Source organism: Paenibacillus sp. 4624 (genome assembly GCF_050435065.1).
GTDB classification, from domain to species: Bacteria; Bacillota; Bacilli; order Paenibacillales; family Paenibacillaceae; genus Paenibacillus; species Paenibacillus amylolyticus_D.
Genome location: NZ_JBNDJR010000008.1, coordinates 56,233 through 111,702, shown reverse-complemented (window position 1 = coordinate 111,702; position 55,470 = coordinate 56,233). Strand labels below are relative to the sequence as shown.

The 55,470-nt window shown below is 45.0% G+C and carries 74 protein-coding genes and 2 pseudogenes (2 of these 76 cut by a window edge); 8 read left to right on the top strand and 68 right to left on the bottom strand.

Annotated elements, in window-relative coordinates; translation table 11 throughout:
• Positions 1-181 carry the beginning of a YfiT family bacillithiol transferase gene (locus tag ABIE27_RS18855; protein WP_429351234.1) on the bottom strand. 344 nt of this gene lie to the left of the window's left edge, so the window shows 181 of its 525 coding nt (coding positions 1-181); it begins with the start codon at positions 179-181; the stop codon falls past the left edge of the window.
• 69 nt (positions 182-250) lie between these two features.
• Entirely contained in the window at positions 251-793 is a 543-nt protein-coding gene (locus tag ABIE27_RS18850) for a GNAT family N-acetyltransferase (protein ID WP_123065145.1), read from the bottom strand.
• Positions 794-1,026: 233 nt separating this feature from the next.
• On the opposite strand from ABIE27_RS18850, the gene ABIE27_RS18845 reads away from it, so the two are divergent.
• Positions 1,027-1,800, top strand: a complete 774-nt coding sequence (locus ABIE27_RS18845) for a sporulation protein (RefSeq protein WP_123065146.1) — start codon at positions 1,027-1,029, stop codon at positions 1,798-1,800.
• A 73-nt stretch (positions 1,801-1,873) separates the two neighbouring features.
• Here ABIE27_RS18845 and ABIE27_RS18840 read toward each other — a convergent pair whose 3' ends face one another.
• Both ABIE27_RS18840 and ABIE27_RS18835 read right to left on the bottom strand, forming a co-directional pair.
• Entirely contained in the window at positions 1,874-2,155 is a 282-nt protein-coding gene (locus tag ABIE27_RS18840) for a hypothetical protein (protein ID WP_123065147.1), read from the bottom strand.
• 19 nt (positions 2,156-2,174) lie between these two features.
• Positions 2,175-2,744 (bottom strand): DMP19 family protein, encoded by a 570-nt coding sequence (locus ABIE27_RS18835; RefSeq protein WP_123065148.1) that lies wholly within the window; start codon positions 2,742-2,744, stop codon positions 2,175-2,177.
• A 179-nt stretch (positions 2,745-2,923) separates the two neighbouring features.
• On the opposite strand from ABIE27_RS18835, the gene ABIE27_RS18830 reads away from it, so the two are divergent.
• Positions 2,924-4,081, top strand: coding sequence for a glycosyltransferase family 4 protein (locus tag ABIE27_RS18830; RefSeq protein WP_123065149.1), 1,158 nt, complete (start codon positions 2,924-2,926; stop codon positions 4,079-4,081).
• Between the two features lie 6 nt (positions 4,082-4,087).
• On the opposite strand, the gene ABIE27_RS18825 is transcribed toward ABIE27_RS18830, so the two are convergent.
• The 38 genes and pseudogenes from ABIE27_RS18825 to ABIE27_RS18640 form a co-directional block, all read right to left on the bottom strand.
• A complete protein-coding gene (locus tag ABIE27_RS18825; protein ID WP_123065150.1) occupies positions 4,088-4,750 on the bottom strand; it encodes an HAD family hydrolase in 663 nt (220 codons plus the stop codon).
• Positions 4,751-4,795: 45 nt separating this feature from the next.
• On the bottom strand, positions 4,796-4,966 hold the full coding sequence (locus ABIE27_RS18820; RefSeq protein ID WP_429351233.1) for a YHYH domain-containing protein: 171 nt from the start codon (positions 4,964-4,966) through the stop codon (positions 4,796-4,798).
• Positions 4,967-5,081: 115 nt separating this feature from the next.
• Complete coding sequence (locus ABIE27_RS18815) at positions 5,082-5,867, bottom strand: Cof-type HAD-IIB family hydrolase (RefSeq protein ID WP_429351232.1); 786 nt, start codon at positions 5,865-5,867, stop codon at positions 5,082-5,084.
• 21 nt (positions 5,868-5,888) lie between these two features.
• A complete protein-coding gene (locus ABIE27_RS18810; RefSeq protein ID WP_123065153.1) occupies positions 5,889-6,251 on the bottom strand; it encodes a DUF3139 domain-containing protein in 363 nt (120 codons plus the stop codon).
• 23 nt (positions 6,252-6,274) lie between these two features.
• Positions 6,275-7,930, bottom strand: a complete 1,656-nt coding sequence (locus ABIE27_RS18805; protein WP_429351231.1) for a PH domain-containing protein — start codon at positions 7,928-7,930, stop codon at positions 6,275-6,277.
• Positions 7,927-8,466, bottom strand: a complete 540-nt coding sequence (locus ABIE27_RS18800; protein WP_123065154.1) for a PH domain-containing protein — start codon at positions 8,464-8,466, stop codon at positions 7,927-7,929. Before ABIE27_RS18800 ends, ABIE27_RS18805 begins: the two co-directional genes overlap by 4 nt.
• 142 nt (positions 8,467-8,608) lie before the next feature.
• On the bottom strand, positions 8,609-9,190 hold the full coding sequence (locus ABIE27_RS18795) for a GNAT family N-acetyltransferase (protein ID WP_123065155.1): 582 nt from the start codon (positions 9,188-9,190) through the stop codon (positions 8,609-8,611).
• A 40-nt stretch (positions 9,191-9,230) separates the two neighbouring features.
• Entirely contained in the window at positions 9,231-9,680 is a 450-nt protein-coding gene (locus ABIE27_RS18790; protein ID WP_123065156.1) for a hypothetical protein, read from the bottom strand.
• Positions 9,677-10,345: a zinc dependent phospholipase C family protein gene (locus tag ABIE27_RS18785; protein WP_161556958.1), complete on the bottom strand. Its 669-nt coding sequence runs from the start codon at positions 10,343-10,345 to the stop codon at positions 9,677-9,679. Before ABIE27_RS18785 ends, ABIE27_RS18790 begins: the two co-directional genes overlap by 4 nt.
• A gap of 51 nt (positions 10,346-10,396) precedes the next feature.
• The gene (locus ABIE27_RS18780) at positions 10,397-11,185 is read right to left on the bottom strand and encodes a hypothetical protein (protein WP_123065158.1); all 789 of its coding nucleotides are present in this window, start codon (positions 11,183-11,185) and stop codon (positions 10,397-10,399) included.
• A gap of 98 nt (positions 11,186-11,283) precedes the next feature.
• Positions 11,284-11,736 carry an NUDIX hydrolase gene (locus ABIE27_RS18775; protein WP_429351230.1) on the bottom strand — a complete coding sequence of 151 codons (453 nt, stop codon included), beginning with the start codon at positions 11,734-11,736 and terminating at the stop codon, positions 11,284-11,286.
• A gap of 45 nt (positions 11,737-11,781) precedes the next feature.
• Complete coding sequence (locus tag ABIE27_RS18770) at positions 11,782-12,378, bottom strand: HD domain-containing protein (RefSeq protein ID WP_123065160.1); 597 nt, start codon at positions 12,376-12,378, stop codon at positions 11,782-11,784.
• Positions 12,379-12,410: 32 nt separating this feature from the next.
• A pseudogene (locus ABIE27_RS18765) lies at positions 12,411-12,722 on the bottom strand (GNAT family N-acetyltransferase); the annotation flags it as partial.
• A gap of 21 nt (positions 12,723-12,743) precedes the next feature.
• On the bottom strand, positions 12,744-13,016 hold the full coding sequence (locus tag ABIE27_RS18760; protein WP_123065162.1) for a hypothetical protein: 273 nt from the start codon (positions 13,014-13,016) through the stop codon (positions 12,744-12,746).
• A 15-nt stretch (positions 13,017-13,031) separates the two neighbouring features.
• Complete coding sequence (locus ABIE27_RS18755) at positions 13,032-13,796, bottom strand: aminoglycoside adenylyltransferase domain-containing protein (protein ID WP_429351229.1); 765 nt, start codon at positions 13,794-13,796, stop codon at positions 13,032-13,034.
• A 26-nt stretch (positions 13,797-13,822) separates the two neighbouring features.
• Positions 13,823-14,674, bottom strand: a complete 852-nt coding sequence (locus ABIE27_RS18750; protein ID WP_429351329.1) for a PhzF family phenazine biosynthesis isomerase — start codon at positions 14,672-14,674, stop codon at positions 13,823-13,825.
• A 59-nt stretch (positions 14,675-14,733) separates the two neighbouring features.
• Complete coding sequence (locus ABIE27_RS18745; RefSeq protein ID WP_429351228.1) at positions 14,734-15,378, bottom strand: Type 1 glutamine amidotransferase-like domain-containing protein; 645 nt, start codon at positions 15,376-15,378, stop codon at positions 14,734-14,736.
• A 40-nt stretch (positions 15,379-15,418) separates the two neighbouring features.
• Positions 15,419-15,976, bottom strand: a complete 558-nt coding sequence (locus ABIE27_RS18740; protein ID WP_429351227.1) for a GNAT family N-acetyltransferase — start codon at positions 15,974-15,976, stop codon at positions 15,419-15,421.
• 81 nt (positions 15,977-16,057) lie between these two features.
• Positions 16,058-16,450, bottom strand: a complete 393-nt coding sequence (locus ABIE27_RS18735) for a hypothetical protein (protein ID WP_429351226.1) — start codon at positions 16,448-16,450, stop codon at positions 16,058-16,060.
• 181 nt (positions 16,451-16,631) lie between these two features.
• Positions 16,632-16,919 (bottom strand): GNAT family N-acetyltransferase, encoded by a 288-nt coding sequence (locus tag ABIE27_RS18730; protein WP_429351225.1) that lies wholly within the window; start codon positions 16,917-16,919, stop codon positions 16,632-16,634.
• A 33-nt stretch (positions 16,920-16,952) separates the two neighbouring features.
• Positions 16,953-17,432 carry an NUDIX hydrolase gene (locus tag ABIE27_RS18725; RefSeq protein ID WP_429351224.1) on the bottom strand — a complete coding sequence of 160 codons (480 nt, stop codon included), beginning with the start codon at positions 17,430-17,432 and terminating at the stop codon, positions 16,953-16,955.
• 69 nt (positions 17,433-17,501) lie between these two features.
• The gene (locus tag ABIE27_RS18720) at positions 17,502-17,756 is read right to left on the bottom strand and encodes a DUF7660 family protein (protein WP_429351223.1); all 255 of its coding nucleotides are present in this window, start codon (positions 17,754-17,756) and stop codon (positions 17,502-17,504) included.
• Positions 17,757-17,785: 29 nt separating this feature from the next.
• Positions 17,786-18,295 carry a hypothetical protein gene (locus ABIE27_RS18715; protein ID WP_429351222.1) on the bottom strand — a complete coding sequence of 170 codons (510 nt, stop codon included), beginning with the start codon at positions 18,293-18,295 and terminating at the stop codon, positions 17,786-17,788.
• A gap of 234 nt (positions 18,296-18,529) precedes the next feature.
• Positions 18,530-18,697, bottom strand: coding sequence for a hypothetical protein (locus ABIE27_RS18710; RefSeq protein WP_161556960.1), 168 nt, complete (start codon positions 18,695-18,697; stop codon positions 18,530-18,532).
• Between the two features lie 63 nt (positions 18,698-18,760).
• Entirely contained in the window at positions 18,761-19,111 is a 351-nt protein-coding gene (locus ABIE27_RS18705; protein ID WP_123065170.1) for an immunity protein Imm33 domain-containing protein, read from the bottom strand.
• 21 nt (positions 19,112-19,132) lie between these two features.
• On the bottom strand, positions 19,133-19,537 hold the full coding sequence (locus ABIE27_RS18700) for a hypothetical protein (protein ID WP_429351221.1): 405 nt from the start codon (positions 19,535-19,537) through the stop codon (positions 19,133-19,135).
• Positions 19,538-19,729: 192 nt separating this feature from the next.
• Positions 19,730-20,239, bottom strand: a complete 510-nt coding sequence (locus ABIE27_RS18695; RefSeq protein ID WP_123065171.1) for a hypothetical protein — start codon at positions 20,237-20,239, stop codon at positions 19,730-19,732.
• A gap of 75 nt (positions 20,240-20,314) precedes the next feature.
• Positions 20,315-20,779, bottom strand: coding sequence for a GNAT family N-acetyltransferase (locus ABIE27_RS18690; RefSeq protein ID WP_429351220.1), 465 nt, complete (start codon positions 20,777-20,779; stop codon positions 20,315-20,317).
• Between the two features lie 42 nt (positions 20,780-20,821).
• On the bottom strand, positions 20,822-21,451 hold the full coding sequence (locus ABIE27_RS18685) for a hypothetical protein (RefSeq protein WP_123065173.1): 630 nt from the start codon (positions 21,449-21,451) through the stop codon (positions 20,822-20,824).
• A 66-nt stretch (positions 21,452-21,517) separates the two neighbouring features.
• Complete coding sequence (locus ABIE27_RS18680) at positions 21,518-21,748, bottom strand: hypothetical protein (RefSeq protein WP_123065174.1); 231 nt, start codon at positions 21,746-21,748, stop codon at positions 21,518-21,520.
• Between the two features lie 69 nt (positions 21,749-21,817).
• Positions 21,818-22,306 carry a cysteine hydrolase family protein gene (locus tag ABIE27_RS18675; protein WP_123065175.1) on the bottom strand — a complete coding sequence of 163 codons (489 nt, stop codon included), beginning with the start codon at positions 22,304-22,306 and terminating at the stop codon, positions 21,818-21,820.
• Between the two features lie 63 nt (positions 22,307-22,369).
• Positions 22,370-23,083, bottom strand: coding sequence for an AAA family ATPase (locus ABIE27_RS18670; RefSeq protein WP_123065176.1), 714 nt, complete (start codon positions 23,081-23,083; stop codon positions 22,370-22,372).
• Positions 23,084-23,289: 206 nt separating this feature from the next.
• Positions 23,290-24,303 carry a bifunctional glycosyltransferase family 2/GtrA family protein gene (locus ABIE27_RS18665; RefSeq protein ID WP_123065177.1) on the bottom strand — a complete coding sequence of 338 codons (1,014 nt, stop codon included), beginning with the start codon at positions 24,301-24,303 and terminating at the stop codon, positions 23,290-23,292.
• Position 24,304: 1 nt separating this feature from the next.
• Positions 24,305-25,327, bottom strand: a complete 1,023-nt coding sequence (locus ABIE27_RS18660) for a phosphodiester glycosidase family protein (protein ID WP_429351219.1) — start codon at positions 25,325-25,327, stop codon at positions 24,305-24,307.
• Positions 25,328-25,494: 167 nt separating this feature from the next.
• Positions 25,495-26,445, bottom strand: a complete 951-nt coding sequence (locus ABIE27_RS18655) for a radical SAM protein (protein ID WP_429351218.1) — start codon at positions 26,443-26,445, stop codon at positions 25,495-25,497.
• A 163-nt stretch (positions 26,446-26,608) separates the two neighbouring features.
• The gene (locus ABIE27_RS18650; protein ID WP_429351217.1) at positions 26,609-27,265 is read right to left on the bottom strand and encodes a pyridoxine/pyridoxamine 5'-phosphate oxidase; all 657 of its coding nucleotides are present in this window, start codon (positions 27,263-27,265) and stop codon (positions 26,609-26,611) included.
• A 46-nt stretch (positions 27,266-27,311) separates the two neighbouring features.
• Positions 27,312-27,929: a histidine phosphatase family protein gene (locus ABIE27_RS18645; RefSeq protein WP_123065181.1), complete on the bottom strand. Its 618-nt coding sequence runs from the start codon at positions 27,927-27,929 to the stop codon at positions 27,312-27,314.
• A 31-nt stretch (positions 27,930-27,960) separates the two neighbouring features.
• A complete protein-coding gene (locus tag ABIE27_RS18640; protein ID WP_429351216.1) occupies positions 27,961-28,443 on the bottom strand; it encodes a DUF2569 domain-containing protein in 483 nt (160 codons plus the stop codon).
• 358 nt (positions 28,444-28,801) lie between these two features.
• Here ABIE27_RS18640 and ABIE27_RS18635 point away from each other — a divergent pair, with 358 nt between their 5' ends.
• Complete coding sequence (locus ABIE27_RS18635; protein ID WP_429351215.1) at positions 28,802-29,746, top strand: hypothetical protein; 945 nt, start codon at positions 28,802-28,804, stop codon at positions 29,744-29,746.
• A 48-nt stretch (positions 29,747-29,794) separates the two neighbouring features.
• Here ABIE27_RS18635 and ABIE27_RS18630 read toward each other — a convergent pair whose 3' ends face one another.
• Positions 29,795-30,088, bottom strand: coding sequence for an RNA polymerase alpha subunit C-terminal domain-containing protein (locus ABIE27_RS18630; protein WP_123065184.1), 294 nt, complete (start codon positions 30,086-30,088; stop codon positions 29,795-29,797).
• Between the two features lie 85 nt (positions 30,089-30,173).
• Between ABIE27_RS18630 and ABIE27_RS18625 the strand changes: the two genes are divergently transcribed.
• Positions 30,174-31,001 carry a DUF2785 domain-containing protein gene (locus ABIE27_RS18625; RefSeq protein WP_429351214.1) on the top strand — a complete coding sequence of 276 codons (828 nt, stop codon included), beginning with the start codon at positions 30,174-30,176 and terminating at the stop codon, positions 30,999-31,001.
• A gap of 14 nt (positions 31,002-31,015) precedes the next feature.
• On the opposite strand, the gene ABIE27_RS18620 is transcribed toward ABIE27_RS18625, so the two are convergent.
• From ABIE27_RS18620 to ABIE27_RS18590, 7 genes are all read right to left on the bottom strand, one after another.
• Positions 31,016-31,603 carry a DUF4304 domain-containing protein gene (locus tag ABIE27_RS18620; RefSeq protein WP_429351213.1) on the bottom strand — a complete coding sequence of 196 codons (588 nt, stop codon included), beginning with the start codon at positions 31,601-31,603 and terminating at the stop codon, positions 31,016-31,018.
• Between the two features lie 16 nt (positions 31,604-31,619).
• Positions 31,620-31,784: a DUF4275 family protein gene (locus tag ABIE27_RS18615; RefSeq protein WP_429351212.1), complete on the bottom strand. Its 165-nt coding sequence runs from the start codon at positions 31,782-31,784 to the stop codon at positions 31,620-31,622.
• A complete protein-coding gene (locus ABIE27_RS18610; protein ID WP_123065187.1) occupies positions 31,732-32,271 on the bottom strand; it encodes an NUDIX hydrolase in 540 nt (179 codons plus the stop codon). The genes ABIE27_RS18615 and ABIE27_RS18610 overlap by 53 nt, the downstream gene beginning before the upstream one ends.
• 209 nt (positions 32,272-32,480) lie before the next feature.
• Positions 32,481-33,158: an ABC transporter ATP-binding protein gene (locus ABIE27_RS18605; protein ID WP_429351211.1), complete on the bottom strand. Its 678-nt coding sequence runs from the start codon at positions 33,156-33,158 to the stop codon at positions 32,481-32,483.
• Positions 33,155-34,267 carry an ABC transporter permease gene (locus ABIE27_RS18600; protein ID WP_429351210.1) on the bottom strand — a complete coding sequence of 371 codons (1,113 nt, stop codon included), beginning with the start codon at positions 34,265-34,267 and terminating at the stop codon, positions 33,155-33,157. The genes ABIE27_RS18605 and ABIE27_RS18600 overlap by 4 nt, the downstream gene beginning before the upstream one ends.
• Before the next feature lie 66 nt (positions 34,268-34,333).
• A complete protein-coding gene (locus ABIE27_RS18595) occupies positions 34,334-35,722 on the bottom strand; it encodes a sensor histidine kinase (RefSeq protein ID WP_429351209.1) in 1,389 nt (462 codons plus the stop codon).
• Positions 35,719-36,396 (bottom strand): response regulator transcription factor, encoded by a 678-nt coding sequence (locus ABIE27_RS18590; protein ID WP_429351208.1) that lies wholly within the window; start codon positions 36,394-36,396, stop codon positions 35,719-35,721. The genes ABIE27_RS18595 and ABIE27_RS18590 overlap by 4 nt, the downstream gene beginning before the upstream one ends.
• Before the next feature lie 306 nt (positions 36,397-36,702).
• On the opposite strand from ABIE27_RS18590, the gene ABIE27_RS18585 reads away from it, so the two are divergent.
• Positions 36,703-37,686 (top strand): cation diffusion facilitator family transporter, encoded by a 984-nt coding sequence (locus ABIE27_RS18585; protein WP_429351207.1) that lies wholly within the window; start codon positions 36,703-36,705, stop codon positions 37,684-37,686.
• A 240-nt stretch (positions 37,687-37,926) separates the two neighbouring features.
• Here ABIE27_RS18585 and ABIE27_RS18580 read toward each other — a convergent pair whose 3' ends face one another.
• The 12 genes and pseudogenes from ABIE27_RS18580 to ABIE27_RS18525 form a co-directional block, all read right to left on the bottom strand.
• The gene (locus tag ABIE27_RS18580) at positions 37,927-38,307 is read right to left on the bottom strand and encodes a VOC family protein (protein ID WP_123065193.1); all 381 of its coding nucleotides are present in this window, start codon (positions 38,305-38,307) and stop codon (positions 37,927-37,929) included.
• Positions 38,308-38,689: 382 nt separating this feature from the next.
• Positions 38,690-39,541 carry a hypothetical protein gene (locus ABIE27_RS18575; RefSeq protein WP_429351206.1) on the bottom strand — a complete coding sequence of 284 codons (852 nt, stop codon included), beginning with the start codon at positions 39,539-39,541 and terminating at the stop codon, positions 38,690-38,692.
• A 577-nt stretch (positions 39,542-40,118) separates the two neighbouring features.
• Entirely contained in the window at positions 40,119-40,985 is an 867-nt protein-coding gene (locus ABIE27_RS18570; RefSeq protein ID WP_123065195.1) for a phosphotransferase, read from the bottom strand.
• Positions 40,986-41,004: 19 nt separating this feature from the next.
• Positions 41,005-41,082, bottom strand: a pseudogene (locus tag ABIE27_RS18565) (hypothetical protein); the annotation flags it as partial.
• Between the two features lie 24 nt (positions 41,083-41,106).
• Positions 41,107-41,427, bottom strand: a complete 321-nt coding sequence (locus tag ABIE27_RS18560) for a hypothetical protein (RefSeq protein ID WP_429351205.1) — start codon at positions 41,425-41,427, stop codon at positions 41,107-41,109.
• 26 nt (positions 41,428-41,453) lie between these two features.
• Complete coding sequence (locus ABIE27_RS18555) at positions 41,454-41,993, bottom strand: HAD-IIIA family hydrolase (RefSeq protein WP_123065197.1); 540 nt, start codon at positions 41,991-41,993, stop codon at positions 41,454-41,456.
• 74 nt (positions 41,994-42,067) lie between these two features.
• Positions 42,068-42,280: a hypothetical protein gene (locus ABIE27_RS18550; protein ID WP_123065198.1), complete on the bottom strand. Its 213-nt coding sequence runs from the start codon at positions 42,278-42,280 to the stop codon at positions 42,068-42,070.
• Between the two features lie 109 nt (positions 42,281-42,389).
• The gene (locus ABIE27_RS18545) at positions 42,390-42,920 is read right to left on the bottom strand and encodes a hypothetical protein (RefSeq protein WP_429351204.1); all 531 of its coding nucleotides are present in this window, start codon (positions 42,918-42,920) and stop codon (positions 42,390-42,392) included.
• A gap of 13 nt (positions 42,921-42,933) precedes the next feature.
• Complete coding sequence (locus tag ABIE27_RS18540) at positions 42,934-43,797, bottom strand: DUF4085 family protein (RefSeq protein ID WP_429351203.1); 864 nt, start codon at positions 43,795-43,797, stop codon at positions 42,934-42,936.
• 57 nt (positions 43,798-43,854) lie between these two features.
• Positions 43,855-44,187, bottom strand: coding sequence for a hypothetical protein (locus ABIE27_RS18535; RefSeq protein ID WP_161556962.1), 333 nt, complete (start codon positions 44,185-44,187; stop codon positions 43,855-43,857).
• A gap of 121 nt (positions 44,188-44,308) precedes the next feature.
• Positions 44,309-44,935: an NUDIX hydrolase gene (locus ABIE27_RS18530; protein WP_429351202.1), complete on the bottom strand. Its 627-nt coding sequence runs from the start codon at positions 44,933-44,935 to the stop codon at positions 44,309-44,311.
• Between the two features lie 20 nt (positions 44,936-44,955).
• Entirely contained in the window at positions 44,956-45,345 is a 390-nt protein-coding gene (locus ABIE27_RS18525; protein WP_123065202.1) for a winged helix-turn-helix transcriptional regulator, read from the bottom strand.
• A gap of 246 nt (positions 45,346-45,591) precedes the next feature.
• On the opposite strand from ABIE27_RS18525, the gene ABIE27_RS18520 reads away from it, so the two are divergent.
• Positions 45,592-46,188, top strand: a complete 597-nt coding sequence (locus ABIE27_RS18520; protein ID WP_429351201.1) for an NAD(P)H oxidoreductase — start codon at positions 45,592-45,594, stop codon at positions 46,186-46,188.
• Positions 46,189-46,441: 253 nt separating this feature from the next.
• Here the strand turns inward: ABIE27_RS18520 and ABIE27_RS18515 are convergent, their stop codons facing one another.
• Positions 46,442-47,083: a FusB/FusC family EF-G-binding protein gene (locus tag ABIE27_RS18515; protein WP_123065204.1), complete on the bottom strand. Its 642-nt coding sequence runs from the start codon at positions 47,081-47,083 to the stop codon at positions 46,442-46,444.
• 421 nt (positions 47,084-47,504) lie between these two features.
• Here ABIE27_RS18515 and ABIE27_RS18510 point away from each other — a divergent pair, with 421 nt between their 5' ends.
• On the top strand, positions 47,505-48,806 hold the full coding sequence (locus tag ABIE27_RS18510) for a DNA recombination protein RmuC (protein WP_429351200.1): 1,302 nt from the start codon (positions 47,505-47,507) through the stop codon (positions 48,804-48,806).
• Positions 48,807-48,881: 75 nt separating this feature from the next.
• On the opposite strand, the gene ABIE27_RS18505 is transcribed toward ABIE27_RS18510, so the two are convergent.
• From ABIE27_RS18505 to ABIE27_RS18485, 5 genes are all read right to left on the bottom strand, one after another.
• Complete coding sequence (locus tag ABIE27_RS18505; RefSeq protein ID WP_429351199.1) at positions 48,882-49,679, bottom strand: GNAT family N-acetyltransferase; 798 nt, start codon at positions 49,677-49,679, stop codon at positions 48,882-48,884.
• Positions 49,680-49,698: 19 nt separating this feature from the next.
• Complete coding sequence (locus ABIE27_RS18500) at positions 49,699-50,166, bottom strand: GNAT family N-acetyltransferase (protein ID WP_123065207.1); 468 nt, start codon at positions 50,164-50,166, stop codon at positions 49,699-49,701.
• Between the two features lie 68 nt (positions 50,167-50,234).
• Entirely contained in the window at positions 50,235-50,879 is a 645-nt protein-coding gene (locus ABIE27_RS18495) for a hypothetical protein (protein WP_429351198.1), read from the bottom strand.
• Between the two features lie 800 nt (positions 50,880-51,679).
• Entirely contained in the window at positions 51,680-52,552 is an 873-nt protein-coding gene (locus ABIE27_RS18490) for a carbohydrate ABC transporter permease (RefSeq protein ID WP_123065210.1), read from the bottom strand.
• A gap of 19 nt (positions 52,553-52,571) precedes the next feature.
• A complete protein-coding gene (locus ABIE27_RS18485; protein WP_186812220.1) occupies positions 52,572-53,429 on the bottom strand; it encodes an ABC transporter permease in 858 nt (285 codons plus the stop codon).
• A 497-nt stretch (positions 53,430-53,926) separates the two neighbouring features.
• Here ABIE27_RS18485 and ABIE27_RS18480 point away from each other — a divergent pair, with 497 nt between their 5' ends.
• Positions 53,927-55,470 carry the 5' portion of a sensor histidine kinase gene (locus tag ABIE27_RS18480; protein WP_429351197.1) on the top strand. It continues 268 nt past the right edge of the window, so 1,544 of the gene's 1,812 nt are visible here — the first part of the coding sequence; it begins with the start codon at positions 53,927-53,929; its stop codon lies beyond the right edge, outside the window.

Below are 55,470 nucleotides of genomic sequence, written 5' to 3'. Positions count from 1 at the left end.
CCTGTTTCAGCATCCAGCCGCCGTCCCGATATGGCAGACTTAGCTGTTCTTCGTCCAGTCCTTCTACCGCTTCTCTCGCACGTTCAGGCAACTCTGCAATATCTTGAATCCATTGCTGCCTTTGAGCCAGCGTTACCTCTCCTTCGTGTGTGAACTGCCCAATCGGATATCTATAGTCCATCTCATTTCCCCCATAATCCCTGTGGATTTGTTTACGGCATATGAACACGACACGACTCATCGGGCTATTTTATGGAGTATACTCCATCAGCCAACAATCTCTCATCTGTCCTTCATGCAGTTCATGCTGTGGCAGCTGTTTAACCTTTTTGAAACCACACTTTTCGTAACAAGATAACGCACGTTCGTTCCACGCTTGCGGGTCCATCACGATTTTCCGGGCATGTTTCTCCCCAATTAAATACGCTGTCATGGACTTCACCAATCGTGTGCCAATACCTATATTCCAGCAATCCGTTTCCCCGATGAATTGATCCGTCCCATAGATGATTTCACCATTGTCAGCATAACCATATTCCGCACGTTCCTCTGTCTCCAGTTCATAGAACTGAATGTATCCGATTGGCCGACCGTCATATTGCACAATACAACGTGCAGCTTCATCATCCTGATTGTAAAAATGTGCTCTCACAAGCTCCAGATCATGCGGCTGATCCCGACCTTCGTAGTACTGCAGAACCTCCGGGTCAGACAACCATTTGACCAGCAATTGCTCATCCTCTGTCTGTAGCAGGCGAACTGTCAATTTTCCCACTTGATATACGATATTCATTTCAGCCCCCTCCACGAACCTCTAGTCTTTATCAACATTTCTGCGAAGTATATTATCTTTAGTTAGAGATTGAGTTAACCGATCTACCGAATTCTTGATCCTAAAGTAACATTCGACGAAACCATGCAGATTCCCCCTGTTGTAAAAATTGAAACTCCTCTATTGCAAACGTCGTATTATGCTCGAAGTCATCTTTTCCCCATCATAATCCATTGAATCTGGAGGTTAGTTGCATGTCATTTTTCAAGAAGATGTTGGCCAGCGTTGGTGTAGGTGCAGCAAAAGTGAATACGGAATTACATACGACAGAAGTCATGCCCGGTGGAACGCTTTCAGGAATTGTATACATTGAAGGCGGGGATGTGCAGCAACAGGTCGATCGAATTTATCTTTTAATCAAAACGCACTACATTCGGGAAAGCAATGATCGCAAAGTGAAGGAAACGGCTGTAGTGGCCAAATATCTGCTCACCGAGGGGTTTACCCTGCAGCCCGGTGCAAAACTGGAGAAGAGCTTTCAATTCGAGCTACCGGAAAATCTACCGATTACACTACACCGTGCGGAAGTATGGGTCGAAACGGGGCTGGACATCTCTAGCGCAGTAGACCCATCAGATCGAGACCTTATACATGTTGTGCCTTCCAGGGAGATGGAAATCGTACTGGATGCCATAGATATGCTGGGATTCAGGCTTCGTGAAGTAACTAATGATTATGCTCCAAGGCTCGGTGGCAATCTGCCGTTTGTACAAGAGTTTGAGTTTGTGCCGACCACCAAGTTCCGCGGATATCTGGATGAACTTGAAGTTCTCTTCTATCCGATGGGGAATTCCTTGGAACTGTTGATACAGATCGACCGTCGTGCACGTGGACTTAGCGGAATGCTATCCGAAGCCATGGGCACGGATGAGACCTATGTGCGTCTGCAACTGCACGAGAGACATCTGGAGCGTGGTGCACGTTCCGTCGCACAAGGCTTGGAAGAGATTATTTCAGAGCACCTATAGACTGCGAACATGCAAAAACATCAAGAGAGCAGCCCCTGGCTATGTATCCATCTGATGCCAAGGGCTGCTCTCTTTATCTCTTGCTTTTACCCACAACATAAGAACGAACAACATAATATGCCATAGCAAAAAGGAATATCCCCCCAACACTTAGGGCTATCATCAAACCGCTTCCACTTGCCACATGTCCAAAGTCAACTTGCGATGCCGCACCAGACGTTTGCAATGGCGTACCTTGCGGAACATTCTGTAATGTTAAAACCATGCCTTGGACTACTTTCCAAACCACCAACAAAAGTATGAAAACAAAGCTAACGATAATGGTTTCAATCCCCACACGTTTGTTCAGACGCATTCATTTCTCCCCCTTATTCTTATAGAACGAGAAACTGCTCCAGTTGCTGCTTTAATTTATCTTTATGCTCGTCTACATACTGGTACAGCAAATCGAAAACTTCTTCATTATCCGCTTGAAAGCTCAATTGTTGAACTTCTTGCTCTACCCGCTGTAATAACTCATGGATCTGTGTCCCATGTGTCTGCAAACTTGTTGAGATGTCGTGTTCGGACAGACGTTCCACGTTTTCTCTGAGTTGTTCTGGCGTGATTCCTTGTTCCTTCAAGAGTTGTTCCACCTTTTGCAAAATCATCGCATCTGTCTCATTGCCACTTCGGATTAACGCTTCGATGACCTCTCTCAGATGCTTTCCGCTGGCATTCTCCAAATAACCGGTCAATCCATTCATGGTTAGTTCGGTATCCAGATCAATAATCAACATGATGTCCCGCAACACAACAGGCAGCTCTGAAACCCGCTCCCGAATCGTAGCAAATTCAGCACGGTACATGTCCATTGCAATGCTGCCCACGATTTCTTCACCTGACATCTCTTCGATGCCTGCTGGCGGCATTAACTCCGCCAGTTCTTCCTGTAACTTGTTCATCTCACTTGTCCTCCTGTATCTCTCTATATAGCGTAGTCATGCTCTGCGCCGCCACGTCTTTCCATCATACCAGAATATGCTGTATAGAAAAGAAATCGCGCCAAGTTAACATGCATTTGACTTATGGAAAATAATTCGCTGTTATGATCTTGGCATCACAAGTTTAGGGAGGGGTAAGGATGCGTCTAGCCTTGTTCACAGATACTTATCTTCCAGAAACCAATGGTGTCGCAGGTACACTCCATCGTCTAAGCAACCATCTGAATCGCAGAAGTATAGAACATCTGCTGTTTACATCCCAATCCATCATGGAAGGAAACGTTGAAGCTCCCGTAAGCTCAGTATTCAATATCCCCTTTTTTCTGTATCCCGAATGCCGAATTGCTTTTCCCAGCAGAGTAACTGCCTACAAACAGCTACAGGAATTTCAACCCGATCTGCTTCATGTCGCTACACCGTTTAACATGGGACTGCTTGGCCTGAGGCACGCACTCAAGTTCCACCTTCCACACGTCATCTCTTACCACACCCACTTTGATCGTTATCTCGATTATTACAAGCTTCGAAGTGTCATTCCACTATACTGGAAGTACATCAAGTGGTTTCATCGCACCTGTAATACTACATTCGTCCCGTCCCAAGACACGATGTACACCCTACAGGCTCAGGGGATTCAACGGCTTAAGCTCTGGTCCCGCGGCATTGATTGTAACCTCTATGCTCCATGCAAACGAACCATCAACATTCGCGAACAGTATCAGATCACCGCACCTTTCATCTTGCTCTACGTTGGACGCATCTCCCCGGAAAAAGATATAGCCACCCTGACAGCCACGATGCAGCAATTGCCCGCAGAAATACAAGCCCATGTTCACTGGATCATTGTCGGTAATGGCCCTGCCCTTCCCAAGATGCAGCAGCAAGCTCCTGCGAATGTTACGTTCACAGGGTATCTGCATGGTGATGAGCTTGCGTCGATGTATGCTTCAGCGGATCTGTTTGTCTTTCCTTCCTGTACGGAAACCTTCGGCAATGTTGTGCTGGAAGCGATGGCCTCGGGTCTTCCCGTGTTAGCTGCTAACGCCGGCGGAGTCAAAGACCTCATTGTGCATCAACGCAGCGGCATACTTGTTGAGCCGGGTAACGTGAATGCGTTTATAAGAGAGATAAGCTTACGAGTTCATTCTTCGGAACGGCTAAGCACAATGGGACGTGAAGGTAGAAAATTCGCTGAACAGCGTTCCTGGGAACAGATTTTCGACACTTTGATTGCAGATTACGAAGAGGCCATTGAGCAACGTCATAGACGGAAGATAGGTCGAATCTACACGGCATAAATTTTGCTAAAGTAAGGTTTTCAATTCTCGAAGCTGATGGATTGTATGTAGCGGTGTTGTCTCCACTTCCTCCGGCCAAGGCTGGTTTACCTTCATCCAGATTGTATTCATGCCTGCTTTGGCCGCCCCTTGTATATCATTCAGCGGATGATCCCCGATGTAGAGGCATTGCTCAGGTTCTATACCAAAATGATCAAGGGCTAATCGGAATATATGCGGATCGGGCTTTTTCACACCTGCTTCTTCCGATACAATGATGTGATCATAATCCTCACGAATGCCAAGTTGATCAATCTTTCCATATTGAATCTGTGTTTGACCATTGGTGATTAAACCGATTAAATAACGACCTTTCAAATGCTGTACCACTTCTCTTGCCTCATCCATTAGCACCGAATTTCGCACATACTCCCGGCCGTAGAATGCCATTAGTTCTTCGTGCGGAGGATGTTCGGCCCAAGGTAATTCTTCTAATAATTCGTCGAACAGCCGAGGTTTCTCCTTATAACCATCTTCGTCGAGCTCGATGATCCGCTGCTTTATATGTTCGGTCGATTCCATGTGTCCAAAATACGTGTTGATCAAACTTCGTGTGAAGCCCTCAAACGTTCTTGTCCGGTTTAGAATCGTGTTGTCCAAGTCAAAAATGACAGCTTTAATACGATCCATGAAGTTTGTTCCTCCGTTCTCCTTTAGATAATTGAGAAATGGAAACTACTTTTTCTTTTTATGATAATGGTAGCCTGTGCACAGACCTTTTTTAATCAATTTTGCAGAGCACTTGTGTCCACCGTTTTTGTCCAATCGACCCGGATGTGCATACGCTGAAGAGGATACACCGATAAGCATAACCAGCGATAACATGATAATAAAGCCTTTTTTCATATCAAATTTCACCTTTCTTTTCACACCCTATGCTTTAGGGCTTTCTCATTTCACTTCATCTCATTTTACATAAAAATCCACAATATGGATATCCCTTATTCCAACTAAAGTCCTTTTATATAAGCTTGTAGTGCCTTAACGCATGGGTTATTCCATTCTCACTCGCTTTCAGTGTGACATAATCGGCACTTTGCTTAACACGCTCTCCACCATTTCCCATAGCAACACTTACGCCCACATAAGTTAGTAGATCTATATCGTTCTCTCCATCGCCAAAAGCCATCGTTTCCTCTCTGGGTATATTTAGGTGAGTTAGAACGATCTGAGCTGCTACAGATTTACTGACTTCACCTGCTTCAAGCACATTGCAAACGTATGGATGGAATCGTACAAATCGCAAAGAGGAAAACCGTTCTTTATATTGGTTGGTTTCCTCCTCATTTGCGTATAAACACATACAGTATATCTCCTCATCCAGCGTCATGATCTGATCCGGATATTCCATCAATCCAAGTGTCTCTCGAAGAGCATCTGTCACACGATGATCCGTCCGGCAGGTTCCGTTCATGCCTAAAGACTCCGTGAAGTAGGAAAGCGTATGTCCCTGAGACGCAGCAAAATGACTGAATTCCCTAACCATGGTTGAAGAAAGAATGGATTTATGAATAATTTCACCACGGCAAGTAACCAAAGCTCCGTTAGCTGAAATAACCGTATCTATGCCAAGATGTTTGAACTCTTCCCACAGATGATGTGGTCTGCCGGTCACAAGGATGATATGAATTCCTTTTTGGATTAACCTGCGGATGGACTCTTCGGTATCCTTGGAAAGGCTACGATCTTTTTCACTGAGCAACGTACCGTCCACATCCAAAAATACAGCTTTTATTACTTTTTTCATTAACCCTCGTCCTCTTTTCCTCTACTGCTGGTCGTCCATTGGCGCGAAATGCTTCAGGTCGGATTTCGTTTTGCCGCTCTTCTTCGCCTCCTCCGAAATGCGGTGGCTGAACTGAATCACATCATTATGTGCAAAATATATATACTCCACATCCGGTTCATCCTTAAACTTCACTACAGCAAGGAAGGGTGGCAATTTCACACTCCAGACGCCTTCTACGGATTCAATCTCATTAGGAGAATAATGTTTCTGCTCCGTTAAATATGTCGTGACACGATGTGCATAGATCATTTTGTTAGCTTTTACATAGATAAACGGCGTGAGAATCAATAAAATCAGCGTAATGCCAATCGTCCATGATACAATCTTTTTCGTTTTATTCATTTTAACGCCCCCCTTGCCTTTGTCTACCGGATCTGCACCTCGTTGGAGCGCCTCATGTACCACATCTGGAACGCGTTTGCCACGTCACCCGGTATATCGTGAACATGATGATGCATGACAGGCTTGGCGCGATTTACGGTATGGATGGAAGCCAGCCCTAACTTGCGCTGCAAGGGATGACGTGTAATCTTGATTTCAATGACCTTTTCCCGTTTGGACAGAAACTGTGTCGAAGTCAGCGCACCTGAGCGAAATTGAATGAACTGATCGTTCAGTGCGTACCGCGTATGATAAAAATTAACCACCCTGCCTGTTAGAATCAAACCGAGCAGCAGTAGCGACATCATCCACCATGCCTGTTCAACGCCGAACACAACCGGTTTGAAGTATGCCAACACTCCCGTGACAAGTATCCATCCCCAGCTTGGAATAAGTAATCGCAACCACAACGCTTTGTGCGGCAACCTCTGCATCTCCTCCGTCACATGGTAGGAAGGCAAGATTTCTTCAATGATGCGATAGGCCTCCTTCACAGGTAAAAAGGGATATAATGTGTTAATCTCCTGGCTAGCTTCACCCAAACTACCTGCGGTTGTAAGTTCTACCTCAGCAAGACCCAGCATTCTTTTCATCAGGGACTGTGTAATCTTGACGGCCTGTACACGGTCTTTCTGGATCGAGAACGACGTCTTTTCCAGCATGCCCTTCGTAATATAAATTCGCTTGTCATCGGACGTGATCTGGAAATCTCCATATTTCACAAAGGTGCGAACAATTCCAAGCCCGACGGATATAAGGATCAATAGCAGAATGATCAGGCTCGTTACCCACCATGATTCAAGCCAGGATAATACAAGGCTTTCGGTTACGGTTTCGTCTGGGAAGAAATCCTTTACGGTTGAGTACAAGGAACCCAAGATCGGGATCAACACCAGAAAACTAAGTGAGGTAAACGATGCTTTAAACACATCTTTGCGCGCAGAACGATAGTGAACGACGCGTTCGAGTGAGGCTTTGTCAGCAGGTATAGAAAAGCCGCTTGTTTCTTCATGGTCACCTGTACGGATCACATTACCTGAAGCTTTAATTCCATTGTCACTGTCTATGGCATTTGCGCTTACGTCACTACCTGCTTGTTCTCCAGTTTCGATATACTGCTCTGTACGTTGGCTTTTCTCATCCTGTGCGTTCCGCTCATCATCCATAATTTCCTCAACCGTAGCTTGGACCTCGGATAAATGACGGGCTACCTGCTTTTCTAACCGTTCTGCTTCAGAAACCGAAACGACCTGTAGCTGAAACGTCGCATCATCACCCTTGATACCTGTTTCGAAGCGTATAGAGGTTACACCGAACAATCGATGAAAAAAGCTCGTATGTCGGCTCACATTTTGTACTTTCGTATACGGGATCGTTCTACGGGTTCGACTGAATGCCCCCGTGTAGATATGGAAAGCTTTCTCATCGTCTGAATAACGAGTGGTAAACCATTTCCAGATGATAGAGATCAGTGCGATTGAAATACCAATGTAAAAAATCATCCTTGCATAGAAAACCCATGTCGAATCTGACCCTGCACGGAATACGAATAAAAACAGAATGAAGGCAAATGTGCTTTTGATCAGATTACCCAGACTCCACAACAAACTAAGTCCATGGTGCCTTTTCAACTCCGTCATTCATCCACCTCGTTAATCCGGGCATAGTCCGCAATCTGGTTACGCAGCGCAAATGCCACATCTTCCGGCAAAGCCGGTATATGATGAGATGAACCCATCGTTCCGATGGACACCGAGTACAGTCCGTATTTTCTCATCAATGGCCCCTGATTGGTTGATACGGATTGCACCTTGGCCATCGGAATGACCTGGTGCACCTTGTTCAATGCCCCATGCTTCAGTTGCACAAACTCTGCGTTAACGCCATAAAACCAATATCGATACAACCAAACTGGCTGCAAAAAGATATCCCATACGGCATAACCTGCGGATATAACCGTGACTCCCCATAGAATCCAGCCGATCCACGGTCTCCAATCATACACGGAGTCCAGTATAAGCAGCGCTGCCAATACCACAAAGCCTATGACGTTGTAGAGGATCGCGCTAACTCTCCACAAACTTATGGCATGAGGGGAAAGTTTCTGTTGCGGCGGGCTCCATTCCTCTGTTCCTGTTGTTCCTGTTTTATCTGGTGCATCTGTTGTTTCTGTCATGTTGCAGTCCCTCTCCTCTCTTCTCTTTTTGTCTTCTGTCTGTATACTTTACGATGATGCGTATGTAGCGATGCGCTCTAAGTAAAAGAAGTAAAAAAAGATGACTCCTGTTCACGTGCAGGGGGTCATCTTTTGTTTTTGTTTATTTTCCAGTAAAATCCTTTACTTCACACAACCATACCATATTTTCACTGCCTTCGCCCCAGTAGTCCTTCGTCACAACATACGGCTCTCCAAACTTCTGCCGCCACTTCTGCTGTGCAATTCGATAACCACTGTCTAGACAAAATTGGGCGACACCCCGCTTCTGTAGTTCGGTGACCAGGGCTGTAATAAGTGCAGAAGCAATCCCTTGACCCTGCAATTCAGGTAAAACATACAGGGAGCCCAGCGTTCCAACGTGATCCAGACCATGGTTGGTGCATTCCTGAACGACTTTCCCGCAAGGCCCATATGAGATCGTCCCTACGACCTTACCTTCTTTTCGGGCAACAAGGAAAAAGGGACTCGTCGTCGTTGGTTCAAGATCAGATTCATGTTGCAAAACAGATTGTACAACAGCCTTTTTATGTTCAATCTCTTCCTGAATTTCATCCAGAAGGAATCCGATTCCTTCCTGACGGTACGCTTCTGGAATCGTTGTCTCAAAAATATGATATGCTCCATCCACATCTGCTGTCGTCAGTGTTCCGATTGTTATCAACTTGCCTGCATCTCCATTCATCTATATACCTGTATTCATGTTGTTTGTCTTTCCGCTCCTTCTAGTCAATACGCCGCTGAATGATTTGTCTGAGTCGATTCGCGTTCTCTAGAGGGATCGTATATCCAGTCATCGTATCCTCCTGGTTTACAAGCAAACCTTGCGTCTTTGGATCTGCACCCAGTGACAGATCGTACCGAGTGACGGAGCCATCTGCATACGTGATGTTCATATTGTACTCAGCAACATAATCAAGGGCCCCTTGCATACGCTCAGCATTGAATATGGCTTCGGTTACGATGCGTATCTCGTCAGCGCGGTCGAATTCTACATCGCGGCATGTTTTAGAGAAGTGAGCTTGATTACACGATAACGTGATTAACGTAGGAATTCCCTGACTCTGTTCTAGTCTCTCAGCCTCTATGGAGCCTATCTCACTCGAATTGTTGCCACCGCACGCTGCAATGAAGATGACGCTGAAGAATAGAAGCAACCTTCCGATATATCTCACCTCAAGGCCTCCCATTCAGCTAATAAGTCGATTAAGCGCGGGACTGTTTTTTGAACAAAAGCTTGTACAACCTCTTCGGTAATGTAATACGGAATAATGCCCGGCGCTTTTCCCTGCAGAAAAGAATACGTACGCTCACGCCAGCGTAGAATCTCATCTACCGTTAAACGATCTGTCATCTCATACCCTGACGAGTTATTTAATGCCGACCATACTTCTTCGCTCCAATTCATGGTGCGATACAGATTAAAATCAATCTGATCCGTCTCCTTGTAATATAAACGGGCCAGGTCTTCCTTGGTTCTCACGACTCCCTCACACTGGTCATGCTCACGAACCTGTTCCTCGAATGCGGGATAAACACTTCGAAACCAGTAATAATCCGTCATCACGTGCATGAAATAACCGAGAACAAAGGAAGTCCAGCCTTCACTCGTGCGCTCGTTGATGTAATCACCATAAAATTTCTGGAGACGTCCAGTATAATTGTCTTCTTGCTTAGGATAAAAATGAGTGTGCTGTTTGTCGTCCCTTGTCGTGCCCTCACGTATATGAATGGCATCCGGCGCAATATTTCCGAGATAAAATGCTCCCAGGTCCAGCGGTTCAGGCAACGTATCAGCCAATTGATGGGCTACACTTAGATGTACCATAGGCAGAGGCATAGACATATCTCCTTTTTCCATTGAAGGAATGGTTATATATTTAATCTCTCGTTAGCTCACCAAACCTGCCACTCTCTCGTCCTGCATCCGGTCAAACAACTTCTCCAGATCCGTATGATACGCAGTCTGCTCCTTTACCAGCAAACGGATATATTCCGACCCACACTCGTAAAAAACGAGACGGTTAAAAGGAGCTGCATCGCCAAAATGATTAGGTTCCAATTCATACTTGGCTCGAATCAAATTCTCAACATACCGCGCAAAACCTTCATTCCACTCCAGCCAGCTCCAGTATTCCGCTTGCTCTTCTGAAAGAGATTGAAACAATGCGGTGCGTGCCACCTGAATTTGCTGTAAATCCTCACTTTTCAACGCAGATAGAAGAGATTCAATCCGCCCCGCAACAGTCTCATCTTCGTACGGAAATTCATAATCGATCTCCCAGGTTACACGCTTTAGCTGGGTCATTCTATGTTTAATCTGCAGACGGTCAACGATGCGTTCCCCGTATTTTCCATAGACAGAGCAATGAACATATTCATGGAACAGAAAAACCTTCTGCTCTAAATCTTTGAAAACAGAAGCCGTCACAATCGCGCACATTCGATTGTTTATATGATGTACGGGCATTGCACCGAGACAGTCATCGGGGATGTACAGATCGTCCGGTACGGTTTTGACCCATTCGTATTGCCCGGTTTCAGATGAATAATCATAGATATATAACAACGATTCGTGTGCTACAACAACCGGATGGTGTTCTGCAAAAAAAGGATGCAGGCTGACCAGCTCGATCTGAAGCTCATTTAACTCGTTAATTTGCTGCAAAAATGTATCCATGTCTAACCCTCTCTCTTTGCAAAATGATACTCTTATCATACTAGATCAGTATCCGTAAATCACTGAGAGAAAAATGATAATATTGTGCGAAACGCCTACTAACCTTGGATATATCCCGCTTTGGACAGCACATATTTGGTGAAAGGATTGATATCGGGGATCGGCTGCGTCAAGTCGAAGTACCTGAGCTCTAACCCTTCATCATCCATAACCGTCGGACTGTCTGTAATACCTCCTGCTTCATAGATCGCCATGACATTGTAGACCTCATCTCCATGCGGATAACGGTAATACATATCCTGACCCGAAAATATGGTAATCAGCTTATACGCCTCCGTCCGTAGACCTGCTTCTTCATATAGTTCACGCGCAGCAGTCTCTTCTAACGATTCACCCGGTTCAAGCGAACCGCCAATGGTGCCCCAATCCAAACTGTCTGTCCTTCTCTGAAGTAGCAGGTGGCCTTGCTCATTAAATACCAATACACATGAACCTGCCATGATCAAAGGACGTGTGCCTACCAATTTTCGCAAATCCGTGATGTATCCCATGTTATCCTCCTAAGTCCAAACGTAGTTAAAATATCGGTAGCTTCATTAGGATTTGGATTGTTTCAATATCCCCTGATCTACCGAATGTTGTACGATTTGTTGTGCATACTTCCACAGCGTTGCCGACCCATTCGCAATTTCAGCATTACGATTTAATACCTGATCACTCGTAATGTTATATTTCTGCCATGTATCACCTTCATTCTGATGATTATGAATGATCGGCTGCAACCGATCCATGGAAGAAGCAAACCTGGCCTCCGGTGTCTCTTTGGTCTCAAACTCCATCCACAGACTTAACAGTTCTTCGGCTTGGTCTTCTGGCAACATACCAAATAATCGATGTGCGGCCTTAAGCTCTCGTTCATGTTTATCTGTGTTTCCTTGGGTGTCATAAGCAAAGGTATCACCCGCATCAATTTCAACAAGATCATGCACAAGTAACATCTTGATCACTTTAAGCATGTCGATTTCCTTGTTAGAATGACCATGCAATATGAATGCCATCATTGCTAGATGCCAAGAATGTTCTGCATCATTTTCGAGCCGTTCGCCATGGATAATTCTTGTTCTTCGTTCAATGGTTTTCAGCTTGTCTATTTCAATCAGAAACTGGATCTGTGACTCTAGTGTCTCATCCACGCTCTTACCCCCTTCAATTACTGACGCATACACTATGAAATGCTGTACCAATAGACCGGATAGTTAAAATCCAGAGATAAACCTGCACCATGTGCTAAACGGATCGAACCTATGTTATCCGGAGAGCAATCCCAATAGGAACGGAGGCCTCTATCGTTACATTCGTTCATATACGCTTGAGCCGCCAAGGCAGCATAATTTCGCTTACGATGACCTTCTAGTGTTTCAATGTCAATGGCATGTGTGTTCCCCTCGACAAAAGCAGAAAGACATATGCACACAATCTCTTCCTCGCGAGTAACAACATAGCCAACACCATGCTGCAGAAAAGCATCGACGTTTGTCCAGAAATACTTGACATCACTTTACCTTCTGCCTTGCTCGACTTTCATTTTCAAGATTTTCCACGTCCAGGCACCATACCAGATGCCAGCGGCGGGAAACAGAACAAGTGCAGTCAGTAAGTTTACATAAAACTCGCCATTCAGGGTTAAACTTTGTCCACTCCATGACGTCATCACCAAGGTATACAGAAAAGCCAAAGGCAGACCCCAGCCGAGAACGCCGCGCACGAGAATATGATGTCTTTTTCCTTGCTTTAATTGTTTCTCCCATTTGATTCGTTGTGACTCTTTCATATGTCATGTTCTCCTTTAAGCCTGCATAGCTTCATGAATTTGTTTGAGCATATATTCGGCATAATCTCTTAAACGTGCATGATCCACATTGACCGATTCACGTTCCCCGTTGTACTTAGCCAGACATTGCGAGACAAGTTCCTGATGTTCAGGTAATGCTTCTGCCACCGCACGCTCTCCAGCCTCTCGCTTGGAGTAAATCACTGATTCCTGGATATACAACAGCACGCGCGACAAACTTAAGACGTAATAGACCGGATTCTCCGCAATCTCCTCCAACGCTGAATTTGCATCGGAAGATATAGAATGAATGACATGCTCGCGGTTCGCCGGTTGGAACAATTTCTTGATCGGCTTGCCATACAGCACGATACCTCTTTCATAGATAACCGCCATATGTGCAACAACATCCGGGTCATCATCACCACCACAGAGATAATCAGGATTATTTCTGTACTTCTCCCGGTGATAAGCAGAATAATGAAACTCAAATGGCGTAGGGTATCGACCTTCTGTTATAGCTGACTCTAGTACAAAACTAATCTCAAACCCTTTCGAAAGATGCATTTCATCTTCTATTCGTATCAGTTGGTCGGCGATTCCGCGATAAGTCTCAGAAGAGCGTTTCTCTCTGCATACAACTAAAATATCGATATCACTCTGTAGCGGATGAAAACATCCCATCGCCATGGAGCCATGCAAATACACTCCTGTTAACGCGTCGGTTAACTCTTCCTTTAATATATCGATGACTCTGCTCAATACGGACTTTTCGTCCATAGCGACTCTCTCCTTCTGTCATCACTTCAACTGTCTATGTCCACTTTCATCTCCCGAACGTAAACAGCCGTCCCCTTGATTCGGACATCCATTCCCTCTTGCTCCCGGCGTACGTTCACCTGAACCTTGCCATCTCTATTAATCTCATGCCCCTGTTCTACGATAAAATCAACTTCGTGAATCTCCTGATTCACATACGTCAAATAATAGGCACCCATCACCCCTGATGCGGTGCCTGTGACAGGGTCTTCCGTTGTGCCTGAGTATGGCGAAGAGAAATGCCTTGCATGCATCAGAGCATCTGCATCGCGGGTTTCGAAGCAGAAGGGATGTAAGGATGACTTGGGATTTTCAGATAAAATGTCCGGGAACTGAGAAGAATACGGTTTCATTTTAACAAATACATCTAAACGACGAATCGGGATTAATAACGTCCACGCACCTGTACTTCCGTATACGATAGGCATGGTCATGTCCAGATCATCCGTTGTCAGATGAATTGCCTTAGCCAGTTTCTCAACATTCCCTTGAAAGGGAATAAACCGCGGCTGGTCCTGCTTCATCTCCATCAACCAGGTGTCACCTTGTTGCTCAAACTGAATTGGCAATACACCTACGTTCGTTTCAATCGTAATGGAATCTTTTCCTTTTAATACATCACGTGCCTTAAGCCCATACATCGCCGCCATGGTCGCATGACCACACAGATTAATCTCGTGGCCCGGAGTGAAATAACGCAACCGAACATCGGCCGCTCTAGACTTCAATACAAATACCGTCTCATTAAAACCAACGGCATGAGCAATCTGTTGCATTGCAATTTCGCTCAGATGATCTGCTTCAAAAACAACGCCCGCCGGGTTGCCTTTGCCTGGAATGCTTGAAAAAGCTTCAAGTGGTGCACTTGGATAGCACGCATCAACTCTTCATCCTCTCTTTACAAAGCAGGAGTTGCCCCGCCGTATAATTCAAGTGATTCATTTTCAACAACAACAGCCCCACCATCCGGACACGCATATACCTTGGTTTGATGGTTTTGAGCATATTCTCTGAATGGTTGCATCATTTCTTCCGAACGATCCCAATGGGGTGCAAACTCGAAATCTACAAGAGCAAGGGCTTCTAAATCTGTCAAACCGGTATGATTCTCGTCTGCATCCTCACCGTATCCAGCTATTTGAATCGTAGGTGTCATCAGGATACTGCCCGCGCTAACCCCAATCAAAATACCACCGTCACTGATATAGGAACGTAGCTGTTCAAGCATATTTCGTTGCTGTAGCAAACTTAAAAAATAAAACGTATTTCCGCCAGATAAATGAATCGCATCACATTCGAAAAGGGAGTCCGGCATGCTTTCCTCATACTCGGTATCGAGATCATAATACTGCACATCTTCAATCCCAAACTGACGATAAAAACGCCGAGTATGCTCGACATAAATTCGCTGTGGATCAGAACAGGAAGGGATGTAACCGATTGAAGGCTTTTGGTGCAGGAACAAGCTTCGAATTCTCTCATTCAGTTCATCATTGGATTCAAAATACAAATCGCTGAGCAAAACCAGTTTACGCCTTGCCACTAGATTAACCCCCTCTGGTATTTAGGCTTGTCTTAGTTTACTACCGCCTTACGTCCATTTCATGCTTAAACTCTCTGTCCAAAATGGAGAAAAAACACTGATCTGTCCACTTACCCTGCCACCATAACTCTTCCTTGAAAACGGCTTCTCTTGTCATGCCTACATGCTGCATCAAAGCCGCTGATCTTACATTTTCGGCATTACACATACCTACGACTTTGTGTGCTTGTAACTCGTTAAATGCAAATTGCAGTAATAAGCGGATCGACTCGCTTCCGTATCCTTTTCCTGAATATTCAGGCAACACCGCGAAACCGATCTCCCAGCTTTTGCGAAAATCAACGTAACTCCACATCTGAACCATACCCACTGGTGTCTCATGAGGATCGTTCAAGCGGCGGATGACAAAATCATATGCGTACGGCGTCTCGCCTTCCACCGGGAAATGACTGCGGTACTTCTCCTTTGCGTCCTCTACCTTCGTTTCAACGGTTTCTTCAAAAGTCCATAAGCTCGCATCACATTCCAGTTTGCTCATAAAATCCATATCCTGCTCGGTTAAACTAGTAATCCGAATCTGTTGTCCTATGATTTCCATGTTAGTGTTTATATCTCCTCTCTAAAAATAACGATATATACGCAGATGATCAGAAGATATGAATAACGCTACATGACATAACTATTGTAATTCCCCATTAATGTATCTACTATGGTTGCTTGATGCATCCTGTATCCACAAATCCAGCTCAGCCCGACTTACGTAAAATTGATCCTGGACTTTGATAAAGGGAAACATCTTCCCCTCAAAGTGGTGAAATGCATTCAGACTGCTCTGCTCTGTTTTAATAATACTCATCACCTGATCTTCGTTCATTCCTAGATAGGTAGCGGTTTCGTTCAATGTTAACAAAACCTTGTCAGGCAAGAGCGTCTGCTGTTCCGCTGTCTGATTCAGAGTTCCATTACTTTGATCTTTGTCCTGATTCATGAGCAGTACAGAGCCAACAATAAATGACACTCCTAAAATAAAACTGGCTAAAAGTATCGAAAATGAAAGAGAAATAGACTTCATGCAAACCTCCTACTCGATGTCAGTCGAGCCTTTTAAGTGCATCAGACTAGCTTAGTCAAATGTGATAGATTCCCTATGTAACGTGTAATAAAAAAGGCCGTCCTTCAGTTCATCCGACTTGATAAAGTTTAATTTCCCGAGTAGCCGCTGTGATTGAATATTTTTTTGCTCCACAGTTGCTTCAATCCAATCCCAGTTTCATGATGTTCCATCCCATAGGAATCAAGGCCGTTAATGCTTCTCGCATCAGCCCCTGTCCCCAATAAGAAGGGGCTAGATCAAACCCGATCTCTGCGCTGGATGGTACGTTCGGATTCCAACAGTGATAACCTGCTGTGCCGATCAATTGATGGGTTATTTTATTAAAAACTCCATATCTGCAGCCCGAGTCACCGATATGAAACTGGATCATCTCCTCGGCTTCCTCCACATTACGGCAAGGCTCAATATCCATGAACCGCGTGACCATGACGAATAAATGTAATATCCACTCGCTACCCCTCTATCTCTGAATAAAGTGTCTAATGCTGCTCGCATCACGAAGATTAACAAGTTCTTTTCGCAAAAAAACAGGGTAAATCTCCATCTGCTCTGTCTCTTGGATCGGAAACCAGCGGAACGTTAATTCGCCATCGCGCTCCAAACCATTGAACTCGGGTTCATCATAAAAGGAATGGCCTTCGGGCAAAGAAATCACATAATAGAATCCGATCTCATGCATCTCCTTGCCATCGTACTCATAGAAGTCTTCGCACACAAATGCCAGCTTCTCTACCTGAATAGACACGCTAAGCTCCTCCATCATCTCGCGTCGAATCGCATCCTCCGTTGATTCATTCATCTCCACTCGCCCGCCAGGCAAGTTCCAGAAATCATCCTGCTTCGCCTGGTGTAAAAGAACTCTGTCCGCATCCAGTACGATACCGGCTACTCGAAAGTTAAATCGACTGTTGTCCTGCATATACGAAATGTTTCTGTTCACCGCATCAGTCATCGAACCGCCCATCCTTCAGCAAACCCATTTTGAAATCCGCTTACAAACACGAAACTATTACTCATAAATTTTGCCCATATACATGATCTGAGCACATCGCTTCCAAGGGTTATCAGGCTTCACATAATGCGTTAATCCGTGAATGGATTCCTGCCCCCAATCGGCTGACGCTTCCAAAAATGATTCTATCGAATCATGCTGCCATTCACCGGGACAGGTTTGTCGATCCTTACTTAGAGCACTTAGGAAAGCAATAAAACTTGCTTCATCCTGCACCTCATTCACAAGTTCAAATAAAGTCTTCTGCACCACGTTCTGTACCTTCTTTCATGCTGTACTTGTTAATCGATGTCCGCAATGATCCATTTCGCATGCTCACCATCTGCTTTCCATTTCCAAAACACCATGGTGGAGCTGGAGTCGATGTCGTCTTCCAATTCCGTAATGATTACAACACCTTGATAGAGCTTTTTTTGTTCCGTAATCGTAATGCCACCCATGGAAATGATTTTGCGAAACGTATAATTCGGCATGCCAGAGATCGGAGATTCCGGCGCAAAGAGGCTCATATATCCCTTTTCATCTTGTTCATATAAGTAACGCATACGCGTATTCATTAGTTTGACAATTTCCAGCTCATCACCGGAATACTTGCTCTCATCCACATATTCGGGCGGGGCAACTTCATCTTGTGGCGTAGAGACTGCTGATTCATCTTCATCCACGGATAATTCGTCATTCGTACTTACCGAGACATCTGGTTGCTGTGTATCCTCAGGCTCTGTTTTACTCTGACAAGCCGTTACAAGCAACAACATAACACCGAGGATCAAGGCAAACTTTCGGATCATTCCACTTCACTCCCAGTTCGTTTTCAACCCATGAATTCCTGTCGCTGTAAAAATCTTCTCCCAGGTACATCATAACCCATAATGTGGGATTTGCGAACGAACGAAATAAGTCAACTTCAAGGCCACATCCCTCCATCATAAAAAAACACGCTGCCTGCATGGATCTATCCATGCCAGATGCAAGCGCGCTAGCTCCATTATTTATTTACAAACCTATTGAATATCCCTGTACCCTTAACTCGGAGCTCCTTCCCATCCTCCATACTCACTTTCAAGCCATGCCTCAAAATCTTTTTCATTTGGATTCGTTAGTGCCAAAATTCCAACCACCAGAGCCACCAAAGCAACGCTAATCTGTAATCTTCTGCTTCTAGTTCTAGTTTTTCTATGCTGAATTACCATCTTTGCTGGCCTCATTTCGTAAAATCTTCACATCGTGTTAAACTCAAATCTAATACCTCTTTCTTATCTGTTAAGCAACCCTTCATCATACCATACATCCTCATAATCTTCGGCAATCAGGAACCTCCATCCCGGAGCAAGTCCGAGATATCGACTAATTTTCGAATCCCATTCATCGATATGTGTAACGTGCAGAGGGACGAAGAAGTCATCGGCTGACGAGTATTCCTCGGCCCAGATGTACCAGCCTGTCGTATCGCCTTCTGGCTGAATTCGCATCCCGTGAATGGGTTCACGTTTCTCCTTCACGTTCCAGGAAATCCCTACCTTCAGGTGGGGTTCGCTCGGAACATAGTCTGCATGGTATTTCTCACAAAGTTGCTCCTGCACGTGTATAGCGTTCTCCTGTTTCACAATCGCTCTCCCCCCTTGGTTTCAAATGCCGTTGCCGTAATACACTTTGTATCCAGATAACCATTGATCTATGGAAAAATCCACAAAATTATAAGGCTCGCACTGCCTAAGATATAGCAGCTGTTCATGCGCTTGTTCGCCGCCCTTTTTTTCCAAATAAGCTATGGTTTCTTCAAAGCCTGCACCACAAAGCAGCTGCACATCAATATAACTACCCGTGTCCTGATTTTTTCGTTTGGCCTCCCAGATCAGCTCTGTGTCCTCTACGCTACCGAGAGCAAACAACATAACACACAGCAGTTTCAACACCTCATGATCCTCTGTTTCCTGGTTCTCCATCTCTTGTTGAAGCAGCTTACAAATGGATTCCCGCTGATTCTTGCCAGGCTCCACTCCGTATAATTGCAACAATTCATCTTCATTCATCTCTGTTCACCTGACTTACTTCAGAATGTCGTTTAATTCTTCCGCTTTTTTGCAATCCCGGGAACCAAGGTGTAATCAACTCCAACATCTCTTTGAAAAACAACCAAATGATGCCCATGCCTCCGGCAACGTTACCTGTAGAAGAAATAACGATGTTCCATATCGAGTAGTTTCACGCACTTTTAGAACTTTTCAATCTTCTTCCTTAACCTCTAAAACCAAGTCTTGATGCTGCCGAACCCACTCATTCATTGTCATGATCGCTTGTTGCGAAGCTTGCTGATATGCTGCGTATAACAGCTCCGTCTGCTGAAGCAAATGAGGATTATGCTCCAAATCGGTTGGCGATACTTCGTGCCACGTTTCTTCGGATTTTTTGGCATCCGTTATAAGTGCTTCAATATCATCCAGTACATCCACCATCTCATTCAAATCAAAAAATTGCATGCCTTTCCTGATCCCGCTCCAGCTACGCAAATCAATGATGTTATACGCCGAGAACCAATAAAACTCTGCCAGACTTTTGGTGTGATTGTGATAGGAGTAAAACAGGTATAGCGCTTGTTGCCCTTCGATTAGCCGCAGGTATACCTCTTTTTTGGCTTCCATACTCTGTCCGCGGACGGAAAGCAGCATCGGTTCAATACACAGCCAGCTTAGTTTTTGGGAATTTAAATCTTCTTTTCTGATCTCAGCCTTCATTACAAGCTCCTCTCTATTCACTGTTTACTTGTATGTGGTTCGAGCTTCATGTTGATGTCCATTTATGTTGCCTCCCTACCTCATGGTGTAGTGCAAAATATGCTGAATACCGCGGCTGCCCATTCGGATCAACCCAAGGTCGAGAAAACCAGATTTTACATACAACTGATATGCAGCCTTATTTGCCTCATTCACAGCGAGAATGATTTCGTCAACTTCTGGGTGAAACTTACGTACCCAATCAGGCAGTTGCTTCATGGCATCCAGTGCATAACCTTTCCCTTGATATTGCTCCGAGATCGACAGCGCACGAATGAGTATTTTGTGATCCGATTCCGCAGGCTCCACGTATTCTGACCCTTTATGTAAAACAAAGAACCCTACAGGCACAGCCTGATGTAAAATAACAACCGGATCTTTGTCCGGATTCATCATAGCCTCTTCGATCACCTCGGCAGGCAACGCCGAGAAGTGAACTTGTTCATTTTTTAGCGTAAACCCGGTTAAATCCTGATAATATCGTTCTTCATATTGTGCCAAATGAATACCTTGTCCCATCCTGTTGCCCCACTTCCTGTCTCACTATGATTGCAAATGTTCGTATACATGCCATTCTTGGAACAGCGTACTTAAATCGGAAGCGGTTTTCTGAATAAATGAGGATATAGAGTCCATCGTTACTATAATTAAATCATCTACAGGCTCGTTGTCCCTATTCATAAAAAAATCCAGCTTTTCTTCCCTATATTCGTACACCTCCTGTGCTGTCAGACCACCAAATTCATATGCCTTTGCTGTGTTCAGCTGATCTAACCATCGGGAAGCATCAGCATATTCTCGGAGGATTCTGAACTCTAGCTTTTTCACATCATGGGTGTACACGATTCGTCCATTCGGGTCAGCTTCGTATGATGGATAAATCTGATAAGTCCACTCACGATCAGTGTATATATGAGCAATGTAACCGCATAAGTATTGCGAAAATTGAGGGTCTTTCTTCATCCCATGTCTGTTAGATTCAATCACCTGCTGATAATCGGCATCTGTAGGAAATTCATGTTCTACAACCATCAGGTGAGTTTTTGCCTTTTCACTGCGTATGTTCGTTCTCACATGAATGGAATCCGGTGCTAAACTCCCCAGCAATAGAGACGGAGATGGGGCCGAACTGATTTCGGCTGCAATTGCAAAATGAACCATTGGCCAAGGCAAGCGAAGCCCTCCTTTTATCCTGAGATGTTATGATTTCAATGACGAAGCAGCATGGCTTCCCCTCTTTCAAAGTTTTGTCCTGTTCACGTCTTTCCGCACAATCAAAGAAGAAACAAGAGCAACCGAGCTTACAAGCGGTAACCAAACCATCCTGCCCGTAATCACAAGCACAGGTGCCAACATCAGAATGACTCCGAAAAACACCATCAGCCGCAACTTTTTCTTTATGCCCTTTACCGTCCAGATCAGACCGATGAAAGAGAGAAGTAACAGGAAAACATTGTCGTACTGGTCCATCCTCTTCGCCCCCTTTAAAAATACTAAATCTTCTCCTAGACGAAAAGTAAGCTTTGCTTACGACATCCGTTATCGGATCAAATAATCGACCACCGGGTACGAAATCACGTTACGATCCCTATAGGCTGAGGTTACGGCATCCGGAAATGTGCTGAGAATGCCATTCTGTAGCAATACAGGTCTAAAGCCACGCTCCATGGCACCATTGTATGTGAACAGGACACATTCTTCTGCGGCAAAGCCGGATACAATGAGCAGTCCAACGCCTAAATCCTTGAGCGTCTGCTCGAGATTGGTCTGCCAGAATGCATTGGAACTCTCTTTTGTTACGATAATATCTTCCCCATCCACATCAATCTCGGGAATGACCTGATACTGTTCGGGTTCTGCTCCCTCCATGCCTTCCACATCCTGAACATGGACGACCACATGGTCATTGGAGCGAAGCACGTTCGCGACGTGATTAATATATTCGCAGGCATGGTCTATGGCCTTCTGATCCATCTTTTGACGCACAATGCTCTCTTGCATATCCACAATAATCAATCCTGTTTTCATCTAATCTCTCCCTTTAATGTCTAACGTTTTATATTTACTATCCCGTCCTGTCAATGGATCAGGCTAATCATCCCTAAACAATTCATTCAGCATTCGATCCCGGTTCTCCAGAAAGCTGCGAGTGATCTGATAATGATCTGTATCCTCATACCTAATCTCGTGAATATGTCCTTCGTCAAAACTTAAAATTTCCGCCCCGGGGTACCCGAGCAAAATGGGCGAATGTGTAGCAATGATAAATTGCGAAGTACTCGACAAGTCATGAAGAATTCTCAGCAACGAAAGCTGCCGGGCTGGAGACAACGCAGCCTCTGGCTCATCAAGCAGATAAATCCCCTTTGAACTGAAACGGTTAATGAACAAGTTAAGAAAAGACTCCCCATGGGATTGCTCATGCAGCGAACGCCCACCATAATATCGTAGCGATTCCGGCATCTCATCGACATGTGATGCAAACTGATAGAAGGATTCAGATCGCAAGAAAAAACCGTTTGCCATCTTAGGCAACCAGGCGAGTCTTAGATAATCTCCTAGGGAGGACTCTGATGCATGTGTTTCAAATACATTATTCCGCCCGCCCCCAGCGGTGTTGAATTCACATTGATGAGCGATGCCTTCCAGCAATGTTGATTTTCCAGATCCATTTTCACCAACAAAAAACGTAACGTTATTGCTTAACGTCAGCCGCTCCAAGGAACGAATCGATGGGATATTAAAGGGATATTCCCCAGGCTGCTCAATCTTGTCTGACATTAATTCAACACTTCGAAGATACATGATCCACCTCCTGCATTAGGTTCATTCACTTAACCTCTATTTCCATCGTACCCTATACTCCAATATTTTGGAAACCGCTTCAACTGAAAAAGAGCGAGCCCGTTGGCTCACTCTTTATATTGCTTATCCATGTGGCTGGCCACACTTGTTATCGAGCAGGGCACCACAGTTGAGAGCTAAACGGAAGCGCATGATCCTCAGACGGATTAATAAACAAACCTGCGCTGTGCCCAATAGCTAAACACAAAGATTGAAATTTCCGTTAGAATTTTAGCCGCCAACAGCGGGATGATTAGTTGTTCATTATAGAAATATAACAATCCATAGTTTAGCAGCAACACGAGCATTACAAGCGAGAAATATTTCGGTAACGACTGCCGGATCTTGGCGCTCCGACCTGCGGAGAATACATATTTGCGATTGATGGTGTAGTTGAACATAGAGCTACAGAGCCTTGCTGCTACCACGGACAGGAACAGATTGTGTGTAAAATACTGTACGATAAATAATAATCCAAAATCAATCAGGGCAGATATGACAGACGAAGTACTGAACATCAGAATGGGCATATATATGCGAAACGAGTCTGCTAAAGGACGGAAATGGGATGACTCATTGTGGTCCAGATAGACCGTATCAATGAATTCTTCTGTAATTGCATACCCTTCCTTATGTGCGGTTAGCAGCATATTCATCTCATACTCAAACCGTTCACCCGGAATTTGGCACAGCCAGTCCAGCATCGCATATGGAAAACCACGAAGTCCCGTCTGCGTGTCATACACCTTAATGCCTGTTGTCAGCGAAAATACAGCACGGGTAACACGGTTACCGAAACGGCTGCGGGCTGGCACCTTTCCTGTAAAGCGACGGCTACCTAACACAATGCCAGGGTTTGTCTGAGCAAGCAGTGTCTCAACGATGCTGCGAATATCATGTGGCAGATGTTGCCCGTCACTGTCTGCACATACAACTCCGCCTTGCGGGCCATGCTCTCTAATATACTGAAAGCCCGTTTTCAGCGCCCTCCCTTTACCCAGATTGACTTCGTGAGTGAGCACTGTACAGCCATATGCCTCAGCTGTCTTGAAAATTCCGCGGTATGCATCCCCGCTGCCATCATCCACGATGACAATTGGCCCAAGCTTAAACGTCTGCAATTGCATAACCAGATTCAATAAACGAACGTCAGGTTCATAGGATGGAATAAGGATGGTCATATTATTGTCCCTCCGTCAAATACAGAATGTCACTTACGCCACGCTCCCGATTACGTCCCAACGGATTGTTCACCACTCTGCCCATGAAATACATGGTGGATGAACCACCGCCGTCCAGGTTATACGCTTCGGTTGCACCCAGGTCTTTCATCGTCTGGGCAAGTTCAGCCAGCGTCATGCCCCGGCTGTCATCCTGTCTGCCATCGACCACAACGAACACATAGTGGTTCGGCGCAATCATGCCGATAGCCGTTCGAGGATTCGCATCCTGAATGGAGCGGTTGCCAAAGTTATTGTCGATTTTCACACGGCTGAAATCACTGGTAATTTCACCTTTCTGCACCAGAATCGGGCCAAAGGATAACGTATTGGTTACCCCTTCTGCCAGCAGTTCAGCAGAAGAAATATCATTTTCATTGTACGTTCGGATCGTCCCGTCATTAAACAGGGCTAGCGCATCCCTTGTCGGGCTGTCCCGATACAAAACGCCATTACGAATAATGACACCATCATCACGGAATCCGTAATAGTCACCGTTTATCGCAAAAATCGCATTGTTTGCTTCGGCAATCTCTGATGTGTCCTCTGTGATATTGGTACCAAAGCTATTGTCCGCCAGTGCAGTTCGTAAACTGCTCGCGTCCTTCGCCTGTACATCAGCCACATAATACGTAATTTGATCCGAGCCGGAGCCTGTCTGCATTTTCTGGATCTGAATCTTTAGATCATCACTGCTGTAATTCCAGTCATCTGACGTTGCATGTACATCCGTTGCAGTCGTAGTAGAATTTGTACCTGCGGTTCCCCCAGATACAGCATTCGGCGTTGTATGAGTAGCTGCCGTGTTATCATCAGCCACAACCACCTGTACATGCCGAATCAAATATCGGTCAGCCAGGCTGTACAGGATGCTGCCTATCACAATTACAGCCACCAGGGTAATCGTAAGCCACCTGCGTTTTTTGCGGGAAACGGACATGCTATGTTGATCTTTCCGGTTTGTTTTTTGAAAGAGTTGGATCATGTATCGTTCACCTCTCCAGATTCATTATCGTTATAGTGCCATATTAGGGCCGGTAACTTAAATGAATCTGAAACGAAGAGACAAGGTGAACATCGTTTATATTAAAAATACAAAAAGGCCTTCCGTTTCCGTTAAAGGAAATCAGAAGACCTCAAAGTAGAATTGAGCTATGCAAATAAAGCATCATATGCCGGGCAAGGGCGCTTTTCCAGAAAGTCCGTTAGTGCAGCGGGCTGCTGCTTATAGATGTCTTTTAGCGACGTGCCACTATAAATGTTACCAATCACCACCGGATGACACAGTTCACAGATCAGAATGTCCCCGTTACCATGCAAGTGTAATTGTTTCGTACCATCCACACAGTTCGAGAAATATACACCTGGCTGTTCACGCAGATTCAATTGTTCGGCGAATCGATCCATACACGTAAAATAGAGCGTGGTATCCGGATTTTTATTTTCGATTAACGCCGTGACCGATCGAACCAACGACTCTTTCGATACAATCTGGCTCCAGTCGGTGTGTGGCATCTTGATACTATTCTGAATCTCGTGAATGCGCACACCCAAATCGTAGACTTTATTGCTAATTGCCTGCATGTGGTCCTGATTGCCTTTGAACAGCAGCGTTTCAAGTACCGTCTCCATTCCCAGCTCCGTGCACAAACGAATGTTATGCTCAAGTCTCTCATACATGCGTGGATGCACACGGTAGTAAGCAGCATAAGACTCTGCATCCGTATAATTAAAAGAGATATGGATGTTCGACAACCCGGCATCCCGTAACGCCATGATTCTTTCCTCTGTAAGCAGACTGGCATTGGTGTTCAGTTGTGTATCGATGCCCTGTGCAGCACAGTACGTGACAATCTCCAGACAGTCCTGGTACTTGAGGGTGACTTCACCACCTGACAAACGTACCCGCTTGAGATGAGGAAGCTCCCCAATAATGCGGATGACCTCTGCGCTACTAATGCACTCCCCATCGTCTCGATTGTAGGCGCAGCAGTAGTCGCATTTATAATTGCAATTGGAAGTTACCCCTACCTCTAGCCCCTCCAGCTCATAGACGCCAGGAGTTTCCAGTTCAAGTGCTTTGTATTTGTTTTTGATCGTCATATGCCCTCCCCCTGATTACCTTTCAGTTTAAGCTCCACGTCCTGATAACCTGAAGATTATAGCGAAAGATATTCCAAGGGCGCTATGACATTGTATACGTTCCGGTGGTAAAGACCGTGCAAAATCCAGAAAGCCTTAACAATTCTTCCAATAAGCCTTAAATTCAAGGCCATAATCTGTTCTTGTGCCACTGTTCGTCTTGCCATGTATACTGAACACGAATATGTTTCCGATCTGTATCCCCCTGCCAAAACTCCACTTCTTGTGCATTCACAGCGTATAACCGCCAATGAGGCGCAACAAAATCAGGATCCTCCTGAAGGCGTTTCTTCTGAACTTCAATGGAACGATTTAACGCATCCTCCTCAACCAACAGCTGACTCTGACGCTCCGTCATGGCTACCGCTCTTGCTCCAGGTTTACGTTTACGGAAGTCATTAGCTCCTGCCTCGCCTCCCTCATCCTGTGCAATCCCCCTAATCCGAATCTGTCTGCCCAATGAAGGCCAGTACAAGGTAAGTGCCACCTTAGGGTTATCGTTCAACTGCTGGCCTTTTCGACTGTTCGAACTGGAAGCAAAATAGAACGTGTCCTCGATGATGTTTTTTAAAATTAACACTCTCGCATCTGGATAACCCTGTTGATCTACTGTAGAAAGGGTCATGGCATGAGGTTCCTTTACGTTGCTTTCCACCGCGATTTTCAGCCATTCCAAAAACAACTTTCCCGGCTGGCTAGGCAATTGTTCTAAATTCCAGGGCGGAAATGGTCCAGATAAAGACTTTAATTGATGCAGTAGCTCTCCCGCTTGTCCGCTCATCATTCCCTACCTCCTTCTCATCCTTGTGCCTTGAAGTTCTGTTACTTTACGATCTTAAATGAGGAATCCTGTTCGTGTCCAATATGCTCCAGCCTTTCTCCATGTTCTGAATCGTGTGAATACTCGTGTTGTCGATGGGATAAAAACTGGACGTATTACTCCATTCCCTGTTGGCGAGCACATAATAAAGGATATTAATCACCCCACCGTGGGTCACCAGCAAAACATTCGATTGGATTCGCTTCTCTTCGAGTTGAATACAAAGATTCTCGAATGCATTTCGTATTCTTGCATAAAATTGTGTCGGACTTTCTCCACCCGGAAAAACAGTGTCCATCTTGAGCGTATTAAAATAGATCCCGGGGTACTTTTCCTCTGCTTCCGCATGGAGCATACCCGCCATATCACCATTATTCATCTCACGCCAATCGGGTGTGTATATACCTCGAATACCCAATGACTCTTCAATCGAGTTGCTGGTCTGCATCGCTCGGGGAAGATCACTACTGATAAGCGTTTGAATGTCATATTGCTCTGCATGTTCATACAGATACGTTCCTAAAGCTCTGGACTGAATAATACCTGCTTCGGTGAGTCCCCTTTGGCTCCAACCGCCGCGGTAGCCTTCTTCATCTGCACCATGTCGAACCAGAAAAATCTTCAATGTGTACCGTCACCTTTCAATGTCTCATCATTTAACGAACAAATGTATTCTGAACACGTTCAGACTTGATAAAATACGGGATCCAGATCGCACAAGCAATGGCGGATCTTGCAATGTCCCGTACTGAACTTCCGTCTTCGAGTTCTCTTGCTATCGGAATCTGATAAAGCAGCAGATAATCCACAATTCCAACTCCGAGGCTGAGACTGTAAAAAATAATCATCAGACGTGGAAGGATTGCTTTTTTCCGATAGAAAGCAACAATGACGTACACTGTAAATACCAGAAACATTAGGTTGAAAACAGTTTCAAAAATAATTACTGGAGCCCAAAGCGGGTGATACAAGCCTGAATCCTTAGCAGTTAAAACCTCCCATGTCTCTGTGTTGAATATGGTTAACATAGATTGGTTGATCTGTACCAGGAGCATAATTAGTGTGAACCACAACCCAATCTGGATAAGGATCAGCCAGCCTCCGAGCCCAGACACACCAAGTGGGCGGTGTTCTCTCATTGATTCTTGAAATGGTTCTTGTAGAGGTTCTTGTAGAGGTTCTTGCCGCACTTCTAACACGTCCTTCTCTCATATTGTTTTAACCGCCGCTATCCGATTCCATATGTATAAATACTCTATAGGTTTCCTTCCTATTTCACGCTTGAAAGCTATCTATCCCCCTATAAAAATTGACACAGCTTCCTTATTGTACTACAGGAGAGAAAAGAGGCATACCTATGATTTTCTCAGCTCCTTTTTCGGAATCGTTATACTTTCACCATGTTCCGTCCAGTCTGTACATGTCATAATTCAACATAACAACAGCAGTCGAAGATGATGCTTATGATTGTTTATATTATTGAAGGAGGATTTAGCCATGCCTGATCCAAAATTAACGTTACTGCCTTTTGCCGATATTTCCAGTTATACCGAGGGTTTCGAAATCGTCTCCGTGCAGTGGGGACACGATGGCCTTGCATATATACTACTTATTAATCAAATCCCTGAACGAAAACAAGGTATGTTTGTGCAAACCAAACTAAAGGAGTCATACACGTACAAAGTGCTGATTGTATCGGATGAATATGTTCAGGAAGTCGTCATCGGTGGACAACAATATCACTATCATTACGTACAGCCCTTACAAGAACATCTGCTGCTCGTTGGTGCGCGCTGCACCTATTACGGAAACAATCAATATGATCTGAATGCTAAAGTGTGTGACATGGAAGGCACAACGATTCGTGAATTTTTGCTCGGAGACGGGATTCAGAGTGTACAGGTGACGGAGCGTGGAACGATCTGGACCAGTTACTTCGATGAAGGTATTTTTGGCAACTATGGCTGGGATCAGCCCGTTGGAGAGAGTGGATTGCTAGCTTGGGACGCATACGGGAATGTACTCTATAAAAATAACAGCGCCGATATTGCCGACTGTTATGCGCTCAATGTGGTGAACGAAGAAGAAGTATGGTTCTACTATTATACTGAATTTACACTTGGCTGTATTTCGGGAGGATTCAAACCTGAATCTACTCGAGTGAACTTCCTGAATCCGAATATATCAGGTTCCTCCGGTTTCTGTACGGATGGATATCACTTCCTATTTGATGCCGGGTACGGGAAGCATGGAACATTTATTTTCAAGAAAATGCAGAAGCCTGGTAGCCTTACCAAGGGAACGAAGTTCAAATTACTGAACGAAAAAAAACGCCCTTTTCAACAGGCACGACAGGATTTTCGCCAGGATCACCTGCTGCTGAGCGAGGGGAACTTGCTCTACCAAGTAAAGATGGAAGAACTGTTATCTGTTATAGAGTAGCTTCACATGAGCTGAGGAATGAGGAAAACGATCAAAAAAAGCTTAAGATCATGCCTTAAAAGACAATCCCTCTTCCTCCAGCGATTTACGCAATATGGGCATAGATGAAGGCCCGATCCCATGCAGCTTTAGAATCTCCTTCTCCGTATACTCGGCAAGTTTCGGTAAAGTCGTTATTCCTTCTGTTTCAAGTGCACGTCTTACCGGAGCAGACAGCAGACTCATAAATCCCTCTGTTGGTTTCCGTTCCGCCTCACACTTGGGGCAAGTCGGACAATCACTTTTTTTAACAAAAGTATGTCCCTTCTCACATGTTCGCCGTGTTCCTTTAGCAGTTGTCATATGGGTTTTCCCCCTTAAAGATTGTATAATACCTTTGATACATAAGTTTACAAGAATGAAATCTGATTCGCAGGAGTGTGTTTAAATGAATTTTAAAGATAAACTGATGTACATACAAGAAAATCAATATCAAGCACCCGCAGATGCCTTCGACTTGATACAAGAAATGTTACATAATATCGGTACGGTAGACGCACAATTGCGTGATGAATTGATCTATACCACCTTATCTCACTGGATTCCTAGCCTTCCTCTGACTACATACGAATTAGAACACATTTTAACCACCGTTTTAGATCATAACCATCTGCTTTATCAATTGGGTGAAGCCCATACCGATTCCGTATTCACACGTTCTTTTTCGATGCTGGTTATCCCTCTTCTTTTCACGAGACACGCAGCATCGCCTTTTCTGTCAAGTGAGCGTATTCATCAGATTAAGGACATGGTCTTTCACAATGTACGAGAAGAAAAGGATTACCGCGGATATGATGAGACCAAAGGGTGGGCACACGCTGTTGCTCATGCTGCTGATGTTTTGGAAGATTTGGCTCAATACAATGAATTAGATGAGGCTGATTTATCAACGATGCTGGATCTGGTGTACGAGAAAATGACGATCAGCGAACGGGTCTACTCTGATGGCGAAGACGAACGAATGGTGAAACCAGTCATGTGTATTCTGGATAGAAACCTCCTTACTCAGACATACATTCAACAATGGATTCAACGTTTTGGTACCGTGGAGAATGAATCCGAATTTTTGCCTGCCTTCAGGCAAAAAAATAACATTAAAAACTTTCTGAAAAGTTTTTATTTCAGAATCAAATTTCATGGAGTGTATGATGTTGACTTATGTCCAACGATTGAGGAAACGTTATATAAAGTAGAACCGGTCTACTATTCATCCTGAAGGATGTGTTAAAGTCAATACGCTGCAAAAATAGCTGCATACTTCTTCTCAAAGATCGCCCAGCGATTTTCGACTCCATATTCAGCGTGCAGTTGTTGTAGATATATCTGAGCAGTCGTCGTATCACCATTTTGCAGCAGGAAATGGAAGGTTTCTTCGCTTAAATGCAGTGCGGTTCTTTTCATATAATACTCCACAATATCCCTGGCGCTGGTTATGTTCCGCATATATTCCATGGCTTCTTCCAGATGGGAGAGCAGCTCTTTTGAAAAGGTGACCAGGTCGGTGTCAGGTGTCAACGAGTAGCGGTCTGGAGCAGATGGGACAATCTCTTCAATCCTGCAGATGAGATGAGCCTGCTCCTCCATCGTTTTACCGCCTGATATCATAGACTGCAGCTCCGCCAGCTCCTTGGAATGAATCATGCAGTTAATATAGAAGCGAACGTGATTGGCTGTATTGCCTTGGGACTTTTGAATGTTGAATCCGTAAATAAGACCACCTTCGACTCTTCGAAAATTCAGACCTTTTTTGGTATAACCGTGACGGGAAAACAAAGGTTTTACTTCATTTTTGATCATCTCTTTAAGCAGCTCCTGCAACGAAACTCCCTCCCCTCTATGCCTGATCGATTTTATAAAAATACGGCCCGCACATCGATTCATGCGTATGCACATACGTCCATGTGAATGCCTTGTCAAAGATATAGATATCCTGTTGCTCATCAAAATCAGCCTTTATCTGCTTTTCGCAGCAAATAAGCCAGTGCGTACATCTCGGCAATATCCTGCCGGTTCTGTTCCCGGAAACGCCGTACCGCTTCAGCGATACCAACCACCTCAACCGACACCACCTGCTCCCCATCTTCGGGATTAAGCGGTTCACCAACCAATTCCACATCACCGTATCCAATGACTCTAACGAAATGTGGATGCGGAATGTAAGGTCGATACGGTTCCAGAGCACGAGAAGTGCAATGAAACTGCCCAAAAACTTGGTAGCTCCGCAGCTCTGCGCCTAGTTCTTCCATCAGTTCACGTTTTAATCCCCGCATATAATGCTCGCCTGCTTCCAACGTTCCTCCAGGCAACTCCCACAGTCCGTTATCCAGTTGAAACACAACACACTGTTCTCCGACAAACGGAATAATGCTCACATTACTTACCAGTGTCTTGTCTATTTGCTCGCCAAGCCGGAACTCAGCCTCTACAATTCCCCAGTGGATCGGCGCGCTTAGTGCCGGAAATTGTTCTGTATTTATGCTGCTCATCACTACCCAATCCTCTCCAATTCCATTTCCTGATGTCCTGATGTTATGTAATGATCCTTATCAAGTGCATACGCTCCATACGCTTCCAATTATAATCGAAACCGCAAAAAGAAGGCCACCTCCCATCGGGAACATATGACCTTCCTTTCACGCATCCAATAGTATTAATTTAGCCATCTATCTCTTCAAATCATATACCCAAACGTCTCTTAGTGCTGGACCAGCTTCCCTTTTTCCAAAAAAAGAACCCGGCTACAGAGCGGCAAAATCCGCTCATCATGCGTAACCATCACCGCACTCTTGCCCTGCTCCTTCACGAGCCGTGCAATTGTGCTTACAATATCCAGCCCGCGCTCCGCATCCAGGCTGGCCGTCGGTTCATCCGCCAGCAGCACAGCCGGATCATTCATTAACGCTCGCGCAATGGCAACGCGCTGGCGTTCCCCGCCGGACAGCTTGTCGGTGTAAGCTTTGCGCCGGTGAGACAGGCCCACCGTCTCCAGCAGTTCCCCTGTACGGCGCTCGGCTTTGCTTTTGTCCATGCCTGCAAGCTTCGCAACCACGAATAACTGCTCCTCCACCTTCAGGTACGGAATCAGATTCGCACTTTGAAAAATAAATCCAAGCTGGCGCAGCCGTACATCCGAGATGTCCGTTTTATTTTTGCCCATAATGGAAGTTCCGTCCAGCAATACTTCCCCGTCCGTGGGTTCAAGCAGTGCACCTGCAATCGACAGGAACGTGCTTTTCCCCGAACCCGATGGGCCCATCACCGCGACCAGCTCCCCTTCTGCCACCTGCAGATCAAGCTCATCCAGAATGGTGCGCGGACTGCCGCCGTCATCAAATGTCTGTGTGACACCTTGTAACTCCAGTCGGTTTCTCATGCTGCCGTCCTCCCAATCGCATCAAGCGCATCAATTTTAGTGACTTTCCACACCGAGAATAACGAACCCGCCATTGACATCAGGATAAATAACGCACAAGTTAAAGCTAGCGTGGATGCTCCTAATTGAAATGGCATGGATGCTGGAAGAACAGATTCAAACAGCCGGACAAGCAACACGCTAATCACCAGACTACCCACGGACAATAGCAATACTTGCAGCGACACACTGCCTGCCAGATAACCGTTTCGTGTGCCAATCGCTTTTAAAATGCCAAATTGACTGGTCTTCTGAATCGTAATGACGTAGAAAAATACCGCCAGTACAAATGCCGAGATGACGTACAGGAAAGCTATCATCATCAATAATGAGCCCTGTTCCTCCTTGTAACCAGGGATGGCAGATACGGCATCTGATTTGGTAATAATCTCGGTCTTGGGCAAAGCAGCACTTAAGCTGCTCACCTGATCATCCGCACCTTTGACAGCAATAGCGTTGTATTCTGGTGTGCTAACCGCTCCAGCACGTGACCCAGCTTGCAACGCAAGCCATTCCTGCTCGTTCAGAAACACCACCGGGGCGTGGCTGAACGATTCATTTTGTACAAAACCACTCACTGTCCACTCTGTTCCTGAGGCTTGATCCACCAGCACCGTGCCGATCGTGACACCGGATTTCGCCAGCTTCTGATCCACTACAACCTGTCCTGCGGACTGAGCAGTGATCGCTTTGCCGTCAGTAACGGTTGGCGCCAGCCAGCTGCCCGGGTTTACCATGAATAAAGTGACATCGATCTTTTGGGTATCCTCCGCTGGACTGACCGTAGTCATTCGAACACCTAGCGGCTCGGCATTGTCCTGTCCGACAACAGCACGTGCCTCGTCCAGCTCCTGCTGGCCTACCTGTGAACGCGTAAAACGATGATTAGAGTCCTGTTCGAGTACAAAATGGGTTGCTGCCATATTTTTAATTGAAGCCGCATTATCATATGACAGCCCCTGTGCAAGTCCGGTTACAAACAGCACCAGAAACGATACCAGCACCATGATGGTGGCAATCAAGGCGTATCGTCCTTTTGCAAACCTCATTTCCCGTATAGCCAAGTACATATGCTCTGACCTCCTCTTGATAACCCAAGTATAGGAGGTGAAAATGAACGGAAAATGAATAACAGATTACATCTGCGGAAGCGTTACGGTAAAGAGCGTACCTTTCGCTGAGCTGGATACCTCTATCGCGCCGTGATGAATGCGGATAATCTTCTGTACAATGGCCAGTCCAAGGCCAGTCCCACCGGAAGAACGTTCTCGTGCATGATCCGCCCGATAGAAACGGTCAAACAGAAACGGCAGATGCTCGGCTGCAATTCCGTCTCCAGTATCCTGAATATACACGACACACGCTTTATCCATTTGCTCTGCTCGAATCTCAATGCTCCGACCTTTCGGCAGATGCTGCACCGCATTACCAAGCAAGTTCATCCAAACCTGCATCAGCAACACTTCATTGCCTGTAATCTTTATGGATTCCGGTACAGACATGCGCAGAGATAACTCTTTCTCCTCCAATTGCCATTGCAACACTTGAACCGCCTGACGGAATTGGCCTCTCAGCGAGAAGGTGGTTTGGGTTTCGGTCATATCTTCATGACCCTGTTCCAAGGATGACAAGAGTAACAATTGTTTACTGAGCAACGAGAGATGCCGGCTCTCTTTTTCAATGATGGATGCATAATGCGCTCGTTCTTGCTCTGGTAATTCCCGATCCGCCACCAATTGGGCAAATCCTTGAATGGAGGTTAACGGTGACTGGATCTCATGGGACACGTTCGACACAAACTGTTGCCTCGCCTGATCCACCCGTTCCAATTCTCGACTCATCGTCATAAAATGCTGGGCCAGTTGCCCGATCTCGTCACGCCTTGCTGTATTTAATTTCAGGTTATAATTGCCCTGGGCAATGCGTTTTGTCGCTTCGGACAGCCGTTCAATCGGATTCACCAGATAACGCGTGCTAAACAAGAAGATCAGGACACTGATACCAACCGTCAATGCCCCAATGAGCGCAAAGAAAATCCGCAGTTCTCCAAATTGCAAAATAACATCGGGACGCATGAACATGGCATGGCGAGTATCCCCCACCTGCAGCGGAACCCCCACCGTATTGCTTAATTGATTATCGAAAAATCCGGTAATAAATGGTTGACTCGGAAACTCGGCCACGCCATGATACACATCTCCGCCCAGCACTAGGCGAACAGCCTGCCTGTCCAACTCTTTTTCGCGGAATTCACGGCCGTAAAATTGATCATCGCCTTGACCATCGGTGACATAAATCTCGTATCCTAAAGCCGCTGCATTGTGAAGATATTGCTGTACCGTACCCGGATCAGGCCGCTCTTCGGCAAACTTTTTCATGTCCATGGCGATACCGACCAGCTTCTCATCGTTAAAGTCTTTAAGCTTCGCATGGTAGTAGATATTTGAGAAAAAGAATCCGAGCACACTGCTGACGATAATCACCGCCACCGTAATGAGAAATATCCGAACGTATAACGATCTCAATGCGCTTTCACCTCGATCTTGTATCCAATGCCTCGCACCGTCTGAATTACAAAATCATCTGTATAGTCCGCAAAGCGGTCACGCAATCTCTTGATATGTACGTCGACCGTTCGGTCATCCCCTTCATAATCCGCCCCCCAGACAAGCCGAATGAGTTCATCCCGCGAGAACAGACGCCCCGGAAACTGCGCAAGTTGTGAGAGGAGTTCAAACTCCTTCATTGGTAAAAAAAGAATCGATTGTCCATCGCTCACTTCCACATTGTTACGGTCAATCACGATCCGGTTCATGCGAATCATATCGCTGGAAGTCCGGTGATATCGTCGAAACAACGCTTTGACCCGGTACACCAGTTCCTCAGGTTCGAATGGTTTGGTCACATACTCATCCGTGCCACGCAAATATCCTTCTTTCTTGTCTGCCAGCTGATCCCTTGCGGTCAGCAATATAATAGGAATGTCGTAATGCTGACGTATGTAATCACACAGTTCAAGTCCGTCCATGCCCGGCATCATAACATCCAGGATCGCGAGATCGATGGGGGTCCCCTGTATCATTTTGACCGCCTCCACACCATCCTGTGCTTCATGTACTCGGTATCCCTCCTTCGTCATGACATGGCGCAACAGCGCACGAATATTAGCATCATCGTCTGCCAGCAGCAGATGTTTCATCTCCTTGTCCGCCCTTCTATAGTGATCCTGCCCCGATGGTAGCACAAAAACAAAGCCATTAGCCAGTGCAGTTGCCAGTATAGCTGTTTGTGTCGATCTATGTTTATATTTTCGCAAATCTGGTTGACACTACTATGAGGTCGAATTATAATAAGTTTACAACATATGAGTAATTGCTCATATGTTCATATTAAGGAGATAAAGCGGATTACTGACTTGTTCAGCAACATAACCACATGCAACACGTAACGCGATATGATCTTGCAACATACATAACAGAGGATCGTTCCAAAGGAGAGGATTACAATGTCAGGACAACAAAATGGGCACAATCATACCCACGACCATGGACACAATCACGCGCACGGCACCAATAACAAAAAAGTACTGCTCTTTTCCTTCATTATCATTACCTTCTACATGATCGTAGAAGCCTTCGGGGGATTCATTACGAACAGTCTGGCACTTATCTCCGACGCGGGTCACATGCTCTCGGACTCCATTGCCCTTGGGATTGCCTTACTGGCATTCACTTTCGGGGAAAAAGCGGTCAATACGGGTAAAACCTACGGGTACAGACGTTTCGAGATTTTAGCGGCCACACTAAACGGTGTCACGTTAATTGCTATTGCGCTTTACATTTTTTACGAGGCCATTGGCCGCTTTATCAACCCGCCTGAAGTGGCAACGATGGGCATGCTGATCATCAGTACAATCGGATTACTCGTGAACATTCTGGTCGCCTGGATTATGATGCGCGGCAGTGATACGGAGGGCAACCTGAACATGCGCGGTGCTTATCTTCACGTAATCAGTGACATGCTTGGTTCAATCGGTGCAATTGCCGCCGCTCTGCTAATGATGTTCTTCGGCTGGGGCTGGGCTGATCCGTTAGCAAGTGTCATCGTGGCCGTACTGGTACTGCGCAGTGGATTTTATGTTACCAAATCTTCTTTGCACATTTTGATGGAAGGCACACCCGCCAACGTCGATGTGAACGATCTGGTGCAGACGATCCAGCAAGTCGATGGCGTCAAAGGTGTTCACGATGTGCACGTCTGGTCAATCACCAGCAACCTGAATGCACTGACCGCACATATCGTGGTAGATGGAACAATGGATGTGTATGCGTCCGAGGTGCTTGTACAGAAGATCGAACATCTGCTGGAACACAAAGAGATCAAACATGTCACCTTGCAGGTTGAGTCGGAAAAACATCTTCACGACACCTCGGTGCTCTGCACCGTAAAAGGTGACGCACCCGATGCTCATGCGCATCACCATCATTAATGTGTTGCAGGTGCGGACACTCCGTTTATAGGGATAAGACAAAACAGGACGATTCCCGTTAAGGGACGCCCTGTTTTTTTGCTGTTGCAACGTTAGCATCAGCGATACGTTGGAGCAGCATTGGCACAGTATCAGCATAGCGTTGGTATTAGTGATCACTTTGGCACTAGCACTGGAACTATCATTAGCATCGGCATTGGCACTAAAGCCTGCTCTGTGCCGTTCGGTTTATGCTGCTGTTTATACTGCAATGAATTCGAGAAACTCCAACCGATTCCCAAAAGGATCATTCAGATAAAAGCGCCGTACTCCCTCATCTGCTCTTGCTTCATCATCTAAGACTTGGATACGATTCAAATGCAAGTGTTCACGCAACTGCTCCAGGTTCTGTACATGAAAGGCGGGATGAGCTTTGGAAGCAGGTACAAAATCATGCTGCACACCGATATGAACCTGATGATCACCGCATTGAAACCACACACCGCCGCGTTTCTGTAGCAATGCAGGCTTTGGAATCTCTGTCCAGCCCAGGATTTGATTGAAGAAATGTCTAGCTTCCTTCTCGCAACCTTCAGGAGCAGCCAGCTGTACATGATCAATGCCATTGAATTGAAAGTTCATGTTATTCATCCCCCCTACTAAGTTTCATTTAATGAAACTAGGTTTCGTTTTATAATTCCATTTTATAGATATAATATCATTAAGTCTAGTCTGTTTTGCCGTAGATCACATTGCTATGTATCCAGTTAACTATAACCGCCTAAATATCAATCTCATCCCAATATAAAATCACATAGCCTAGTTGACACAGCAAGATAAGGAGATAAGAGATGTTAATGATCATACTTCTCTTTAGATTTCTAATCTGTTTCATATATTCTTCTGGATCAATTGCTTCACGTCCCCATGACCGTCAAAGCAACAAGCCCAAATCCCATGTAGCTTAGATAAGGTGTAAACCAAGTTTCACGCATTTCCTTTCCTCCTTGGTTTCCAACGTAATTCACCTGTAGTGCATCAGCTTTTGCGCTTCCATCGTCAGACCGAATGAAACGAGCCGATCTTTCATCGCTCGGTATACATCAGGATCATCGAACCCTTGGGCCTGACTGTCCCGGATTAAACTAAACAGACCCACCTGATCTGCTCTCGATATATAGGACTTTAACTGCTGCTCCTGATCGTATGGAATTTCTTTCTCATGCCACGGATGAGGCTCCGCTCTCTTATGATCACTCACTAAATCTTTCCCCAGCACAACTCCAAGGCCATCTAGTGTATCGATAATCACTTCACCGCGTCTGATCTGCCGTGATTCCTGAATATAAGAGTATCCGTCCGGGATGGGATGAAGATCAAATCGCTGCATAGCCAAGTCCCGAACCTTGTTTTTTTCAAGATCCCAGCGTTTCCTATCGAAGTATTCACTGTGACCTTCACTTGCTCTATCTTCTTGCTCTCTAATGTAGTTCAAGTATTCTTGTTTTGATGCAAACTCATTCAGAAGCAGTCCCTCATGACCTGAGAAAACCAGCGCAAAAAATTCCCGTATATTGCTGGCCACAATCTTCACATAATTACCAGAATCCATGGGGTCTACACGAATTACAGGCGCTAAACTTAGATCAGAAGCATATCCAAAGTCCGTCAAAAATGAATAATGAATGCCATCCATGCCTGTATTGGCAAATACGATCGCATCAGCGGGAGAACACAAATAACCCCCGTGATCATTAGGATCGAATTGGAGAAAATAACCCGTGGGTGTCTCCAGATAAGATACTTCATGCTTGATCTCCTGCTCCCAATCCATGATATCTTGCAACAATTCAGGAATCTTATAAGTGCTCGTCATTACACTTCCTCCTCCGTAATACATCATTGACTGTTTGGATTGTTGAATGGAACGATGTTCCTAGTTTCCTTACTCAACTAAAACGCTAACGATCAGCAGAAGCCTTATTTGGCCTGTCTCGCTGCTTTTTATTTTCTAACGATCCACAGAGACGCTATTTAGCTGATTTTGCTCTAATCCAGTGTATTTTTCAGGTTTTTGGATGAAATAAGCTTCCTGGGGATCGTTAGAATTCGGACACCCTTATTTCAGGGCAAATAAGCTTCGTGGGGATCGTTAGAATTGGAGTACTGCTTAAGTCCGGCGACAAACGGTATACGTGCATATAGATTCTTTTGTTGAATACTGAAAAATGACAAGAGCCCCGACTTTAAGCCAGAGCTCTCTTATTATATTCATCGAAACATTTCCACGACCCCATTTATTCCGCCAGCACTCTAGCCGCAACAATCCGATCAGTAACCAGTGCTTTCAGGAAAAACAACTCATCCACCATAGAAGCACGTCCCTGTTCTTGTACAACTGAAATCTTGATACAGATGTTTCATGATATCATAATTTCATCTTAACTTCGTTACTAGTGTTTCTCACACAGTCGTTTCCACAAATCCCACGCTTCGAGATACTCAGGCAAGTCCTGCGGATGATGTTTGTTGCTTAGCCCAATCCGGCAGTATAGATGAACCATTGCTTCTTCCATCAATCTGGACTTATCCATATCCACCTGTTCAAGATGCTCGAATATCTCCCATAACAATGCCGGGTCGAGGTCATCGGGTGAGGAACAAAAAGCATAGAGAAAGTCATAGAGAACCGGACCCACCATCGGAGACGGATCGATCACCCCGATCAGTTCTTTTTCCTTGAACACAACATTATGAACACCCGCATCCCCATGCAAAAGAAACCTCGCAGCCTCATCCTTCTGAAACAGACGATTCACGGTAGATTGAACCAAATGGTAATCTTCCAATCCAAGCACGTCACCCAGATTTTCTCTCGCCTCATCGATACTAATCTGATTGAATTCCTTCCATGTCTCACGTGCATACTCCGTTCTTCCCCAGAACTCAGCATCTGCTATATGCACATATGTATTAAACAACTCTTTTACCATGAAGGTTAACCAAACTCTCTTAGATCCCCGATTGTAGTGAGTCTCGCCTTCCAAATAGCTGTATGCAAAATAGGTATTGTCCGAATCGATAAAAAGAACCTTTGGCAGCAGTCTCACATCACTGTAAGCCTCCAAAAACTCACATGTAATCTGAATCTGCTCCGGATCATCCCATTTTAAAATATATTGCTGGCCCGAACTCGCACGAAGCCTGAACACCCGTCCTGCTGTCGTTCCCGACAACTGCTTTACTTCCATGATCTGTTCGTTAATGCTATATTTTTGAAAGAGCTCGTTGATCTCCTCAATGCTTGGTTTGATGTTCATCATATCTTTCTCCTGTATTTCATCTGATTTTTGCAAGCAACTTCTCTTTCTTTTGGTCGAATTCATACTCCGAAATAATATTTTTTTCCTTTAACTCCCCTAAATGTAATGTAGTTCTCTTTTAATTTTCGAACGGACTACCTGCGCTCGTCACTTCCTGTATAATCACGATTGGATCAGAGATCAAACCAAGCTCCTCATCCTTCGGATATGTCACAGCAATGGTAGGCTCAGGCCCCGCAAATGCCATCATGGACTCCATATCCTCCCACATGGTACACAGGAAAAAATGTGCGTATGCTCCCTGATCGACAACTTTAAGATATGCTCCTCGGTTCCCCTTAACGGCAAGTGTATCTTTCACACCTGTTTCGTACTCATATTCCAGAAAAGCTTCCTTATTCTCCAGTGGTACCGCTCCATGCCATGTTCTTGCAATCATCCCATCACTCCTTATACACTGAACTTCTACTCATCCGTATTGCCAATAATCCAATGTACTGCCTCCAAAATATCTGCGGCAATATAATCCGGTTCTGTCTCTGCCCACTTATCTCTGAATTTCGTTAACGAGGATTCGCCCCACCCTGTTCTTACGATAATTTTGGTCGCTCCTACAGCATGAGCAGCCAGCATATCCGTCTCGCCTACATCGCCAACAACGATGCACCTCGTTAGATCCAAACCATGCTGCGCTGCGGCCTCATGCAACATCCCTGGTTTGGGTTTTCGACAGCCGCATTCTTCCTCATGAGAGCAAATATAGGCCTGATCGAAACCATACTCCTGAAATTGCGCCTCAAATTCCTGAACCGTAGCTTGTCCGCGCGCAATTCTGTGTTGATTCGTGAATGCGAATACCTTCATTCCGTTTTGCTTTAAGAGCATAATCGCTTCCTGTGCAGTTGGATATAACTCAAAATCTCTCGGATGAATAAAATGCCCCGTACCTCCGATCGTGCCATCTCTATCGATAAAAACAGCCTGAACGTTTTGATTTGAAGTCATGAGTTTTGTCCACTCCCGATCAGAATTATTTTGGTTAAGCCCGATGTTCTTTTACATACAGGATTTTGCCGCTTCTACACTTTTTCATCAATGATATGTTTGCTGTCCTGCTGTTTCGTGTGTTGTAGCCTTCTGACTTCTGTTCTCAGGTCGTGTACTTCCTTCATCAGCAGATCAAGTTTTCTTGATGTTTTGGACGAATCCACAGCATAACGTACAACCGCTGCAACGATAAGCACGATAATGATACATATAAAAACGGCGATTAACGCTGTAAACAACTCCATAGCAATGTACATCTCCTTGCTGTCTATAAACTTATGTGCCTGACAAAAGCATGATCTACTCGCTCCAAGTTATTGCTATACCTTCGTGTGAACAGGGATGCTCTCTTGTTTACATGCTAGAGTTACAAATAATACAGCCGAGGCAAGAAAGGTAAACGCCATGCTGATTACATTTTGGATGGCCTACAGGAACAGTTGGTTCGTATTCATCCTCATCATCTGAAGAAATCCAATCCAGATATGACTGTTCATCGATATCCTCTGCTTTGAACGCCTGAATCATCGTTAGGAAATGTTGAAGTGTGTTATGGCACCACTCCTCACCGGGTTCATAATCCAAGATATGCCACCCGCTTTTGTTCACCGCCCCATGAATCACATTCACCATAAACTGTTTCATCAGGGCTGCATCCTTCTCTAGCCATGGCATCTCGTTTAGTTCAAATCCTACCGTTCCCCGTCCTACTATATTCTGATCCCTCTGTGCTAGCCAAATCACAAACTCTTTTTCCCGGTTTGTCTCGGCAAGATGAGAACCACTAAGAACCAGTATTTCAATAAAAACCGAGGCAGCAGTATTGGTCATTCGCAGAGGTTCGATGGGATGTTCTGCTGATGACGGCAAAGATATCTCATTCATAACCTCTTCCCCCTCACTCGATCTCGGCGATGATATCAGAACAACGTACAATCAATTCAGGCATAGGTTCTCCATCCAAAAGAACATGTAACTCGTACCCCTGATCGATCCGATACAGCTCTTGGTACAACCAGTGACTACCCACAATCTCACCTTCTTGCTTAAGAATTTCAGGCGCAATCAACGTGAGTTTATTCATTTCAGTGAAGCCGCCACGGTTATCCAAACGAATAACAAGATCGTCCGCGGCCAACAGCTCCGTCACCTCACAATCATGAAACTGCACCCGCCTTTTAATTTCATCCGCAATATTCTGGTTCAACATCGCTTCCCTATAAGCTTGTCCAATAAGTTCCATCTCTTGGGTACTCTCTGCACTCTTTTTCTTAAGCTGCCGCAAGACTTGTCTCGTGCAATACCCCAGTGCAAACACACGGATGTCTGCAATCTGGTTCACGATGTCAGGTGGTAATTTCTCCGCATGATATTGGGAGTTCCACTCCATCGCTTCTTTATACTTTTCTTTACATCGCTTCACATCAAAAGCAGGACGGACATCATATTCGGCAATCAGCTTCTCGATATGCGCTCGCTCTTCCGGCGGCATGTGGTACACGATCTGATCGTCCTCTGTGACTTCTTCCCCGCTAAAAGCCTTGTCTGCACGGGTCAGCACCTGACCATCGTGCTCCAGCATGAATCGAGGATCGGTATCATAAATCTCACGCTCCTGCTTAACATGTTCGTTTTCCTTCCGTTTGTACAGCCTCTGGAAAAGGCCCTCGTCTAACGATGCCGCTTCTTTATGTACTCGCAGACCAAAATGAAGCCCTGTCTGCTGGCATGTCTCGTACCACTCTTTTGTTAAATATTTCATAGCTACTCCTCCAGATTCTCCAATCTCGACGTGCTCTTATATTACAGACGTACTCGTTTACGCCAAGGTTTGAAAAAACTTGTGTTTTATCTCTTTGTTGTTGCGCGCAGCCCATTCACGGACAGCTTCTACGCCTGCGGTTTCTTGATCCCTCTTGAAATAAAAGCATAAATCCATCGGCACAATTCGTTTGCCATAGCGTTTAAACCCGATTCGTCTGTAATTCATATAGATACACTCAATCTGAGAGGCGTCGTATTTCTGTAGTTTGGTAGAGATCACATGATCGCTTTCCAGCGTAATACTCGGTTTGGTGAAGAATATACGCCGGATTAAAAAAATGATAAAACCGAGGATAAACACGAAAATAAAGATGGCGATGTATTTCATAACTCCATTTTCACCGTAAAAAGCATTTCTAAAAAACAACATCTCAATGATCAACATACATACGAGGTTCAATACAGCTCTTGGATAAATCGTCTTGAATGTGATCGTTATCCCTCCTAATCTATCTATCTTCAGTAACTCGCATCCACCTAGAAGGAACTTTTCTGGCAAAATGCTTTTCTACAAAATCCAGAATATCATCTATTCCGGGCAATGCTGCGTTTTGTTTGGCTTCGTCAAACGTCATCCATCGGTAATCGCTATGCTCATGATTCAACTGGACAGACTGATCCTCGTGCACATAACCTACAAATACGGGGGCCATATAGATATAATCCTCTGCCTGTGAATAGAACTGTTCAAACTGATTAGACGTATATAAACACACATCTATGATGCCTGTTTCTTCACGAACCTCTCGAAGAGCGGCTTCCCATGCCTTTTCCCCTTGTTCAATCCCGCCTCCGATATAACACCATTCCTCATGTAACATACGACCAGCCCGCTTCAACATCAGGACATGGTATTCATCTAAATATTTTTTCAGAAGTACCACAGCAGCCCCTTCACAGCGGATCGGCACGGTCTGTTTGAGTGGATTGGTTAGATCAGTTGAGTTTGCCGGAGTATCCTTAGTGGAATGATTAACTAGTGTATCCTTGATGGCTTGCGAGTTTTGGTCAGAATGGCTTAATTGATCGGCTTGATTCGTTCGGGTTATACCTCCAGCGTGTCGCGTATGTCCCACCTGCTGCTCCCTCCTGTCCTTCAGGTCTCTATGGATTTAAATTTTTCCAGCACCTTTGACTTATCGCCGTAAACCTTATCCAGATGATCTTCCCCCCAATAACACAGAAGATCCAAAGCAGGCTTAAGTCCATATCCATACGCCGTCAACTCATACTCCACACGGGGAGGAACTTCAGAGTACACATGGCGCTGCACGATCTCATCCTTTTCCAGCCCTCTCAGCTGTGTTGTCAGCATTTTCTGCGTAATGTCGGGGATCAGACGCCGCAGTTCAGAACTGCGTTTGCGACCCGTAAACAAGTGATAAATAATGAGCGGCTTCCACTTGCCACCCATCACTTCCAGCGCGGCTTCCACGCCAACTCTATATTTTTTGAGTACTTCACCATTCGTCTTGCCTTGTTCCATCTCGATCTCCCCTCCGTTATCTCTCTGAGCCTCATATCACGGTCTTTATATCATGATTCTTATACCACGACATTTCCATTAAGGTGCATTTAAGTTTTTCCTTCAAATTTCATGTTCCTAGGGTACTTTCATCTCCCTATAGAACATCAAAGTGCGTACTTCCAGAAGTTTTCAACTCTGTTTATAATAGCATCAGCAGAGGAGCTATGGCTACCAAACCAAGCTCCAGAAAGGTTGTGATTGATAATGAACGTCTTAGTGGTGGTATCTCATTCGCGCAAAGATTCTCTGACCTTTCAGGTCACCGATCGTTTCGTTCAAGGTCTGACAAAAGCAGGCCATCAAGCTGAAATCGTGGATTTGCACGAGATTGGTTTTGATCCGATCCTGCGAGCAGGAGATGAACCAGATTATACACAAGATAATCAGCGATTCTCCCCTCAGATTGAAACGGAAATTACACGGCTCAAGAAACACGATGCAATTGCTTTTGTTTTCCCTCTGTGGTGGTGGCATCTGCCAGCGATGCTGAAAGGCTACATCGACCGTGTCATGAACAACAGTTTTGCCTATGGTTCGAACAAACTGCATCATCAGCAAATTTTGTGGATCGCCCTGGCTGGTGTATCCGAAGAACAGATGAACAAAAGGAGCTACGGTGATTCGATCCAAAACCTGCTTAATGTCGGTATTGCCGATTACTGTGGCGTGACTAATTCAAAGGTTGAGTTTCTGTACAATACAGTAGAAGCACCGCCGGAGCACTATGAGGAACTGCTGAATCAGGCGTATGAGTTGGGCGTTAACTATGCCAGCACGTCTGCCGAGCAAGTAACAACATAAATGCTTAGGTGCTTCCGTGCTATTCACGATTGAAAAAATAAACACCTCACCTGCCGCTCCGCCTTTGGAAAAATAAATCACCCGTTTCCGCATTCCATGAGCGGTTATGGTAAGTAAAACTCCGTCATTACACATCAAAAAGGCCGCTCAACCGAGCGACCTTTCCTGTGTTTTATGCTATTTTACAACCTGTGTTTTGTCCTGCTTTACGATACTGCTTTGGTTTCGCTATATCGCACCCGACTCTCCAGCGTTATTTGGTAGCCACAAGCAAGAATTTCTCCAGCATGCTAATATCCGTAATGCTCTCGTTGCAAGCTTTGTCATCCATACACACATACTGAGCAACGGATGCAAAATTGTCCGCCGATTGTGCCTTGGTCTTCACGTTGTAAAATCCAAGCTCCTGATGGCGATGACAAAACATGCAGTATCCCTTCTTGTTCGTGGGTGTAATGCGTCCCTCAATCCCGAGGAACTTCCCCTCGTGCGGGTACACAACGAACAATCGGCTTGTCGCAATATCGATCCATCTCAGGTACGTGGTGTGTGCGTAATCAATGGATTCCAGATCAGGCAGCTTGAGCTTCTTTGCCTTTGGAAACAGCTTCTGAATCTGCTTGGCTGTGACCTCTGGGTATGGAATCAGATATGCCTCAAGCTGATTCAAATATTGCTGCACGTCATGTGGCGTATTATACGTGGATAGCTGCTCCAGGAGCTGCTTTTGTTCCAGCGTCAGATTCTCGAAGATGCCAACGGCATTCGTACTGACGGTGTAGCGGACCGTATCCAATACTTTGGGGTCCACGACCGAGCGCAGCGTTTTTAATAGAAATTCGGCTTGTTTATAAATGTAGTTATATTGATGATTATGAATAAATGGTGTTTGCATGGCCTTCAGCCCCTTATTTAGTGTAGTTAAGCAAATAAGGTGCAAAGCCTGCGGGTTGAACCATCATGTTGATATACGCTCAGGGGGCGATCAATCTCACTCTTGTCGCGCCCTACACAAAGTCCGCCCCTATTCAGGCTTTGCGTAAGGCTTTCTAGCGAACGAGCAATCCGGCACAGTCCATATTGCCACGTCATAACCCCCAATACAGTCGATATACGGGAATTATAGCAGGACAGGCGGCTGACTACAATAAGAGTCATCGTTTACTCACAAATGCACAAATGATTATGATTTATCCAAGAATGAGTTACTCTCGAATTCATTTTAACAAAAAAGGATTTGTGCATAAAATGACGAAAAAGATAGAGGGAATTAGGACGTCTAATCAAGTCAAAACGAAAGAAAGAAGGAGAATTGTATGCAAGTTGCCATTGTAGCTTTAAACGTAATCATCTTGTTAGGAATTGTCGCTCTTTACCTGAGAAAACAGCACGGAAACGAGCAAAATGAACTTAGAGTGGAGTTAGATAAAACAAAAGAAGATATACGAAGGTTGTTGATGGAACAGGCAACGCAGAATCGTCAGGAAGCAAATGCGACAGCTAAAATGAATCGTGAAGAACTTTCCAGTTCAATACTAAGCATGAATCAAGCTCTAATTAACAGTATTGGTGAGGTTGCATCCCAGCAAAAGAACCTACTGGATAGTTTTTCTAAAAATCTGTCAGACATGACCGCAATGAACGAATCAAAGCTGGAACGTATTCGTGGAACCGTTGAAGAGAAATTAATACACTTACAGCAGGATAATAACCATAAACTTGAACAAATGAGAGCAACGGTCGATGAAAAACTACATGCGACTTTGGAACAAAGACTGGGCGACTCTTTTAAACTGGTTAGTGAACGATTAGAACTTGTACATAAAGGCCTTGGAGAGATGCAGACTCTCGCTAATGGTGTGGGAGACTTAAAGAAAGTTTTGACCAATGTCAAAACAAGAGGTACACTAGGCGAGCTACAATTAGAAAATTTATTAGATCAGACCCTAACGGTAGAGCAGTACGATAAAAATGTAATTACTAAAAAAGGAAGCAACGATCGTGTAGAGTTTGCAGTTAAGATTCCTGACAAGAATAATAAAAATCAATTTATACACCTACCTATTGATTCCAAGTTCCCTGTTGAAGATTATCATCGACTTCTGGATGCTTATGAGGAAGGTAACAGCCAAGCCATCAGCGAAAACACCAAATTTCTGGATACCAAAATTAAAAATGAAGCTAAAACTATTAGAGATAAATACATCGATCCACCGAACACAACGGATTTTGCCATTATGTTTCTGCCTATTGAGGGACTCTTTGCCGAAGTTCTGCGCAAGCCTGGACTATGGGATAGCATTCAGAGAGAATACCGAGTCGTTATCGCAGGTCCTACTACGTTGACTGCTGTTTTGAACAGTCTGCAGTTGGGCTTTCAAACGCTTGCAATCCAAAAAAGTTCTAGTGAAGTCTGGCAGGTACTTAGTGGGGTTAAGACAGAGTTCGGAAAGTTTGGAGATATTCTGGATAAAACGCAGAAAAAATTACAAGAGGCTAGTAACCATATTGATCAAGCTTCAGTTCGAACCCGCGCTATTGAGCGCAAGTTAAGGAACGTTCAAGAACTTCCTAGTGCGGGGTCATCTCAAAACCTTTTAGAAGCTATCATAGAATAAACAACGTGAATATGAAAATCGGCGATGTCTCTCAGAACATATGGGATAACATCGCCTCTTTTTTAATTAAACCTATCATGCATGATACCAATACATCGAATGTTCGCCTATCTTTTCAAAACCTAATCTCTGAGCCAGTTTGTTCGATGCACCATTATCGGTGTGACAGCTCCAGTTGGGAATGAGGTTCTGTGATAGACAGTCTTGGATAAAAAGCACCCCCAACTTACTCGCTAGCCCTTGTCGCTGGAACTCTTCAACCGTAATAATGTCGATCTCTGCATAACCTCCGCCCACATATGGTGAAGTACAGACACTAATCAATTCTTCATGTTTCATAATAAAATGCCCGATTCCATGGGCACAGAACTTCTCGGCTGATGGCCATACGAGCTTATAGTATGGGTAAAAATGTTCTCTGTATTTTGTAGCGATATCGAGGTCTAACGGGTAATACTCAAAGAGCTTTTCCAGCTTTTTATCAAATTCCCCATACGACTTTATAAAACGGTCTTGATTAAAACGATAATATGAACGCGAGATTTTCTGGGAATGCTGAATACGATAGTCATTTATCTTGTTCTCCCAAGCCTGGGTATAGACACCCAATGCAAAAAAATCAGGATGATTCGACTCATCATTCATATACTGAATGACATCTTGAGCAAAAGCATCGTTCGTTTCATCCCCAGCCACACTGTAGAAACCACCACTACTTGTAATAAATGCCGAGGTGATTCGGTTTCCTTCATTTACATATACGCTTCCCTGCTGTATACCGTCGATCACCGAAAGGGCAAATACGGCTTTATTTCGAATCGTCTCCAGCAAAGGCAATATAGTTGAATTCTCGTCAGGTGCAAGTTCTCTCATATCAGTCTCTCTCCATCCACTACAGCGTTAACACTGCCTGCACCTCACCGCAGGACAACTCTTCACCGGTAAGTTGAAAACCAAGCGAGTCATAGATTCTCTTAGCAGGCACATTTTCTGGTTTATACGTTAGCTCTACCACTTTGGCTTCCCCACGCGGGGCTGAACGTGCATACGCAATCGCTTGCTCTACCATTTCTCTACCGTATCCCTGCCCTTGGTAACGATGGTCAATCATCATTTTGAAAATGCCATAGCTGCTATATTCGAAATTTCCATCCCCATCGTCATAATACATTGAAATAAAACCAACCATTCGTTCTTGCTTGTATACTGCAAAGGTAATAATGATCTGCCCTTCATCCGAGGCGATGTACGCTTCTGCAAGTGCATGCTGATTCGAAGAGATGAATTGTTGCTGATCCGGAGAAACCTTGAGTTCAATACATTCAATAAAATTATCCCAAGTGATTTTTCTGAATTCCATTTCTTTTCTCCCTGCTCGTAGAGTGAATTGTAGATGCTACCCCATACATGCGCTTATATATGCTCAACTCAGTACTTCTCTCTAAATCGCTCGATCCACCAGTCCTTCTTCATTAAATAATCCGTTCTGATCGGCATAATAACGTATTCATCCGTAACCTCAATAGGCTTAGTTGGACCGTTATAGATTAAATCCACATTTAAATGAAACGGTTGAATTCGCCTGCCCGCTTCCATCTCAAACTCCCGCACATATCGTATAACATCCGGTTTACCTTCCCAGTAATGCATGGCAGCTTGTCCGCCTGCGGGCATGTTCCACCACTGGATGAAGCATGGCCATTGTGCGATCAAAGCATCCCTCAGTCCCTGATGTTCGATGGTTTCAAAATGGGGCGGACTAAGCACAAAAGGAGATACATAGTTATGGTTAAGGTGTGCAAACTTCACTTGGGCCTGTGATCGAAAATTGGATACAGCTGTTTGCCGGATCTTTGCTTCCGCTTTTTGTTGAATGCTGCCCTTCCAGAAATCTTGCCATTGTGTCTCAAACTCCTGATATAACTCATCTGCTAAAATAACCTGTCTGTCAGGCCATGTACCGTGCTCATGGAAATACGTATTGCAAATGCCATACGCTCTGGCGACATAGACCAGAAAGTTCAACTTAACATCGCTTGATATACATACAGACCAGGAATTCGAATCCGTCATCATAATGAGCTTTCCTCCTCTCATATTCATTTTTATTTTCCCATCGTACCATTTTATTCAAATTAAGGTAACTAGAGAGATTTAGTTAACAATGAGAGAATGTCCTTCCAGAGAACTGGAAGGAATGGTAAAATAAAAAACGGGTACAGTGCCGTTAGCATCGATTGGGTTTCAATAGTTGAAGTACATATAGTTCGCGCCAAAAAGGATGTGATCATTTGAAAAATAAAAAGATAATCATCAGCATTTTTACACTGTGTATTCTACTCGCATTCGGCTTTATGAGATGGGACAATCTTGAATCTGAACCCAGCGCAGATTTCAAGTATAAGTATGATCGATGGACAGGTCAGAAATGGGTTGAATTCTATCCACCACTAGCCTTCTCCCCCAATAGCATGGAGTTCCCACTCATTTACATCGATGAAATTCATTCGAACGATATTAATAACTATTTAGCGAAGCAAGCTCTTTCTGGAGAACTGGTGAACAAATGGATTGAGAGAACTCAATTTACGGATGGATACTTAGGTCTGTTATTGTTAAACATCCTAGTGATCATTTACATTTTCATAAGGGAATTTCTTTTGAATCGTAACAAACATCAAAGTTCTAGAAAATCGTACGCTTCTCTGTGATTACTCACAACTGGAGCTTAACGCTTATGTGTAAAAAACTACAAAAAAAAGAAGCCGCCTCCCTGGCCTTCCCCAGTTTGGCAGCTTTCTTTTCACAATGGTATACAGATTGAACTAAAAAGATTTACACCAGACAATCCATCGACACTCCGATCATACGTCCTACTCCTTCACAGCCCCTACCACAATTCCGCTTACAAAGTAACGTTGCAGGAACGGATACACGAGCAAGATCGGCAGTGCGCTGATAAAAATTTGCGACGCCCGGATGGTCCGCTGGGATAGGTTCGCAATCGCTTGCGGGTCCATCTTTGTCATGTCGCCCTGTACGATGATTGTCTGCATAAATGTCGCCAAGGGTAGCTTTTCCGAATCACGGATGTAGATAATCCCGTCAAAATATGCATTCCAGTGCCCCACCATCATGAACAAGGACACGGTAGCGATAACCGGCACGGACACGGGCAGATAAATTTTGATAAACGACTGGAAATGACCTGCGCCATCGATAAATGCGGCCTCCTCCAGATCTTTCGGAACCGTGCGGAAGAAATTCAGCAGCAGAATGATGTTGAACACCGCCACCAGCCCTGGCAGGATCAGTGCCCACAGCGTGTTCATCAGGCCCAGTTTCAGAATGAGGATATACCCCGGAATAAGCCCCCCACTGAACAGCATCGTGATGACAAAATACCACAGATAAATATTCCGAGCGCGGAACACACGCGTCTCCTTCGACAGAGCATACGCCGCAAGCGTATTGACGATGAGTGCAAGCCCGGTGCCCAGCACCGTCCGCTCCACCGAAACCCAGAGCGAGGACAAGAAGTTGGAGTTATCAAACGTCTTGGCGTACGCTTCGAACGTAAACCCGATCGGCCAGAATGTCACGAGCCCTGCATTTGCAGGGGCGGACGAGCTGAGGGATACCATCAGCAAGTGATACAGAGGCAGCAAGCAGAGCACCGAAAGGATGGTCAGAAACACATTGTTGAAGATGCTGAAAATGCGATAAGGTAACGTTTTATGATACATGGTTCATCATCATCCTTTCTCAGAAAATTCGGTATCCGGCAAAACGGTACGCCAGTCGGTACGAGATCACGATGAGGATCAGACTGATGACCGATTTGAACAGATTGACCGCAGTTGCAAAGCTGAACTGTCCGCTCAGCAGACCTTCGCGATACACAAACGTATCGATGATATCCGCTTGCTGATAGATCAATGGACTGTACAAGTTGAAGATTTGGTCAAAGTTTGCGTTCAGCACGTTGCCCAGCGCCAGCGTGGCAATAACGATCCCGATTGGAATGAGTGCCGGAATAGTGATATACATCGTCTGTTTCCAGCGCCCCGCCCCATCCACTTCAGCCGCTTCATACAGGGCCGGGTTGATGCCCGCCAGTGCTGCAAGGAAGATGATCGTGTTAAAACCAAACTCTTTCCATACATCACTGATAATGACGGTGAACCGGAACCAGTTGCCATCCCCGAGGAAGAAAATCGGTTTGATGCCAAACACGGACACCAGAAACTGATTTAATATGCCCGTCTGTGCCAGAATGTCGATCAGAATACCGGACAGCGTTACCCAGGACAAGAAGTGTGGCAGATACACTAATGTTTGGATCGTACGTTTCAATGCCATCTTCCGTACCTCATTGAGCAATAGCGCAAAGATAAACGGAATAATCAAGTTCATGATGATCTTCGAGCAGGCAAAGAATAATGTGTTCCACGTAATTTGCAGAAAATAATCATTGGTCCACATATACTCGAAATGCTTCAACCCCACCCACTCCGAACCACTGAAGCCCAACGCGGGCTTGTAATCCTGAAAGGCCATTAGAATACCCGACATCGGAATATATGAAAAAATAAAGACCATAATGGCCGCTGGCAGCACCATGAAGTGCAGCACCCACGGCTGTTTGTAGCGTTTTTTTCTCTTCTGTTCCAGCTTGTTTCCCGCATTCGTCTGCGGGAGCCGTTGACCCTCCATTTTAGCCTCCATATGAACCTTCTCCTGTTCCCAAAAAAAGTTTTTGTGTGTCTTGGGCTTCTCTGATATAAATAGTATCAAGCCATTCCGAGGTCTGACTATATAACATTGTTAGGGTCGATAGGGTTTTGTTAGTTTGATCTATAGTGGTGAACTAAAAGTATTATTTACACGAGCCACTCCGAGGACAGAATAACCTTGAGGGTAGCTGTTATCCCCAGATTTTTTTGATTCCCTTCTTCATAGGGAAAATCCGTTGATAAGCGTATGCTTCCGATGCAGCTTTCTTGCAGAAAGCTTGTAAGCGACCGCGTTGCTTTTCCGGTTTTTTCTGCCCTCTCTGTTAACGTGTGAGAAAAAAGCTTAGCAATATAGTCAGTATGTGAATATAGAGGAGACTTTTTATGTATACATGGGAGCGCTTTAACGTTTTTCAAAAAGGAATCCGATCCCGCTTCAGCCTTTTCGCCAAAATCAATCTGTTAATCATCATTCTGTTCATCCCGATTCTGATCATGTACACCTACTCGAACAACGTCACATATGACGTCGTAAGCAAAGAACTGCAGGTATCGAACACCAAGCAGCTCACGTTCCTGTCCAGTCAGATCGATTCGCGCATCAATCAGATGATGGATTTCAGCCTGATTCTCTCGCGTGATCCGAACGTGCGTGCCTTCAACGGTCTGAATCTGTGGCAGGATAAGTATGACCAGATGCAGACGAGGTATATCATTCAGGAGAAAATGACACTCCAGACCGGCGTAACCGATCTCTGGCCTACCCGCTATGCGGTGTACTCCCAGCAGAACAAAGAGGTTATAGCGAACTACACCCGCGATACAGGTTATGATGAGGCGTATTTGAAAAAAAACATGAGCGGACAATGGACCTACGGGGATCATTCCACTGACGCGAAAGACGCCATGCAATCCTTTTACTGGTTCTATACGGATTCATTAGCACAACCAGGTATGCTCACAGGCAGTAATCTGGTCATTGAAGCCAGCTTCAGCTACGAGAACATTCAGAATATGCTCGACACATACAAAGCAGGCGGCCAGGGCGATCCGATCTTGTACCACAAAGGCAACGCCCCGATCCTGAACCGCACCGCTGACAAGCAGTTATCAGGCGAACTAATCCGTTATCTGGACACTCACTCGCTCGAAGATACAACACAGGATGTGGTTGAACTGGGTGGCAAAAACTATCTCGTCAGCACCGTCAAATCCACATATTTGGACTGGCATCTGGTCGATGTCGTGCCCCTGTATCAGATTTTGCAGCCGATCTCGCTGAGTCAAAATCTGTTTTATGTCTGCATGATTTTGCTGCTTGTTGTGGGTATATCGGCGTCCATCCTTCTGTATCGCAATGTGCAGTACCCCATCCAGAAACTGATCAAAGGTTTGCGCCGCGTGCAGCAAGGTGATTACTCCGTGCGTTTGCACAGCAATAACCAGAATGAGTTTTCATTCTTGTTCCACCGTTTCAACGACATGTCTCACCAGATTCAGGATCTGATTGAAAATGTCTTTCAGGAAAAAATACGAGCTAGAGAAGCTACGCTGAAACAGCTCCAGGCACAGATTAACCCGCATTTTCTATATAACTGTCTAGGTTACATTATCAACATGGCACAGATGAAGGACGAGCAAGCCGTCGTATCCATGGCGCATAACCTGAGTGCATACTATCGCTACACCACCCGGATGGAACGGGAAACCTCTTCGCTGCAGGAAGAAATACAGCTGCTGATCAACTATCTGGATATCCAGAAGCTTCGCAACGGCCGCATCGAATATCACATTGATATTCCGGAGCATATGCTTGCCCAGTCGGTACCAAGACTAATGCTGCAGCCGATGGTTGAAAACTCGGTGATCCATGGGATTGGAAAGTCTTATACATCGGGGGAGATTCGAATTACCGGGGAAAGTGCGAA

Bases quoted from the DNA above. Each gene is read 5' to 3' on its own strand.
- ABIE27_RS18850 (WP_123065145.1), bottom strand. From the start codon at position 793: ATGAATATCGTATATCAAGTGGGAAAATTGACAGTTCGCCTGCTACAG.
- ABIE27_RS18845 (WP_123065146.1), top strand. From the start codon at position 1,027: ATGTCATTTTTCAAGAAGATGTTGGCCAGCGTTGGTGTAGGTGCAGCA.
- ABIE27_RS18840 (WP_123065147.1), bottom strand. From the start codon at position 2,155: ATGCGTCTGAACAAACGTGTGGGGATTGAAACCATTATCGTTAGCTTT.
- ABIE27_RS18835 (WP_123065148.1), bottom strand. From the start codon at position 2,744: ATGAACAAGTTACAGGAAGAACTGGCGGAGTTAATGCCGCCAGCAGGC.
- ABIE27_RS18830 (WP_123065149.1), top strand. From the start codon at position 2,924: ATGCGTCTAGCCTTGTTCACAGATACTTATCTTCCAGAAACCAATGGT.
- ABIE27_RS18825 (WP_123065150.1), bottom strand. From the start codon at position 4,750: ATGGATCGTATTAAAGCTGTCATTTTTGACTTGGACAACACGATTCTA.
- ABIE27_RS18820 (WP_429351233.1), bottom strand. From the start codon at position 4,966: ATGAAAAAAGGCTTTATTATCATGTTATCGCTGGTTATGCTTATCGGT.
- ABIE27_RS18815 (WP_429351232.1), bottom strand. From the start codon at position 5,867: ATGAAAAAAGTAATAAAAGCTGTATTTTTGGATGTGGACGGTACGTTG.
- ABIE27_RS18810 (WP_123065153.1), bottom strand. From the start codon at position 6,251: ATGAATAAAACGAAAAAGATTGTATCATGGACGATTGGCATTACGCTG.
- ABIE27_RS18805 (WP_429351231.1), bottom strand. From the start codon at position 7,930: ATGACGGAGTTGAAAAGGCACCATGGACTTAGTTTGTTGTGGAGTCTG.
- ABIE27_RS18800 (WP_123065154.1), bottom strand. From the start codon at position 8,466: ATGACAGAAACAACAGATGCACCAGATAAAACAGGAACAACAGGAACA.
- ABIE27_RS18795 (WP_123065155.1), bottom strand. From the start codon at position 9,190: ATGAATGGAGATGCAGGCAAGTTGATAACAATCGGAACACTGACGACA.
- ABIE27_RS18785 (WP_161556958.1), bottom strand. From the start codon at position 10,345: ATGCCTCTGCCTATGGTACATCTAAGTGTAGCCCATCAATTGGCTGAT.
- ABIE27_RS18780 (WP_123065158.1), bottom strand. From the start codon at position 11,185: ATGGATACATTTTTGCAGCAAATTAACGAGTTAAATGAGCTTCAGATC.
- ABIE27_RS18775 (WP_429351230.1), bottom strand. From the start codon at position 11,736: ATGGGATACATCACGGATTTGCGAAAATTGGTAGGCACACGTCCTTTG.
- ABIE27_RS18760 (WP_123065162.1), bottom strand. From the start codon at position 13,016: ATGAAAGAGTCACAACGAATCAAATGGGAGAAACAATTAAAGCAAGGA.
- ABIE27_RS18755 (WP_429351229.1), bottom strand. From the start codon at position 13,796: ATGGACGAAAAGTCCGTATTGAGCAGAGTCATCGATATATTAAAGGAA.
- ABIE27_RS18740 (WP_429351227.1), bottom strand. From the start codon at position 15,976: ATGGAAATCATAGGACAACAGATTCGGATTACTAGTTTAACCGAGCAG.
- ABIE27_RS18735 (WP_429351226.1), bottom strand. From the start codon at position 16,450: ATGAAGTCTATTTCTCTTTCATTTTCGATACTTTTAGCCAGTTTTATT.
- ABIE27_RS18730 (WP_429351225.1), bottom strand. From the start codon at position 16,919: ATGGTCACGCGGTTCATGGATATTGAGCCTTGCCGTAATGTGGAGGAA.
- ABIE27_RS18715 (WP_429351222.1), bottom strand. From the start codon at position 18,295: ATGATCCGAAAGTTTGCCTTGATCCTCGGTGTTATGTTGTTGCTTGTA.
- ABIE27_RS18710 (WP_161556960.1), bottom strand. From the start codon at position 18,697: ATGGTAATTCAGCATAGAAAAACTAGAACTAGAAGCAGAAGATTACAG.
- ABIE27_RS18700 (WP_429351221.1), bottom strand. From the start codon at position 19,537: ATGAATGAAGATGAATTGTTGCAATTATACGGAGTGGAGCCTGGCAAG.
- ABIE27_RS18695 (WP_123065171.1), bottom strand. From the start codon at position 20,239: ATGAAGGCTGAGATCAGAAAAGAAGATTTAAATTCCCAAAAACTAAGC.
- ABIE27_RS18680 (WP_123065174.1), bottom strand. From the start codon at position 21,748: ATGGACCAGTACGACAATGTTTTCCTGTTACTTCTCTCTTTCATCGGT.
- ABIE27_RS18675 (WP_123065175.1), bottom strand. From the start codon at position 22,306: ATGAAAACAGGATTGATTATTGTGGATATGCAAGAGAGCATTGTGCGT.
- ABIE27_RS18670 (WP_123065176.1), bottom strand. From the start codon at position 23,083: ATGTATCTTCGAAGTGTTGAATTAATGTCAGACAAGATTGAGCAGCCT.
- ABIE27_RS18665 (WP_123065177.1), bottom strand. From the start codon at position 24,303: ATGACCATCCTTATTCCATCCTATGAACCTGACGTTCGTTTATTGAAT.
- ABIE27_RS18660 (WP_429351219.1), bottom strand. From the start codon at position 25,327: ATGATCCAACTCTTTCAAAAAACAAACCGGAAAGATCAACATAGCATG.
- ABIE27_RS18655 (WP_429351218.1), bottom strand. From the start codon at position 26,445: ATGACGATCAAAAACAAATACAAAGCACTTGAACTGGAAACTCCTGGC.
- ABIE27_RS18650 (WP_429351217.1), bottom strand. From the start codon at position 27,265: ATGAGCGGACAAGCGGGAGAGCTACTGCATCAATTAAAGTCTTTATCT.
- ABIE27_RS18640 (WP_429351216.1), bottom strand. From the start codon at position 28,443: ATGAGAGAACACCGCCCACTTGGTGTGTCTGGGCTCGGAGGCTGGCTG.
- ABIE27_RS18635 (WP_429351215.1), top strand. From the start codon at position 28,802: ATGCCTGATCCAAAATTAACGTTACTGCCTTTTGCCGATATTTCCAGT.
- ABIE27_RS18630 (WP_123065184.1), bottom strand. From the start codon at position 30,088: ATGACAACTGCTAAAGGAACACGGCGAACATGTGAGAAGGGACATACT.
- ABIE27_RS18625 (WP_429351214.1), top strand. From the start codon at position 30,174: ATGAATTTTAAAGATAAACTGATGTACATACAAGAAAATCAATATCAA.
- ABIE27_RS18610 (WP_123065187.1), bottom strand. From the start codon at position 32,271: ATGAGCAGCATAAATACAGAACAATTTCCGGCACTAAGCGCGCCGATC.
- ABIE27_RS18605 (WP_429351211.1), bottom strand. From the start codon at position 33,158: ATGAGAAACCGACTGGAGTTACAAGGTGTCACACAGACATTTGATGAC.
- ABIE27_RS18600 (WP_429351210.1), bottom strand. From the start codon at position 34,267: ATGTACTTGGCTATACGGGAAATGAGGTTTGCAAAAGGACGATACGCC.
- ABIE27_RS18590 (WP_429351208.1), bottom strand. From the start codon at position 36,396: ATGAAACATCTGCTGCTGGCAGACGATGATGCTAATATTCGTGCGCTG.
- ABIE27_RS18585 (WP_429351207.1), top strand. From the start codon at position 36,703: ATGTCAGGACAACAAAATGGGCACAATCATACCCACGACCATGGACAC.
- ABIE27_RS18580 (WP_123065193.1), bottom strand. From the start codon at position 38,307: ATGAACTTTCAATTCAATGGCATTGATCATGTACAGCTGGCTGCTCCT.
- ABIE27_RS18575 (WP_429351206.1), bottom strand. From the start codon at position 39,541: ATGACGAGCACTTATAAGATTCCTGAATTGTTGCAAGATATCATGGAT.
- ABIE27_RS18570 (WP_123065195.1), bottom strand. From the start codon at position 40,985: ATGAACATCAAACCAAGCATTGAGGAGATCAACGAGCTCTTTCAAAAA.
- ABIE27_RS18560 (WP_429351205.1), bottom strand. From the start codon at position 41,427: ATGATTGCAAGAACATGGCATGGAGCGGTACCACTGGAGAATAAGGAA.
- ABIE27_RS18555 (WP_123065197.1), bottom strand. From the start codon at position 41,993: ATGACTTCAAATCAAAACGTTCAGGCTGTTTTTATCGATAGAGATGGC.
- ABIE27_RS18550 (WP_123065198.1), bottom strand. From the start codon at position 42,280: ATGGAGTTGTTTACAGCGTTAATCGCCGTTTTTATATGTATCATTATC.
- ABIE27_RS18545 (WP_429351204.1), bottom strand. From the start codon at position 42,920: ATGAATGAGATATCTTTGCCGTCATCAGCAGAACATCCCATCGAACCT.
- ABIE27_RS18540 (WP_429351203.1), bottom strand. From the start codon at position 43,797: ATGAAATATTTAACAAAAGAGTGGTACGAGACATGCCAGCAGACAGGG.
- ABIE27_RS18535 (WP_161556962.1), bottom strand. From the start codon at position 44,187: ATGAAATACATCGCCATCTTTATTTTCGTGTTTATCCTCGGTTTTATC.
- ABIE27_RS18525 (WP_123065202.1), bottom strand. From the start codon at position 45,345: ATGGAACAAGGCAAGACGAATGGTGAAGTACTCAAAAAATATAGAGTT.
- ABIE27_RS18520 (WP_429351201.1), top strand. From the start codon at position 45,592: ATGAACGTCTTAGTGGTGGTATCTCATTCGCGCAAAGATTCTCTGACC.
- ABIE27_RS18515 (WP_123065204.1), bottom strand. From the start codon at position 47,083: ATGCAAACACCATTTATTCATAATCATCAATATAACTACATTTATAAA.
- ABIE27_RS18510 (WP_429351200.1), top strand. From the start codon at position 47,505: ATGCAAGTTGCCATTGTAGCTTTAAACGTAATCATCTTGTTAGGAATT.
- ABIE27_RS18505 (WP_429351199.1), bottom strand. From the start codon at position 49,679: ATGAGAGAACTTGCACCTGACGAGAATTCAACTATATTGCCTTTGCTG.
- ABIE27_RS18500 (WP_123065207.1), bottom strand. From the start codon at position 50,166: ATGGAATTCAGAAAAATCACTTGGGATAATTTTATTGAATGTATTGAA.
- ABIE27_RS18495 (WP_429351198.1), bottom strand. From the start codon at position 50,879: ATGACGGATTCGAATTCCTGGTCTGTATGTATATCAAGCGATGTTAAG.
- ABIE27_RS18490 (WP_123065210.1), bottom strand. From the start codon at position 52,552: ATGTATCATAAAACGTTACCTTATCGCATTTTCAGCATCTTCAACAAT.
- ABIE27_RS18485 (WP_186812220.1), bottom strand. From the start codon at position 53,429: ATGGTGCTGCCAGCGGCCATTATGGTCTTTATTTTTTCATATATTCCG.